At 67.7% G+C, this 56,535-nt stretch carries 54 protein-coding genes and 3 tRNA genes (2 of these 57 cut by a window edge); 37 read left to right on the top strand and 20 right to left on the bottom strand.

The features are described 5' to 3' along the window. The 3 genes from SBI67_RS26795 to SBI67_RS26785 all read right to left on the bottom strand — a co-directional run. Positions 1–349, bottom strand: partial view of a phospholipase effector Tle1 domain-containing protein gene (locus SBI67_RS26795; protein ID WP_318983480.1) — the beginning only. It extends 527 nt beyond the left edge of the window; 349 of the gene's 876 nt are visible here — the first part of the coding sequence; it begins with the start codon at positions 347–349; its stop codon lies beyond the left edge, outside the window. Positions 350–561: 212 nt separating this feature from the next. Beyond that, on the bottom strand, positions 562–1,632 hold the full coding sequence (locus SBI67_RS26790; protein WP_318983479.1) for a DUF4352 domain-containing protein: 1,071 nt from the start codon (positions 1,630–1,632) through the stop codon (positions 562–564). A 103-nt stretch (positions 1,633–1,735) separates the two neighbouring features. Continuing rightward, positions 1,736–2,449 (bottom strand): MBL fold metallo-hydrolase, encoded by a 714-nt coding sequence (locus tag SBI67_RS26785; RefSeq protein WP_318983478.1) that lies wholly within the window; start codon positions 2,447–2,449, stop codon positions 1,736–1,738. Positions 2,450–2,576: 127 nt separating this feature from the next. On the opposite strand from SBI67_RS26785, the gene SBI67_RS26780 reads away from it, so the two are divergent. The 13 genes from SBI67_RS26780 (at position 2,577) to rplA (ending at position 9,113) form a co-directional block, all read left to right on the top strand. Beyond that, positions 2,577–3,038 carry an RrF2 family transcriptional regulator gene (locus tag SBI67_RS26780; RefSeq protein WP_318983477.1) on the top strand — a complete coding sequence of 154 codons (462 nt, stop codon included), beginning with the start codon at positions 2,577–2,579 and terminating at the stop codon, positions 3,036–3,038. Further along, entirely contained in the window at positions 3,035–4,204 is a 1,170-nt protein-coding gene (locus SBI67_RS26775) for a globin domain-containing protein (protein ID WP_318983476.1), read from the top strand. Before SBI67_RS26780 ends, SBI67_RS26775 begins: the two co-directional genes overlap by 4 nt. A 201-nt stretch (positions 4,205–4,405) precedes the next feature. Beyond that, positions 4,406–4,478: transfer RNA gene (locus tag SBI67_RS26770), tRNA-Thr, on the top strand. A 39-nt stretch (positions 4,479–4,517) separates the two neighbouring features. Next, positions 4,518–4,591: transfer RNA gene (locus tag SBI67_RS26765), tRNA-Met, on the top strand. Positions 4,592–4,616: 25 nt separating this feature from the next. Continuing rightward, positions 4,617–4,784 carry a 50S ribosomal protein L33 gene (rpmG, locus tag SBI67_RS26760; protein ID WP_023985310.1) on the top strand — a complete coding sequence of 56 codons (168 nt, stop codon included), beginning with the start codon at positions 4,617–4,619 and terminating at the stop codon, positions 4,782–4,784. Positions 4,785–4,793: 9 nt separating this feature from the next. Next, on the top strand, positions 4,794–5,270 hold the full coding sequence (gene hadA / locus SBI67_RS26755) for a (3R)-hydroxyacyl-ACP dehydratase subunit HadA (RefSeq protein WP_318983475.1): 477 nt from the start codon (positions 4,794–4,796) through the stop codon (positions 5,268–5,270). Further along, positions 5,257–5,685 (top strand): (3R)-hydroxyacyl-ACP dehydratase subunit HadB, encoded by a 429-nt coding sequence (hadB, locus tag SBI67_RS26750; RefSeq protein WP_318983474.1) that lies wholly within the window; start codon positions 5,257–5,259, stop codon positions 5,683–5,685. The genes hadA and hadB overlap by 14 nt, the downstream gene beginning before the upstream one ends. 3 nt (positions 5,686–5,688) lie before the next feature. After that, positions 5,689–6,210, top strand: coding sequence for a (3R)-hydroxyacyl-ACP dehydratase subunit HadC (hadC, locus tag SBI67_RS26745; RefSeq protein ID WP_266046682.1), 522 nt, complete (start codon positions 5,689–5,691; stop codon positions 6,208–6,210). Between the two features lie 120 nt (positions 6,211–6,330). Next, positions 6,331–6,403: transfer RNA gene (locus tag SBI67_RS26740), tRNA-Trp, on the top strand. Positions 6,404–6,471: 68 nt separating this feature from the next. After that, positions 6,472–6,939 (top strand): preprotein translocase subunit SecE, encoded by a 468-nt coding sequence (secE, locus tag SBI67_RS26735; RefSeq protein WP_318983473.1) that lies wholly within the window; start codon positions 6,472–6,474, stop codon positions 6,937–6,939. A 29-nt stretch (positions 6,940–6,968) separates the two neighbouring features. After that, on the top strand, positions 6,969–7,784 hold the full coding sequence (nusG, locus tag SBI67_RS26730) for a transcription termination/antitermination protein NusG (RefSeq protein ID WP_318983472.1): 816 nt from the start codon (positions 6,969–6,971) through the stop codon (positions 7,782–7,784). 35 nt (positions 7,785–7,819) lie between these two features. Next, on the top strand, positions 7,820–8,248 hold the full coding sequence (gene rplK / locus SBI67_RS26725) for a 50S ribosomal protein L11 (protein ID WP_024454133.1): 429 nt from the start codon (positions 7,820–7,822) through the stop codon (positions 8,246–8,248). Between the two features lie 157 nt (positions 8,249–8,405). Next, positions 8,406–9,113, top strand: coding sequence for a 50S ribosomal protein L1 (gene rplA, locus SBI67_RS26720; protein WP_024454134.1), 708 nt, complete (start codon positions 8,406–8,408; stop codon positions 9,111–9,113). A gap of 72 nt (positions 9,114–9,185) precedes the next feature. Here the strand turns inward: rplA and SBI67_RS26715 are convergent, their stop codons facing one another. The 8 genes from SBI67_RS26715 to SBI67_RS26680 all read right to left on the bottom strand — a co-directional run bounded on the left by SBI67_RS26715 (position 9,186) and on the right by SBI67_RS26680 (position 18,066). Then, complete coding sequence (locus tag SBI67_RS26715; RefSeq protein WP_318983471.1) at positions 9,186–10,109, bottom strand: endonuclease/exonuclease/phosphatase family protein; 924 nt, start codon at positions 10,107–10,109, stop codon at positions 9,186–9,188. Continuing rightward, positions 10,109–11,311: an RNA polymerase sigma factor gene (locus SBI67_RS26710; RefSeq protein ID WP_318983470.1), complete on the bottom strand. Its 1,203-nt coding sequence runs from the start codon at positions 11,309–11,311 to the stop codon at positions 10,109–10,111. The genes SBI67_RS26715 and SBI67_RS26710 overlap by 1 nt, the downstream gene beginning before the upstream one ends. A gap of 12 nt (positions 11,312–11,323) precedes the next feature. Further along, entirely contained in the window at positions 11,324–12,019 is a 696-nt protein-coding gene (locus SBI67_RS26705) for a YciI family protein (protein ID WP_318983469.1), read from the bottom strand. Between the two features lie 91 nt (positions 12,020–12,110). After that, the gene (locus SBI67_RS26700; protein ID WP_318983468.1) at positions 12,111–13,007 is read right to left on the bottom strand and encodes an alpha/beta fold hydrolase; all 897 of its coding nucleotides are present in this window, start codon (positions 13,005–13,007) and stop codon (positions 12,111–12,113) included. After that, entirely contained in the window at positions 13,004–14,365 is a 1,362-nt protein-coding gene (locus SBI67_RS26695) for an ABC1 kinase family protein (protein ID WP_318983467.1), read from the bottom strand. The genes SBI67_RS26700 and SBI67_RS26695 overlap by 4 nt, the downstream gene beginning before the upstream one ends. Before the next feature lie 55 nt (positions 14,366–14,420). Then, positions 14,421–15,323 (bottom strand): 3-hydroxyacyl-CoA dehydrogenase, encoded by a 903-nt coding sequence (locus SBI67_RS26690; RefSeq protein WP_318983466.1) that lies wholly within the window; start codon positions 15,321–15,323, stop codon positions 14,421–14,423. Beyond that, positions 15,311–16,576, bottom strand: a complete 1,266-nt coding sequence (locus SBI67_RS26685; protein ID WP_318983465.1) for an iron-containing alcohol dehydrogenase — start codon at positions 16,574–16,576, stop codon at positions 15,311–15,313. The genes SBI67_RS26690 and SBI67_RS26685 overlap by 13 nt, the downstream gene beginning before the upstream one ends. Beyond that, positions 16,573–18,066 carry an NAD-dependent succinate-semialdehyde dehydrogenase gene (locus tag SBI67_RS26680; RefSeq protein ID WP_318983464.1) on the bottom strand — a complete coding sequence of 498 codons (1,494 nt, stop codon included), beginning with the start codon at positions 18,064–18,066 and terminating at the stop codon, positions 16,573–16,575. The genes SBI67_RS26685 and SBI67_RS26680 overlap by 4 nt, the downstream gene beginning before the upstream one ends. 159 nt (positions 18,067–18,225) lie before the next feature. On the opposite strand from SBI67_RS26680, the gene SBI67_RS26675 reads away from it, so the two are divergent. Then, positions 18,226–19,938, top strand: a complete 1,713-nt coding sequence (locus SBI67_RS26675) for a sigma-54-dependent Fis family transcriptional regulator (protein WP_318983463.1) — start codon at positions 18,226–18,228, stop codon at positions 19,936–19,938. Between the two features lie 3 nt (positions 19,939–19,941). On the opposite strand, the gene SBI67_RS26670 is transcribed toward SBI67_RS26675, so the two are convergent. Continuing rightward, positions 19,942–20,673, bottom strand: a complete 732-nt coding sequence (locus SBI67_RS26670; protein WP_318983462.1) for an SDR family NAD(P)-dependent oxidoreductase — start codon at positions 20,671–20,673, stop codon at positions 19,942–19,944. A 185-nt stretch (positions 20,674–20,858) separates the two neighbouring features. On the opposite strand from SBI67_RS26670, the gene SBI67_RS26665 reads away from it, so the two are divergent. Together SBI67_RS26665 and SBI67_RS26660 are read left to right on the top strand one after the other, a co-directional pair. Then, complete coding sequence (locus SBI67_RS26665) at positions 20,859–21,806, top strand: alpha/beta hydrolase (RefSeq protein WP_318983461.1); 948 nt, start codon at positions 20,859–20,861, stop codon at positions 21,804–21,806. An 18-nt stretch (positions 21,807–21,824) separates the two neighbouring features. Continuing rightward, entirely contained in the window at positions 21,825–23,444 is a 1,620-nt protein-coding gene (locus SBI67_RS26660; protein ID WP_318983460.1) for a flavin-containing monooxygenase, read from the top strand. Positions 23,445–23,495: 51 nt separating this feature from the next. Here SBI67_RS26660 and SBI67_RS26655 read toward each other — a convergent pair whose 3' ends face one another. Next, on the bottom strand, positions 23,496–24,095 hold the full coding sequence (locus SBI67_RS26655) for a DinB family protein (protein ID WP_318983459.1): 600 nt from the start codon (positions 24,093–24,095) through the stop codon (positions 23,496–23,498). A 2-nt stretch (positions 24,096–24,097) separates the two neighbouring features. Next, positions 24,098–24,625 (bottom strand): DinB family protein, encoded by a 528-nt coding sequence (locus tag SBI67_RS26650; protein WP_318983458.1) that lies wholly within the window; start codon positions 24,623–24,625, stop codon positions 24,098–24,100. A 62-nt stretch (positions 24,626–24,687) separates the two neighbouring features. On the opposite strand from SBI67_RS26650, the gene SBI67_RS26645 reads away from it, so the two are divergent. The 10 genes from SBI67_RS26645 to SBI67_RS26600 all read left to right on the top strand — a co-directional run bounded on the left by SBI67_RS26645 (position 24,688) and on the right by SBI67_RS26600 (position 42,629). Further along, complete coding sequence (locus tag SBI67_RS26645; protein ID WP_413232570.1) at positions 24,688–25,638, top strand: helix-turn-helix transcriptional regulator; 951 nt, start codon at positions 24,688–24,690, stop codon at positions 25,636–25,638. Positions 25,639–25,648: 10 nt separating this feature from the next. Continuing rightward, the gene (locus SBI67_RS26640; protein ID WP_318983456.1) at positions 25,649–29,776 is read left to right on the top strand and encodes a glycoside hydrolase family 38 N-terminal domain-containing protein; all 4,128 of its coding nucleotides are present in this window, start codon (positions 25,649–25,651) and stop codon (positions 29,774–29,776) included. Next, a complete protein-coding gene (locus SBI67_RS26635) occupies positions 29,773–30,336 on the top strand; it encodes a DUF7158 domain-containing protein (protein ID WP_318983455.1) in 564 nt (187 codons plus the stop codon). The genes SBI67_RS26640 and SBI67_RS26635 overlap by 4 nt, the downstream gene beginning before the upstream one ends. 33 nt (positions 30,337–30,369) lie before the next feature. Next, positions 30,370–31,272, top strand: a complete 903-nt coding sequence (locus tag SBI67_RS26630; protein ID WP_318983454.1) for an ROK family protein — start codon at positions 30,370–30,372, stop codon at positions 31,270–31,272. A gap of 234 nt (positions 31,273–31,506) precedes the next feature. After that, positions 31,507–32,043: a 50S ribosomal protein L10 gene (rplJ, locus tag SBI67_RS26625; RefSeq protein WP_318983453.1), complete on the top strand. Its 537-nt coding sequence runs from the start codon at positions 31,507–31,509 to the stop codon at positions 32,041–32,043. Between the two features lie 33 nt (positions 32,044–32,076). Further along, on the top strand, positions 32,077–32,466 hold the full coding sequence (rplL, locus tag SBI67_RS26620) for a 50S ribosomal protein L7/L12 (RefSeq protein WP_318983452.1): 390 nt from the start codon (positions 32,077–32,079) through the stop codon (positions 32,464–32,466). Positions 32,467–32,676: 210 nt separating this feature from the next. Further along, complete coding sequence (locus SBI67_RS26615) at positions 32,677–33,765, top strand: ABC transporter ATP-binding protein (protein ID WP_318983451.1); 1,089 nt, start codon at positions 32,677–32,679, stop codon at positions 33,763–33,765. A gap of 455 nt (positions 33,766–34,220) precedes the next feature. Next, complete coding sequence (gene rpoB, locus SBI67_RS26610) at positions 34,221–37,715, top strand: DNA-directed RNA polymerase subunit beta (protein ID WP_318983514.1); 3,495 nt, start codon at positions 34,221–34,223, stop codon at positions 37,713–37,715. Between the two features lie 59 nt (positions 37,716–37,774). Then, positions 37,775–41,728: a DNA-directed RNA polymerase subunit beta' gene (locus SBI67_RS26605; RefSeq protein WP_318983450.1), complete on the top strand. Its 3,954-nt coding sequence runs from the start codon at positions 37,775–37,777 to the stop codon at positions 41,726–41,728. A 151-nt stretch (positions 41,729–41,879) separates the two neighbouring features. Continuing rightward, positions 41,880–42,629, top strand: a complete 750-nt coding sequence (locus SBI67_RS26600) for a deoxyribonuclease IV (RefSeq protein WP_318983449.1) — start codon at positions 41,880–41,882, stop codon at positions 42,627–42,629. Here the strand turns inward: SBI67_RS26600 and SBI67_RS26595 are convergent. After that, a complete protein-coding gene (locus SBI67_RS26595; RefSeq protein ID WP_318983448.1) occupies positions 42,626–42,949 on the bottom strand; it encodes a cupin domain-containing protein in 324 nt (107 codons plus the stop codon). The genes SBI67_RS26600 and SBI67_RS26595 overlap by 4 nt on opposite strands. A gap of 54 nt (positions 42,950–43,003) precedes the next feature. Between SBI67_RS26595 and SBI67_RS26590 the strand changes: the two genes are divergently transcribed. Genes SBI67_RS26590 through SBI67_RS26575 form a run of 4 tightly spaced genes read left to right on the top strand, consistent with a single transcriptional unit; the run spans position 43,004 to position 47,052 of the window. Next, on the top strand, positions 43,004–44,626 hold the full coding sequence (locus SBI67_RS26590) for an acyl-CoA dehydrogenase family protein (protein ID WP_318983447.1): 1,623 nt from the start codon (positions 43,004–43,006) through the stop codon (positions 44,624–44,626). Then, the gene (locus SBI67_RS26585; protein ID WP_318983446.1) at positions 44,623–45,549 is read left to right on the top strand and encodes a crotonase/enoyl-CoA hydratase family protein; all 927 of its coding nucleotides are present in this window, start codon (positions 44,623–44,625) and stop codon (positions 45,547–45,549) included. The genes SBI67_RS26590 and SBI67_RS26585 overlap by 4 nt, the downstream gene beginning before the upstream one ends. A 1-nt stretch (position 45,550) precedes the next feature. Then, on the top strand, positions 45,551–46,258 hold the full coding sequence (locus SBI67_RS26580; protein ID WP_318983445.1) for a PaaX family transcriptional regulator C-terminal domain-containing protein: 708 nt from the start codon (positions 45,551–45,553) through the stop codon (positions 46,256–46,258). Then, positions 46,255–47,052, top strand: a complete 798-nt coding sequence (locus tag SBI67_RS26575) for a crotonase/enoyl-CoA hydratase family protein (protein ID WP_318983444.1) — start codon at positions 46,255–46,257, stop codon at positions 47,050–47,052. Before SBI67_RS26580 ends, SBI67_RS26575 begins: the two co-directional genes overlap by 4 nt. Here the strand turns inward: SBI67_RS26575 and SBI67_RS26570 are convergent. From SBI67_RS26570 to SBI67_RS26560, 3 genes are read right to left on the bottom strand one after another with little or no spacing between them, the layout of a single operon-like run. Further along, positions 47,049–47,453, bottom strand: a complete 405-nt coding sequence (locus SBI67_RS26570; RefSeq protein WP_318983443.1) for a DUF3060 domain-containing protein — start codon at positions 47,451–47,453, stop codon at positions 47,049–47,051. The genes SBI67_RS26575 and SBI67_RS26570 overlap by 4 nt on opposite strands. 45 nt (positions 47,454–47,498) lie before the next feature. After that, complete coding sequence (locus tag SBI67_RS26565) at positions 47,499–48,179, bottom strand: M15 family metallopeptidase (RefSeq protein WP_413232569.1); 681 nt, start codon at positions 48,177–48,179, stop codon at positions 47,499–47,501. 4 nt (positions 48,180–48,183) lie between these two features. Beyond that, complete coding sequence (locus tag SBI67_RS26560; RefSeq protein WP_318983512.1) at positions 48,184–48,495, bottom strand: DUF3060 domain-containing protein; 312 nt, start codon at positions 48,493–48,495, stop codon at positions 48,184–48,186. Between the two features lie 185 nt (positions 48,496–48,680). Here SBI67_RS26560 and SBI67_RS26555 point away from each other — a divergent pair, with 185 nt between their 5' ends. From SBI67_RS26555 to tuf, 7 genes are all read left to right on the top strand, one after another. Further along, positions 48,681–49,226 (top strand): DUF3558 domain-containing protein, encoded by a 546-nt coding sequence (locus SBI67_RS26555; protein WP_413232568.1) that lies wholly within the window; start codon positions 48,681–48,683, stop codon positions 49,224–49,226. A 38-nt stretch (positions 49,227–49,264) separates the two neighbouring features. Next, on the top strand, positions 49,265–49,753 hold the full coding sequence (locus tag SBI67_RS26550; protein ID WP_413232573.1) for a DUF3558 domain-containing protein: 489 nt from the start codon (positions 49,265–49,267) through the stop codon (positions 49,751–49,753). 68 nt (positions 49,754–49,821) lie between these two features. Continuing rightward, positions 49,822–50,388 (top strand): TetR/AcrR family transcriptional regulator, encoded by a 567-nt coding sequence (locus tag SBI67_RS26545; protein WP_062658097.1) that lies wholly within the window; start codon positions 49,822–49,824, stop codon positions 50,386–50,388. Positions 50,389–50,698: 310 nt separating this feature from the next. After that, positions 50,699–51,073, top strand: coding sequence for a 30S ribosomal protein S12 (gene rpsL, locus SBI67_RS26540; protein WP_019514018.1), 375 nt, complete (start codon positions 50,699–50,701; stop codon positions 51,071–51,073). Then, the gene (gene rpsG, locus SBI67_RS26535) at positions 51,073–51,543 is read left to right on the top strand and encodes a 30S ribosomal protein S7 (RefSeq protein ID WP_024454170.1); all 471 of its coding nucleotides are present in this window, start codon (positions 51,073–51,075) and stop codon (positions 51,541–51,543) included. The genes rpsL and rpsG overlap by 1 nt, the downstream gene beginning before the upstream one ends. Positions 51,544–51,620: 77 nt before the next feature. After that, on the top strand, positions 51,621–53,723 hold the full coding sequence (gene fusA / locus SBI67_RS26530; RefSeq protein WP_318983442.1) for an elongation factor G: 2,103 nt from the start codon (positions 51,621–51,623) through the stop codon (positions 53,721–53,723). A gap of 89 nt (positions 53,724–53,812) precedes the next feature. After that, entirely contained in the window at positions 53,813–55,003 is a 1,191-nt protein-coding gene (gene tuf, locus SBI67_RS26525) for an elongation factor Tu (RefSeq protein ID WP_024454172.1), read from the top strand. 165 nt (positions 55,004–55,168) lie between these two features. Here tuf and SBI67_RS26520 read toward each other — a convergent pair whose 3' ends face one another. Continuing rightward, positions 55,169–55,861: a LuxR C-terminal-related transcriptional regulator gene (locus SBI67_RS26520; protein WP_318983441.1), complete on the bottom strand. Its 693-nt coding sequence runs from the start codon at positions 55,859–55,861 to the stop codon at positions 55,169–55,171. A gap of 146 nt (positions 55,862–56,007) precedes the next feature. Further along, positions 56,008–56,535: the 3' end of a sensor histidine kinase gene (locus tag SBI67_RS26515; protein ID WP_318983440.1), read on the bottom strand. Its footprint extends 1,710 nt past the window's final position; the window shows 528 of its 2,238 coding nt (coding positions 1,711–2,238); the start codon falls outside the window, past its right edge; the stop codon is at positions 56,008–56,010.

Here is a 56,535-nt window from a genome sequence, read left to right as displayed (position 1 = left end):
AGCGCCAGTCATCTCCACTGCGCGGCGTGCGCGGTACGGCATAGGTGGCGAGCACGTAGTCGATCAATTCACCGTCGAGCACACCGATGGTGCCGAGCAGCCGGCTCAAGGCCTGGGCACAGGCCGCGCCGCGGCCGGCGCCGAACATGAATATCTCATCGCCGGGCTCCCACACTCGCAGCAGATGCCGGTACCCCGCGCTGATCGCGATCCTGGCCTCGTCGGATGCCGCCCGTCGCCGCTTCGGGACGTCGTGAGACCAGATCGACTGGGTGTCCTCGAGTGCGGCGCACAACGCGGGGACGTGGGAAGGCCGCTCTTCGCCGAAGCACAGCACGATGTTCGTCACAGCAACCCCCGACGGCTCCGCCACAACCGAAACTAGCGATTGATCCTGCCAACGCGGCCTGCCGGCCATCAGTCCGCGAATCCGCCGAAAAACATCGCTCGTTCGACGAAATCCGGCAGAGCGAGGCTACCGTGCTTCGGAATCAGTCGTCTGTCCCCTTTTTGGCGGACATCTCTACGACAGCATCCGGGGTGCGGGTGTCCCGCCGGGGGCTAACTCAACGGCAGGACGGACCCGGCGCTGGACAGGTCGCCGTGCACCTGCAGCGATTCCGGCACGGTCCCGGGCGGCACATCGAAGGCGACAGAGACGTTCGCGGGCTCACCGGGATACACCACCGTCGAGGTGCCACCGAGATAGAACGTGGCCTCGGTGTCGGGGGTGAAGGTCTGGCCACCGGCGGTGAGGACCTGCTGGTCGGCGACGAATGTCGCGGGAGTCTGACCGTTGTTGGTCAGGGTCAGATGTACGACGACGAACTCACCGGTCGCCGTCTTGGTCAGTTGGTCGTTGTCCGGGGCGACCACCGTGGGTCCGATGTCGATGCCGTTCGAGGTGAAGGTGACGTCACCGTCGACAGCCGTGCCGGCGACCGGTGCGGGCGTTTCGGTCGGAATGTCGGTCTGCGACGGGCTCGGCGCCGCGGTGGCCTCGGTGCTGGACGGCTCGCTCGTGGCGGTACCCGGGAGGCTGAGCTGGCTGGTTGCCGGTTTGTGGATGACGAACGCGTACACCAGGACCGCGATCAGGGCGAGGAGCAGCACGCCGACGCCGGCGAGGTAGCCCTTGAGCAGGTTGCCGTTTCCGGCGGCCGGCCCGGCGGGCGGCGGGGTGTAGGTCGGTTCGGCCGGCGCGGCGTAGGTCGGTAGCGGTTCGGCATGCGGCGGGGTGTAGGTCGGTACCACGGTCGTGGCCGGTTCGGGCCGCGGCACCTCGACGGTGTCCTGCTCGGTGGCAGCGGGCGGCTCAGCCGGCTCGGGTGCCGGGTCCGTCGACGCGGATTCCGCGGGTTCGGCCTGCGGAACCTGAACGACGGAGGTGGGCTGCTCGGTGGCGGCCTCGTCCCAGGACGGCATTTCCATGTCGGTCGGCCATGGCGGCAGCTCCGACGGCCATGACGACGACGGCTCCTCGGCCGGTGCAGCGGGTACGGGTTCGGGTTCCGGTGGCTGCTGCTGCGCGGGCGCCTGGTGCTCGGTCCACGCCGTGCCATCCCAATACCGTTGACCACCCGTTCCGTCGGGGTCGGGGTACCAGCCGGCCGGGGTCGGCGGTGTCGTCATCGCAGGGCTTCCTCCCCATCACGCGCCACAGGGGCGCTGTGACCCCGCAGGATAGCCCAGCCCGGATGCCGCCGCGCGGCTTTGTCCGGCCGCGTCGGCCAGGTCAGCCGCCCATCAGCAGGCGCCACTGCTCCAGGTTGCTTGCCCGGTAGACGTAGTTGGAGCGCTTGACCGCCGACAGCGGAGCGCTCGGATCACTGGAGTACCAGTGACCGGGAAACACCGTCGGATCCCCGGCCAACGCCGCCAGTGCCTGCAGGCTGCGGAACATGTCGTCGACGTCGCCGCCGGGAAAATCGGTCCGGCCGCATCCCTCCAGGAACAACGTGTCCCCGGCGACCAGTCGCCCGTCGAGCAGGAAACACTGGCTGCCCGGCGTGTGGCCGGGGGTGTGCAGCAACTCGATCTCGATCTCGCCGACGGCCACCTTGTCCCCGTGCTGATGTCCGGTCAGTTCGCTCGGCGCGATCCCCGTGACCCGCGAAACCCATTCGCTCTCATGGGCGTTGACGTGGACAGGCACGCTGACCCGCTCCAGCAGTTCGGCCAGGCCCTTCAATTCGAACCCCATCATCGAACCGCCGACGTGGTCGGGGTGGTGATGTGACACCAGCACGCCGGACAACCGCATCCCGTCGGCCTCCAGGGCGTCCACCAGGTCACCGGCCGCGTACGCCGGATCCACCACCACCGCGTCGCCCGTCTCGCGGTCACCGATCAGGTAGGCGAAATTGCGCATCTGCTCGGCGATCATGTCGCCCGCGGCGTAATCGCGGCCGGACAGCAACTGGCGGAAGTACAGGCGGTCTTCAGACATGGGCACAGCGTAGGGCTCGTGCCCGGAGCGACGATATCCGCAGGTCTAAAAACCGCATGTCACGAGGTGTTTAACCGCACAGCGGAAAATGTCGCACGCAAAATGCGGAATTACTAGCGTCTGTCGCATGCAGCTCACCCGGTTCACCGATCTCGGACTGCGGACCATGATGCTGCTGGCCGCCGCCGACAGCGACGGCCGGCGCATCACCACCCGCACCATCGCCGCGGGTGCCGACGCCTCCGAGAACCACATCGCCAAGGCCGTCGCACGGCTGGCCGAACTCGGCATGGTCCATGCGCGCCGGGGTCGGGTCGGCGGACTCGAACTGACCGACGCCGGGCGGCACGCCTCGCTGGGCCGGTTGGTGCGCCAACTGGAGGGCGACGCCGAAGTCATCGACTGCACGGGCGGTGCCCAGCCCTGCCCCCTGATCCCGGCCTGCCGGTTGCGCCGGGTGCTCGCCGAGGCCAAAGAGGCCTTCTACCGCCAGCTCGACGGCTACACCATCGACCACCTGTCGGGCAGTGCCCTGCTGCCCGTCATCTCTTTACCCCTCGAAATAGCCCTGGAAAGGAAACCCCGATGACCATCACCACCGAGACCCAAGAGCTGGACCCGGCCCACGCCGAGATCGTCACCGCCACGTTGCCGCTGATCGGCGCGCATATCGACGCCATCACCCAGGCCTTCTATCGGCGGTTGTTCGACAACCATCCCGAGCTGCTGCGCAACCTGTTCAACCGCGGCAACCAGGCCCAAGGCGCGCAACAACGGGCGCTGGCGGCCTCCATCGCGACGTTCGCCACGCATCTGGTCGATCCCGATCTGCCGCATCCCGCGGAGCTGCTGTCGCGGATCGGGCACAAGCACGCCTCGTTGGGCATCGTCGCCGAGCAGTACCCGGTGGTGCACGACAACCTGTTCGCCGCGATCGTCGAGGTGCTGGGCGCCGACACCGTCACCGCCGAGGTGGCGCAGGCCTGGGACCGGGTCTTCTGGATCATGGCCGACACCCTGATCGCCCTGGAGCGCGCGCTGTATGCCCAGGCCGGGGTGCGCGACGGGGACGTCTATCGGCGGGCCGAGGTGCTGTCCCGCGTCGACGACCCGTCCGGTGCGATCGAGCTGACGGTGCGCCCGGTCGGTGCTGAGATGCTGTCCTTCGCGGCGGGCCAGTATGTGTCGGTCGGCGTGACGCTGCCCGACGGCGCCCGTCAGCTGCGGCAGTACAGCCTGATCAACACCGGTGGCAGCGGTGAGCTGACCTTCGCGGTAAAACCCGTCGGCGAGGTGTCGACGTGGATCCGGGACAACCTTCGCGTCGGTGATCTGCTCGATGTGACCGTGCCGTTCGGCGACCTCCCGGCTCCCGCGCCGGGACTGCCGCTGGTGCTGATCTCGGCAGGTATCGGCATCACGCCGATGATCGGCATCCTGGAGGCGCTCGATCCGGCCACCCGCGTCGTCGTCTTGCACGCCGATCGCAGCCCGCAGACCCATCCGCTGCGGGAGCGTCAGCGTGACCTGGTGGCCCTGCTGCCCGACGCCACCCTGCAGCTCTGGTACGAAGACGGCACCCCGGGTGCCCATCAGGGCTTCCTGTCCCTGGACGACGTGGAGCTGCCGGACGGGGCCGAGGTGTACCTGTGCGGCGCCGACGGGTTTGTGCGGGCGGTGCGCGATCAGCTGACCGCCCGCGGCATCACCCGGGTGCACTGCGAGCTGTTCAGCCCCAACGACTGGCTGCTGTGACGGCACCGGCCACCGAGACTGAGACCAGGGACGGGGATCCGGCGCGCGGCGTCCCCTGCTTCAGTCTCGGCGGTCCGGCTGGGCCGAACCGGGCCGCAAGGGGTCTTCCCGGGCCGGCGGATGCCGATTACGCTGCCGTTTTGGCGACTGAATCGGCGAGAATGTACCCTTTTTGAGGCCCACGGGCCGCAAGCAGTGCACGCCCCCTTAGCTCAGTCGGCAGAGCGTTTCCATGGTAAGGAAAAGGTCAACGGTTCGATTCCGTTAGGGGGCTCGGTGGACGCCAGGCGGATCGCCGCCTTCGTCTAATCGGGGCGGTGTAGCTCAGCTGGTTAGAGCGCACGACTCATAATCGTGAGGTCGGGAGATCGAGCCTCCCCACCGCTACAGGCAACAACGAGAGGCAACTGACGTGGCGTCGAGTACCGACGTACGGCCGAAGATCACTTTGGCCTGCGAGGTGTGCAAGCACCGCAACTACATCACCAAGAAGAACCGGCGAAACGACCCGGACCGGCTGGAGATCAAGAAGTTCTGCCCGAACTGCGGTCACCACCAGCCCCACAAAGAGTCCCGCTGACCCTGCGCCGTGGCTCTCTCATCGAATATCGTCGGGATGCATTTCCGGTATCCCGACGCGTATGAGGTGGGACGCGAGAAGGTGCGTGAGTACGCCATCGCCGTCAAGAACGACGCGGCGTACTTCCAAGACGAAGCTGTCGCCGCCGAGCTGGGTCACCACACCCTGCCGGCGCCGCTGACCTTCATCAGCATTTTCGGCTACATGGCGCAGTACGCGTTCTTCGAGCACGCCAACATCGGGATTCACGACGCTCAGATCGTCCAGGTCGACCAGTCCTTCACCTTCGCGCAACCCATCCGGGTGGGCGACAGACTGTACTGCGACGTCTACGTGGATTCGGTGCGGCAGGCACACGGTACGGACATCATCGTCACCAAGAACATCGTCACCAACGACAAAGGTGAGGTTGTGCAGGAGGCCTATACGACCCTCGCGGGCCGTTCGGGCGACGGGGAAGAGGGTTTTACTGATGGCTCTGCGTGAGTTCGGTTCGGTCAGCGTCGGCGACACACTGCCGGAGAAGGTCATCCCGCTGACCCGGCAGGATCTGGTCAACTACGCCGGCGTCTCCGGTGACCTCAACCCCATCCACTGGGACGACGACATCGCCAAGCAGGTCGGCCTGGACACCGCCATCGCGCACGGCATGCTGACGATGGGCCTCGGCGGCGGCTACGTCACCGACTGGGTGGGCGACCCGGCGGCTGTCACCGAATACAACGTCCGCTTCACCGCGGTCGTGCCCGTGCCGAACGACGGCATCGGAGCGGAGATCGTCTTCAACGGTCGGGTGAAGTCGGTGCAGCCCGAGGACAAGTCGGTCACCATCGCGCTGTCGGCCACCACCGGCGGCAAGAAGATCTTCGGCCGCGCCATCGCCGTCGCGAAGTTGGCCTGACCCATGGCATTGCGCCCCGATCTGCTCGGGATGGTCTACAAGTACCCCGAGGTCTTCGTCGTCGGCCGCGAGCAGGTCAAACTGTTCGCCAAGTCGGTCAAATCCGAGCATCCCGCCTCGCTGTACGAGGACGCCGCCGCGGAACTGGGCCACGACACCCTCGTCGCAGGACCGACCTTTGTGTCGATCCTGGCCAACCTGGTGCAGCAGGACTTCTTCCGCAATGTCGACGTCGGCATGGAGACCATGCAGATCATCCAGGTCGACCAGCGGTTCGTGTACCACCGGCCGATCAAGGTGGGCGACCGGCTGCACGCCGAGCTGGAGATCATGTCGGTCGACGAGCGCTTCGGCGCCGATATCGTCGTCACCCGCAACATCCTTCGTGACGACGATGCCGAGGACGCCTTCGTGGTGATGGAGGCCTTCACCACGCTGATGGGTCACGAGGGCGACAACTCGGTGTCGGTGCAGTACGACCGGGAATCCGGACAGGTGCGGCGGACGGCGGTCGCAGGGGATTAGTAACTAGCACTTGGGCCGATGTACACTCGGTCCTCGGGGTTTTCCCACATCAGCGCGCTGTCCGTCGGTTCGGAAATCGGCCGGTCGGGGAGCGCGCGAATTGTGTGAGGGCCGCACCGAAGGGGCGTAGCTCAACTGGCAGAGCAGCGGTCTCCAAAACCGCAGGTTGCAGGTTCAAGTCCTGTCGCCCCTGCTCAACTGAATACTCGACGAGTGTGGACACACCGAAGGTGGCCACCCGAACCAGATGAAAGGCATGCGGTGAGCGACGAGCGCGACAGTGCCGGCTCCGAGGGCACCGAGGATGCGGGCACTGAGGACGCGGCCGGTCAGACGGCCGTCGTGACCCGTCCGCTGCGCCCGACCGGAAAACGGACCCGGCGCGCTGCGGCAGCCCCGGTGGAGGACGCGGAGCCGTCCGAGGCGGATGCCGAAGCCGCGGAGGGCGACGACGAGCCTGCCGCCAAGAGCGGTAAGGCCGGCAAGACCGCGAAGGCCGGCAAGGCCGGCAAGGGCAAGAAGAGCGACACCAAGCGGGTGAACCCGTTTGCCTTCGTGTGGAACTACCTCAAGCAGGTCGTCGCGGAGCTGCGCAAGGTCATCTGGCCGAACCGCAAGCAGATGGTCAGCTACACCACGGTGGTCCTGGTGTTCCTGGCGTTCATGGTCGCGCTGATCGGCGGGGTCGACCTCGGGCTGGCCAAGCTCGTGTCGATCGTGTTCGGCTGACCGGAAGAATTGAGAGAGGACTGACAACCGTGACTAGCTTCGACGGCGACGAACAGCTCGACGCCGAGACGCCTTCGGGTGATGCCGTCGACGTGTTCGACGAGACCCTGGAGGCAGGCGAGGCGGAAGCCACCGACGCTTCTGAAGAGGCCGCCGAGGATTCCGAGGTCTCTGAAGAGGCCACCGACGAGGTCCCCGCAGCCGCCGAGGAGGACGTCGATCCGGCGACTGCGCTCAAGAAGGAGCTGCGTCTCAAGCCGGGTGATTGGTATGTCATCCACAGCTACGCCGGTTACGAGAACAAGGTGAAGGCCAACCTCGAGACCCGCGTGCAGAACCTGGACGTCGGCGACTACATCTTCCAGGTCGAGGTGCCCACCGAAGAGGTCACCGAGATCAAGAACGGCCAGCGCAAGCAGGTCAACCGCAAGGTGCTGCCCGGTTACATCCTGGTGCGCATGGACCTCAACGACGAGTCGTGGGGTGCGGTGCGCAATACGCCCGGCGTCACCGGTTTCGTCGGCGCCACCTCGCGCCCGTCGCCGCTGAGCCTGGACGACGTGGTCAAGTTCCTGCTGCCCCAGGGCGCGGCGAAGAAGGCCGCCGGCAAGGCCGCATCCACGGCCGCCGCGGCGGCGTCGTCCGAGGCGACGCTGGAGCGTCCCGAGATCCTGGTCGATTTCGAGGTCGGCGAGTCGGTCACCGTCATGGACGGCCCGTTCGCCACGCTGCCCGCCTCGATCAGCGAGGTCAACGCCGAGCAGCAGAAGCTCAAGGTGCTGGTGTCCATCTTCGGTCGCGAGACGCCTGTGGAACTGACCTTCAACCAGGTCGCCAAGATCTAAAGCTTCGTAGAAGAGAAGAAAAGGAACGAACAACAATGGCCCCGAAGAAAAAGGTCGCCGGGCTCATCAAGCTCCAGATCCAGGCCGGGCAGGCCAACCCCGCCCCGCCGGTCGGTCCCGCGCTTGGTCAGCACGGCGTCAACATCATGGAGTTCTGCAAGGCGTACAACGCCGCGACCGAGTCGCAGCGCGGCAACGTCATCCCCGTGGAGATCACCGTCTACGAGGATCGCAGCTTCACCTTCGCCCTGAAGACCCCGCCCGCCGCCAAGCTGCTGCTCAAGGCCGCCGGTGTGCAGAAGGGTTCCGGCGAGCCGCACAAGACCAAGGTCGCCAAGGTGAGCTGGGATCAGGTGCGCGAGATCGCCGAGACCAAGAAGGAAGATCTCAACGCCAACGACATCGACGCCGCGGCGAAGATCATCGCCGGCACCGCCCGCTCCATGGGCATCACGGTCGAGTAGCTTGCGGATCGACCAGACGACAGTCGAGTAGCTTGCGGATCGACCAGACCGCAGTCGAGTAGCTTGCGGATCGACCAGACCGCAGTCGAGTAGAACCGTACGAATTCGTGGGAGAGCCCGCTTCGGCTCGCAACCACAACTCTGAACAGGAGACACAATGAGCAAGAACAGCAAGGCATATCGCGAAGCCGCCGAGAAGGTGGATCGCACCAACCTCTACACCCCGCTGCAGGCCGCCCGGCTGGCCAAGGAGACCTCGTCGAAGAAGCAGGATGCGACCGTCGAGGTGGCCATCCGCCTGGGCGTCGATCCCCGCAAGGCCGACCAGATGGTCCGTGGCACCGTGAACCTGCCGCACGGCACCGGCAAGACCGCCCGTGTCGCGGTGTTCGCCGTGGGTGAGAAGGCCGAGCAGGCCCTGGCCGCCGGCGCGGACGTGGTTGGCAGCGACGACCTGATCGAGAAGATCCAGGGCGGATTCCTGGACTTCGACGCCGCGATCGCCACGCCCGACCAGATGGCCAAGGTTGGCCGCATCGCCCGCGTGCTGGGCCCCCGCGGTCTGATGCCCAACCCCAAGACCGGCACCGTGACGGCTGACGTCGCCAAGGCCGTGGCCGACATCAAGGGCGGCAAGATCAACTTCCGCGTCGACAAGCAGGCCAACCTGCACTTCGTGATCGGCAAGGCGTCGTTCGACGAGGCCAAGCTGGCCGAGAACTACGGTGCCGCGCTCGACGAGGTGCTGCGTGCGAAGCCGTCGTCGTCGAAGGGTCGGTACCTGAAGAAGGTCACCGTGTCGACGACGACCGGCCCGGGCATCCCGGTGGACCCGACGGTCACCCGGAATTTCACGGAGGAGTAGGCCGAAGGCCGGAGTGGCCAGTCGTTGCGCGGGTTCATCGAAATCCCGTGCCACGACTGGCCATTCGGCATTTCAGGCCCGCCCCAGCACCACCGTGGCCACCAACGCCCGGTGATCCGAGCCCGGCACCCGCACCGTGCGGATGTCGGTGACGGTGGCATCCCGGGTCAGCACATGGTCCACCGCGACGACCCGCGGGACCGGGAGGCCATCGGGATGGGTGCGCAGGAACCCGGCCCCGGCCTGAACGGCGCCGCCGGCATAACCGGCGCGCAGGACGGCTCGGAAGTCCCGCACATCGGGCGTGGCGTTGAGGTCACACCCCACGACCACCGGACCGTCGGCGTCGAGGCTTCTCAGCGCGGGCCCGAGCCGCTCGATATCGGCGCGCCACTGCCCGAACGCCGACCGCGGCGGGGACAGGTGGGTACACACCACCGTCGTCGGGGCGGGCAGGCCGGGCACCCGGAGGCTGGCGGTGATGAACCCGCGCTGGAAGCGCTCATCGACGCCGCTGGTAAGCACCGGATGACGGCTCCACAGTCCGACTCCGGACGCGCGTTCGCCGGGTCGCAGCACGGCGAACGGAAACGTGGCTGCCAGCCGTGCCGACAGCGCGTCGGCCAGCTCAGGTGTCAGCTCCTGCACGGTCAGCACATCGGCATGCCCGCAGGCCAGCTCGGCCACCGCGGCCGAATCGGCTTGGCCGTAGCGCAGATTCGCGGTGACGAAGCGCAGGACCGGAGCTGCCGGCGCTCGCCGGCGGACGAAGGACGGCAGTTGGGTGGCCAGCGCCGCGACGGTCACCACCGATGAGACGGTGGCGGGCCCGCGGCGTCCGGTTGCCGCGAAGAGGGCTGCCGCCACCGGGGCGCCCAGCATGAGGTACGGCGACAGCGCCGCCGTCAGCAACACGGTGCGACTGACGGCGGGGAGGAAGCGGGCCACCAGGGCGGTGCCGGCGACCACCAGCAGCGCCACCGCGAGTACCCACATCAGTCCGCGCACTCCCCGAGCCGTCGGCGTAGGAACTCCCGTGCCGGTTCGGAAGCGTTGCGGTCCAAGGCGATCCGATACCAGTGCGCGGCCTCGGACCGCCGTCCGGCACGGCGTAGCAGGTCGGCGCGGATCGAGGCCACCACGCTGGAGCGGGTCAACCGGGGATCGTCGGCGACGTCGTCGAGCGCGGCCAGGCCGGCATCGAATCCGGAGCGGAACCCGACCGCCAGCGCCCGGTTGGCCCGGGCCATCGGAGAATCGGTGATCGTGATGAGGCGATCGTAGGCCGTGCAGATCACCGCCCAGTCGGTCGACTCCCAATCCGGTGCGGTCGCGTGCGCGGCCGCGATCACCGCTTGGGGCAGATACGGTCCCGTGGCGCCGGCGGCCAGCCGCAGCCGGTCCAGCCCGCGGGCGATCCGGCCCCGATCCCAGCGGGTGCGGTCCTGCTCATCCAGCGGGGTGAGGACACCGTAGGCATCCACCCGGGTGCTGCGCCGCGAATCGTGCAGCAAGGTCAGTGCGGCCAGGGCGTGCGTGTCGCGGACCGGCGGCATCAGGTCGCACAGTTCACCGGCCAGCCGCACGCCTTCGTCGCACAGGTCGTCACGGATGGCCGACGGCCCGCCCGTCGACCAGTAGCCCTCGGTGAACACCGAGTACACACAGGCCAGCACGTGCGGGGTGCGCTCGCCGAGCAGTTCGGCCGGCGGTACCCGCAGCGGGATGTTGGCGTGTCGGATCTTGGACTTGGCGCGGGTGATCCGCTGTCCGACGGCGGTTTCGGACTGCATCAGTGCCCTGGCGATCTCGGGCACCGTCAGCCCTGAGATGAGCCGCAGCGTCAGGGCCAGTTGCGAGGGTCCGTCCAGCGCGGGGTGCGCGCAGGTGAACATCATCCGCAGCTCGTCATCGCGCACCGGGTGCACGGGCTGGTCGTCGGCCGGAATGGGCATCGCCGCGAGTTCCTTTCCGGGGCGCGAACTTTCGCGTCGCAGCCGATCCAGCGCCCGATTGCGCGCAACGGTCGTCAACCAGCCGCCGGGGTTGGCAGGCGGCTGGTCACCCCAGCTGCGCAGTGCTTCGGTGAAGGCCTCCTGGACGGCGTCCTCGGCGATGGTGAGGTCGCCGCACCAGCGGGCGAGCGCGGCCACCGCGGGCCCCCATTCACGACGGAAGACGCCGTCCAGGATGGTCATTCGGTCGAGCTGTTACAGACCGGCGATACCGGCCAGCTGCCGCACCAGCACCGAACCGGCGGGGATCATCGAGGCGACCTTCACCGCCTCGTCCTGATCGACGGCCCGGATCAGGTAGAAGCCGTTGGCCACCTCGGCGCCCTCGGCGTACGGGCCGTCGGTCAGCAGCACCTGCCCGTCGCGCACCCGCACCGTCGTCGCCGTGGCGGGCGGGTGCAGCGGCGCACCGCCCAACACGTGGTTACCGATCGACGCGCCGGCCTCCAGGTGCTGGGCCACCCTGGCCTCAAACTCGGGGGAGCCAGGAACGTTGACGTTCTCCGGTGTCTCCAGCAGCAGGCCGAGCCACGCCGCGCCGACGGGTTCGGTGGGGGCGTTCCAATGCACCATCGGCCACACCTCGACGGCGCCGTACCGCGCGGCCGGGATGTCGCGGGCCAGCGCCAGCGCGTCGTCGAGGTTGTCGGCTTCCAGCACGTAGTAGCCGCCGGCCACCTCGGCGCCTTCGGCGAACGGACCGTCGGTCACCACCGGATTGCCCGGCCAGCCGGTGATCAGCTTGCCGTCCCTGGCGGCGCAGAGTGCGTCCCCGGCCCGGATCGCCGACCCGGCTTTGGTATGGAACGCCTGGTAGGCGGCCATCTCGGCGGCGCCTTCGGCGGGGGTCAGAGCGCGCTCGGGGGTCAACAGCAGTGCGAAGTAGTACATGACGCCTCTTTCGGTAGGGGCGGGACCCGGTATCCCACTCTCTACCTGTCCGACGAACGGCGCCCGCCCAATCCGACAGACGGGCGCAGAATCAGTTCGAGAAGTTGGACTTCAACTCGCCGACGATGTCATCCCACAGTGCTTCGGGCAGGTCGTGGGCCATGCCGTCGAACAGCACCAGCCGGGCGCCGGGGATGGCGCGGGCGATCGCCCGGCCACCCGTGGGACGCATCAGCTTGTCCGCGTTGCCATGGATCACCACGGTGGGTGCGGTGATCTGGCGGTTGTACCGCCGCAGGCTGCCGCTGCCCATGATGGCCGCGAACTGTCTGCCCACCCCGGCCGGGTAGTACGACCTCTCGTAGGCTTCGACGGCCTCGGCGCGGGCGCGCTCCGGGGGTGTGGGATATCCGGGGCTGCCGATGATGTTAAGCAGACGCACCGTGTTGTCGATGACGGCTTCCCTGGTGGCGTCCTGGGGTTTCTGCAGGATGGCCAGCAGTTGTTTGGGGCCGGGCGGGGGCAGCAGCGCCTGGTTGTTGCTGGAGAAGATGACACCCAGGCTGCGGGTGCGGTGCGCGTGCCGGGCGGCGAACACCTGGGCGATCATCCCGCCCATCGACGCGCCGACGATATGTGCCCGGTCGATGCCCAGGTGGTCCAGCACCGCGGCGGCGTCGTCGGCCATGTCTTCGAGGGTGTAACCGGCCGGGCTGCGCAACCCGAGGAACGAGCGGACCATGCGGGTCGGCAGCGGGGCACCACTGCGAGCGTGGGGCAGCTTGGTTGACAGCCCGATATCCCGGTTGTCGAAGCGGATGACGCGCAGCCCGAGGTCGACCAGTTTCTCCACGAAACCCTCACGCCACAACAAGAGCTGTGCGCCCAGTCCCATGACGAGCAGGACGGCCGGGTGGTCGGGATCGCCGAAGTCCTCGTAGACGATCTCGATGTCACCGTGGGTGGCGGTACCGGTGCGGACGGTCATGCGTCCCCTTCTCGTTCGTCGACCTCTTTGTGCTCCCGGCTGATCTCGACCATGAAATTGGCGAAGTATCCCGTGAACTGGGGGTCGCTCATCATCTGCCACCGGGGGGCGAGCAGCTTCATGTACCGCTCGACGTAGAGGAACTGCTTGCCGATCAGCACCAGCTCGCGCGGCAGCTTGACGTCGTAGGCGTCGGCCAGTGCGGAGAGCTGCTTACCGATCTCGGCGTAACTCATATCGCCGAGTGAGGACATGGTCAGCGGTGTGGCGAAGCGCTCCAGGTCTTTGGCCGCCTGCGCTTCCGGCTTGACGGTGCCGACCGCGCCCATCAGCACCACGATCTTGCCCGCCGCGGCGTGGTCCTTCTTCACCAGCAGCGCGTAGACCAGCTCGCGCAGCAGCCAGCGGGTGCGCGGGTCGATACGGCCCATGATCCCGAAGTCGAAGAAGACGATCTTGCCGTCGTCGTCGACGTAGAGGTTGCCGGCGTGCAGGTCGCCGTGGAACAGGCCGTGCCGCAGGCCGCCCTCGAACACGCTGAACAGCAGGGCTTTCACCAGCGCCTCGCCGTCGAAGCCCTTCCTGCGGATGGTGGCGACATCGTCGATGCGGGTGCCCTGGATGCGCTCCATGGTCAACACGCGGGCCGACGTCAGGTCCCAATACACCTGCGCCACGCGGATGTTCTCGCCGAGCGGCGAGGCATGCATGTGTGCCACCCAGGCGTCCATGGATTGCGCCTCCAGCCGGAAGTCGAGCTCCTCGGCGAGGTTGTCGGCGAAGTCGGCGACCACGTCCTGCGCGGACAGCCGGCGGCCGAGCTTGGCCAGTTCGACGAGTTGCGCTCCGCGCTTGAGGATCTGCAGGTCGGCGGCCACCCGGCGGCGGATGCCGGGACGCTGGATCTTGACCACCACCTCTTCACCGGTGTGCAGGGTGGCGTAGTGCACCTGGGCGATGGATGCCGATGCGAAAGGGGTCTCGTCGAAGGATTTGAAGAGGTTCTGCGGTTCGTCGCCGAGTTCCTCCTTGAACAGCTTGTGCACGGCGTCGGGGTCGGCGGGCGGCACCCGGTCGAGTAAGCCGCGGAACTCCCGCGACAGCGGCTCGCCGAAAGCGCCGGGGCTGGACGCGATGATCTGGCCGAACTTGACATAGGTGGGGCCCAGGTCGGCGAACGCCTGGGGGACCTGCTTGACGATCTTCTGCTGCAGGCTGCCTTTGCCCAGAATGTTGCTGACGACGCGGGCGCCGGCCCGGGTGACCTGCCAGCCGGTAGCGCCGATCCGAGCGGCTTCGACGGGCAGCGGCACCCGATCGAGCCTGGCGACCTCGCGGTGCTTGGCTTGAGTGCTCATGTGTGCAGTGTCTCAAAACCGGCGGTAGCACCAAAACCTGCGGGGTGTCCGGCGGCTACCGGCGCAGTTCGATGAGCTTTCGGTCGCGCCAGCGCACCCGCTGGTCCCAGTCCTGCAGATCGAGCAGGGCGCGCCGCTGCGCGGTGACCTCGGCGACCAGTTCGGGGGTCCACGGATCGTATTGCCCCCGCTCGGCACCCATCCGCTCGTACGCCGGGCCCATCTTGGCGGCGTGCGAGGCGATACCGCCGCGGGTGTTCAGGTCGGCGGTTTCGAACGGCCCCATGAAGCTCCACCGCAACCCGAGCCCGCTGCGGACCACCTCGTCGATATCGTCGACCGTCGCGACGCCGTCGCGGACCAGGCAGTAGGCCTCGCGCAGCAGCGCACCCTGCAGCCGGTTGAACACGAACCCCTCGACCTCCTTACGCACCAGCACCGGGCGCAGACCCGCCGACCGGTACACCGCGACGGTGTCGGCCACGATCGCTTCCGCGGTCGCGGGCGAGGGCACCACCTCGACCACCGGCAGCAGGTACGGCGGGTTGCCGGGGTGGCCGACGAGGACGCGCGCCGCGATCTGCGGCGCCAGCCCCTCGGCCAGGGTGCTCGCCACGATCGCCGAACTCGAGCTGACCAGCGGGACATCCGCGTCGGCGAGGGCGGCGGCCCGTTGCAGCAGCGTCCGCTTGAGGTCGGCGCGCTCAGGCGCGCACTCCTGGACGAAGCCGGCACCGGCCAGGGCGGCCGGCAGATCCGTGGTGAAGGTGACGCGATCGGTGTCGGTGCCGAGTTGCGCGAGCCGCAGTGCCAGATCCTCGGCGGCCCTGGGCAGCGCCTCCTCGACCGGATCATAGACGGTGACGTCGAAGCCATTGGTGGCGAACAGGATCGCGAAGGCGACACCGATCGAGCCGGCGCCGAGGATCGCCACCGGCGGGTGACTCACAGCTGCCACCAACCGCGATCCCCGTCGTAGCCGCGCCGCAGGATCGCCAGCACGGCGTCGACGGTCAGTTCGCGTGGATTGTTGGCCGTCAGGCGGGTGGCCAGCATGGCCTGCTTGGCGACGTGGTCGAAATCGCCGGGCGCCAGACCCAGCGTGCGCAGATCCAGCGGGGCGCCGAGGGTCGCCAGGATGGCTTCGATCCGTTCGATCGCCGACTGCGCCTGCCGCTCTTCGGAATCCGACTCCGCCGCCACGCCGAGGATCCGGCCGATCTCGGCGAACTCCGGAATCCGGGCCGGCAGGTTGTAGCGCATCACGTACGGCAACAGCGCGCTGATGCCGAAACCGTGCGGGGTGTGGGTGAGCGCCCCGATCGGGGACTGGATGGCGTGCGCGCCCGCCGTGCCGGCGGTGTTGATGGCCATGCCCGCGCAGTAGGCGCCGAACAGGGTGTCGGAGCGGGCCGACAGATCGGTCGGGTCGGCGGCCACCGCGGGCAGTGACCCGTTCAGCAGGGCCAGTCCGGTCCGCGCGTAGACGTCGGCCAGCACGTTCTTGCCGGCGTACAACGTGGTCGCGAGTTGGTCGGCGTCGGGGTTCTTCGCACGCCCGGTGAACGACTCGATGAGATGGGACAGCGCGTCGGCACCCGAAGCGGCGGTCAGCCCGGGCGGGCAGCTCAGCGTCAGCTCAGGGTCGATGATCGCGGCGTGGGCTTCCAGGTGGGGGCTGGCCACCCCGACCTTCATGCCCTGGTCCTCGTCGAAAACAACGGAGATGCAGGTGACCTCGGCCCCGGTGCCGCCGGTGGTGGGCACGGTGACCACCGGGATGCCCGGGCCCGGCACCAGGAACTGGCCGTAATAGTCGCGCACGTCGCCGCCGTGGGTGAGCACCACCGAGGCCACCTTCGCCAGGTCCATGCACGATCCACCGCCGACGCCGACGATCGCAGCCACCTCGCACGCACCGAACCGCTCGGCGATGTCGACCACGTTGCGCCGGGGCAGGTCGGGTTCGGTCCCGTCGTAGACGAGCGCCGAAACACCCTGCTGGGCAAGTTCTTCGGTGATCCGGCCGAACTCCGTGCTGGCGGCCATCCGCGCGTCGGTGACGATCAGGACGCGGTCCCCGAGTGCGCCGAGGACACGCGGCAGCTGGCGGCGCTGCCCGGCGCCGAACAACACCATCGCCGGCTGCCGCAACAGGCCGATCCCGATCTCGTTGACGGTGCGGACGGGCGGGCTGAGGGTGTTCGTCATGACAGGCCTTCCTCCTCGTCGACCGTGAGGGCCAGATACTTCGGTTCGAGGTAGTCGTAGATGGCGTCATGGCCCCCTTCGCGGCCGAGTCCGGACGCCTTGGTGCCGCCGAATGCGGCGGCCGGGTCCGCCATGATGCCGCGGTTGATGCCGACCATGCCGAAGTCGAGTCGTTCGGAGACGGCGACGGCCCGGGACAGATCCTTGGTGAACACGTAGGCGGCCAACCCGTAACGGGTGTCGTTGGCGAACGCGACGGCCTCGGCGGTCGAATCGACCTCGTAGATGGTCGCGACCGGGGCGAACAGTTCACGGCTGCACAGCTGTTCCGGGCGGCCGGGCACCCGGAACACGGTGGGGGAGAAGAAGTATCCGGCGCCGGGCAGTGCGCTGCCCCCGGTCAGCAACTCGGCGCCGGCGGCGTGCAGCACGTCGACCAGCTCGAGCACCGAATCCCGTTGCCGCGCCGAGATGATGGGCCCGACGTCGACACCCGGGTCGAAACCGGTGCCGACGGTCAACCGTTCGGTCAGTTCGACGAACCGGGTGGTGAACGCCGCTGCGACCGCGCTGTGCACGATGATCCGGTTGGCCGCCACACACGCCTGGCCGGCATTGCGGAACTTGCAGACGACCGCCTGCTGGGCGGCCAGCTCGACATCGGCGTCCTCGAGCACCACGAACGGCCCGTCGCCGCCGAGTTCCATGGACGCGTTGATGATCCCCGGCGCGGCCTGCGCCAGCAGCGTGGCACCGACACCGGTGGATCCGGTGAAGCTGACCTTGCGCAGCCGCTCGTCGGCCATCAACGCCGCCGATACCCCCGCCGAGTCGGTGGTGTGCACCAGGTTGACCACCCCGTCCGGGAAGCCCGCCTCGCGCAGTGTCTCGACGAACAGCGCGCAGGTCAGCGGAGTCTCCTTGGCGCTCTTGACGATCACCGGGCAACCGGCGGCCAGCGCGGCCCCGGCCTTGCGCGCGATCATCAGCATCGGGAAGTTCCACGGCGTGATCAGCAGCGCCGGGCCGACCGGCTGATGGCTGGTGATCACCCGGTAGCCGCCGTGCGACGACGGTGCATAGGTGCCGTGCAGGTGGGCGATCTGCTCGGTGTACCAGAGGAAGAACTCGGCGCTCAAGGCGAATTCGGCGCGCGACTCGGCCAACGGCTTTCCGCTCTCGGCGGTCATCACCTCGGCGAACGCGTCGGCCCGCGCCGTCAGCAACCGGTGCGCGCGAGCGAACAGGTCGGCACGGTCCCGCGGGGTGACGTGCTGCCAGCGGGACCGGGCGGCGTGCGCGGCGTCCAGGGCCGCGAGCGCATCGGCCGGGGTGCCGTCGGCGACCTCGGCGATGGTGGTCCCGGTGGCCGGATCCAGCACCGCGAAGGTCTTCTCGGCCGGGCGCCACCCGCCGTCGATGAACGCTCCGGTGGGCACACGTCGGCCGTGCACGGTGGATTCGGCGGGGCCGGCAAGGGTGGTGGTCATGGAAGGCACGCTAGGTCCGGGATCCGGCCCCGGATTCGAGTGCGTCTTTTTGAGACAGTGCCCCGTTGCGACGCCCGCGGTGGCGCACCATCGCTGCGGTAGGGTGTGATCCAGATCGCTTTCGGGAGTCGATCCCGGCGGCGAATGCAAGGAGTGGACGTGTCGGAGCGACTCGGCGAACCGCGGTTCGAGGAGATCCGCGCGCAGTTCCTGTCCTCCGCCGATCAGGCGGTGCCCGCCGAGGTGCTGGCCTCCTGGCTGCGGTCCACCGACGCACTGGGCGCGCCGGGCAACGTCCGCGACGTCCCGCGGGTGGACGAAGACCTGCTGGACAACCACCTGCTGGAGATGTTCCAGGCACCGATGGCGCGCGCCGCCGAGGATCTGGCCGGTTCGGGCATGGGCCTGCTGCTCGCCGACGCACAGGGCCGGATCGTGCAGCGCTGGTCGCAGGACTCGGTGGCGATGAACCAGCTGGACCGGCTCGGCACGGTGCGCGGGGCGGTGCTCGCCGAGGACGTGGTCGGCACCAACGGCGTGGGCACCGCGCTAGCCGCCGGCAAGAGCGTGCTCATCCAGGGCGCCGAACACTTCGCCGACGTCTACCAGAACGCGCTGTGCACGGGGGCCCCGGTGTGGCATCCGATCACCGGCAAGCTGCTGGCTGCGGTCACCATGTCCACCCGGATCGACGAACGCAGCGGCCTGCTGCTGCCGTTGACCAATTCGCTTGCCGCCCAACTCCAACAACACGTCCTCGACGTCGCGCAGCCGGGTGCCAGGGCCATGCTGGCGGCGTTCCTGGACGCCTCGAAACGGCACGACGGCCCCGTGGTCGCGTTCGGTCCGGACGGGCTGACGATGCGCAGCAGACGTGCCGGCGAACTCACCCAGTCCGATGTCGATCTGATCGGCCATCTCTGCTCGGGACTGCGGCACGACACCCGGATGACCGCCGAACTGTCGGTCGGCAGCACGGCCGTCGACGTCCGGGTGCTCGACGGTGCGGCGGGCATGGTCGCCGCACTACGGCCCGCGCCACGCACGTCGGCGAGCCATCCCGGCCCGGCCGCCGACGCCCTGGTCGGGCAGACGAAATCCTGGCTGCATGCCGCGCACCAGGTCAGCAGGCATATCGCCGCTGGCGCCCCGCTGCTCATCGCCGGTGAGTCGGGGACCGGGAAAACCTCACTGGCACTGGGCCGTCCGCACCGCCTGGGCGCCATCTCCGGCGATGTCGCGGTGGTGCACACCGCGCAACGGCAGATCATCGGCGAGCAGGCCTGGCTGCAGGAACTGGCCGGCCTGCTGGCCACCGCACCGCGCATCATCATCCGCGCCGTGGAGCACCTCGACGCGCGGGCCCTCGATGCGCTGCGCGCCCTGATCGGTGACAGCACTGCATCGGTGCTGCTGACCGCCACCGCCGACAGCCAGGCCGCCGCCGAGGCACGCGCCGGCCGCCTCGGCGTGGCGATGGTGTGGGTTCCGCCGCTGCGCGAGCGCACCGCCGATCTGGGCGCGCTGTGGAATGCGTTCGTCGCGCACCGCTCGCCGGGCTTGCGGCTGACCCTGTCCGAGGAGGCCCGTCGCGCGCTGGAGGCCGCCGGATGGCCGGGCAACCTCGTCGAGCTGCGCACCGTGGTGGCCCAGTTGGTGTCCGACGGTGTGCGGGGCGTGGTGCGGCTGGACCGGCTGCCCGATGCCCTGCGCGCCCGTCGCTCGTGGTCGATGATCGAACGCACCGAGATGGAGACCATCCGGCGCGCATTGCAGGAGTCCGGCGGCAATCGCTCGAAAGCAGCTGAGCTGTTGGGTGTTTCACGCGCGACCATCCACCGCAAGCTCAAGACCTATCACCTGGACGGTTAGCCGTCACTGGGCCAGGTAACCGCCGTCGATCACCAGTTCCGACCCGGTGACGAAACTGGCCTCATCCGAGGCCAGGAAGACCACACCGTTGGCGATCTCGTCGGGCCGGCCGGCGCGGCCCATCGGGGTCTGGGCGACCACGAAGTCGTTGATCTCAGCCTCCTGGGCGTCGGTCAGCGGGGTTTTGATGAAGCCGGGGTGCACCGAGTTCACCCGGACGTTGTCCTTGGCATAACTGATCGCCGCGCTCTTGGACATGTTGCGCACCGCACCTTTCGTGGCGTGGTAGGCGTGCGCCCCGGCGACGGCGGCGTTTCCCCAGATCGAGGACACGTTGATGACCGAACCGCCGCCCTGGTCGATCATGTGTGGGATGACCGCACGCATGCCCAGCCAGGTGCCGGTCTGATTGGTGGCGATCACCCGTTCCCACTCGGCGACGGTGAGCTCGTGCAGTGACTGGTAGGCGATGATGCCCGCGTTGTTGGCCAACACGTCGATACGCCCGAAACGGTCCACGACATCGGCGATCACCGTGGCCCAATCGTCCTCGCGGGCGACGTCGAGCTGGCGGTAGTGGATGCCCGGCGAGCGCGGGCCGAAGGATTCGTCGGTCTTGGCGCGGCCGGTGGCCACGGTGACGGCGCCCTCCCTGGCGAACGCCTCGGCGATGGCATGGCCGATGCCCCGGCAGGAGCCGGTGACCAGGGCGACCTTGTCGTTGAGACGGTTCATAGGGGTTCTCCTGTCGATCGGGATGCGCCCAGCCAACCGCCGGCCGGCCGGGGGACGCGTGAGCTGAGTCACGGTGAGACAGCGGTGTGTCAATCTGCGACACCTGCCTGAGTGGCGCAGGGGTGCTCACACACTGACCGAGTGCGGCGGATTACGGCCGCGGTCAACCGAATTCAGGAGGATCCATGACTACGCCGCAACCGACGGATCCGCTGGGCGCCGTCTACGCCGAGTGGACCGAGGAGTTCGTCGCTCACCCCGATATGTCGCTGCGCCTCATGCGGTGGGTCTTCGAGGACTGGCAGCGGGTGACCACCGAGCCCGAAGACGTCACCTACAAGTCGACCGAATTCGGCGGTGTCCCCGGCATTCTGGTGCGCCCGCTGACCGCCGACCCGGCCCAGGTGATGGTGTTCCTGCACGGTGGCGGCTTCGCGCTGGGATCCTCGGCCAGCCACCGCAAGCTGGCCGGGCACATCGCCGCGGCGTGCGGGGCCACCGGTTTCGTCGCGGACTTCCGCCGCGCGCCGGAGCACCCGTACCCAGCGCAACTCGACGACACCGCCGCGGTGTTCGACGCGCTCGTCGACGCCGGGGTCGACCCGGCCGATATCACCTTCGTCGGCGACAGCGCCGGGGCGAACATCGCGATCGCGACGGTGCTGCGGCAGCGCACGCGCGGCGCGGCGACACCGGGTCTGGTGCTGACCATCTCACCGTGGCTGGACATGGAGAACGGTGGCGAGACCATCGTCACCAACAACGACACCGACTTCCTGATCACCCGAGAGGGGTTGCAGGGCAATATCGATCGCTACCTGTCCGGGGGTGCCAGCCCCCGTGACCCGCTGGTGAACCCGCTCTACGCCGAGTTCGCCGGCTTCCCGCCGCTCTACATCACCGCGGCCGACGTGGAGTCGCTGTACGCCGACGCCGCCCGCCTGCATGCCCTGGCCGGCGGTGCGGGCGTCGACGTCACCTTCGACGTGGCGCCCGGTCAACAGCACGTCTTCCCCCTGCAGGCCGGGCAGCTGCCCGCCGCCGACCAGGCCATCGCCACCATGGCGGCCTGGTACCGCGGCCGGCGCAGCGCCGGTGCCCACCGTCGTTGCGCCGCATCGGCGTCCGCCTGACCCCGAAAGGACCACCCCATGAACACCTTCGACGCCATCGTCATCGGGGCCGGTTTCTCCGGCCTGGCCATCCTGGCCCACCTCCGCGAAATCGGCTTGGACACCGTCGTTCTCGACGCCCAGGACGGGGTCGGCGGCACCTGGCTGGCCAACCGCTACCCGGGTGTGCGCACCGACAGCGAATACAGCTACTACTCCTTCTCCTTCTCCAAGGAGGTGCGCGACGAGTGGACCTGGACACAGCGCTATCCGGCAGGAGACGAGGTACTGGCCTACCTCAACTTCGTCGCCGACCGCCTCGACCTGCGCCGCGATATCCGGTTGGGTACCCGGGTGACCTCCGCCCGTTACGACGAGGCGGCGAACGCCTGGACGGTGCAGATCGAGGACGGGCAGCCGCTGGTGGCCAAGTACCTCATCAGCGGGATGGGTGTGCTGTCCCAGGCGATCTACCCCGACATCCCCGGCATCGACAGCTTCGCCGGCCAGAAATACCACACCGCGCACTGGCCGCGCGACGGCGTCGACCTTGCCGGCAAGCGGGTCGGCCTGATCGGCCTCGGCGCGTCCGGGATCCAGATCGTGCCCGAGATCGCGCCGCAGGTCGGCGAATTCGTGGTGTTCCAGCGCACGCCGAATTTCGTCGTCGAGACCACTAACGATCCGGTCACGCCCGAGCAGATGCAGTGGTTGCGCGACAACTACGACGACATCTACGCCAGGGCCGCGGCCCATCCGTTCGGGGTGGCGATGGAACCGGCCGCCCACAGCGCGCTGGAGGTGTCCGCCGAACAACGGCGCAGCATCTTCGAGAGCAAGTGGAACGAGGGCGGCTTCCACTTCGCCAACGAGTGCTTCAACGACCTGGCCACCAACCACGAGGCCAGCGAGCTGGCGTCGGAATTCATCCGGTCCAAGATCCGCGAGATCGTCAAAGACCCGGCGACCGCGGAGCTGCTGTGCCCGAAGACCTACTCCTTCAACGGGAAACGCGTCCCCACCGGGCACGGCTACTACGACGCCTTCAACCTCGACCACGTGCGGCTGATCGATACCGCCGACACCCCGATCACCGAGATCACACCGGCCGGGGTGCGCGTCGGCGACACCGAGTACCCGCTGGACGTGTTGATCTTCGCGACCGGCTTCGACGCGATGACGGGCACGCTGACCAACATCGACATCATCGGCCGGGAGGGAATCACGTTGCGGGAGCGCTGGGCCCGCGACGGTCTGCGCTCGAATCTGGGCATCGGGGTGCACGGCTTCCCGAACTTCTTCATGTCGCTCGGGCCGCAGACGCCGTATTCGAACCTGGTGGTGCCGATCCAGCTGGGGGCGCAGTGGCTGCAGCGTGCGCTGGCCTGGGCGCGGGACAACGACGTCGCGACGTTCGAGGCCACCCCGGAGTCCGAGCAGTGGTGGGCCGAGGAAACCGAACGCACCGGCCGGGCCACGGTGATGTACACCGAGGGCAAGAAGGCCAAGGCGTGGTTCCTGGGCGAGAACGTGCCCGGCAAGCGGGAGGAGTTCCAGGTCTACATGGGTGGCGGTCAGGTGTACCAGCACCACTGCCGCGCGCTCGAGGAGTCGGGCTACGCGTCGCTGCTGGCCGGGCGGGTGCCGGCCCAGTTGTAGCTGCGCGGCGTCGACGGGGCTGCCCGCCGGACGCGGCGGGCAGCCCCTGGGCTACACCGCCGCCGGGCGCCAGCGCTTGAGCCAGTCCGTCTCCGGCCACTCCTCGGCGGCGGCGAGCAGCTCGTACATGGTGGCCCCGTCCACGCTCTCGCGGATGATGTCGGCGTGCCCGGCGTGCCGGGACAACTCCTCGACCAGGTGCAGCAGCACCCACCGCACCGACCAGTGGTCGATGTCCTGTGGGAACCACGGCACATCGTGGGGTACGGGAACCGGGGTATCCGGGTCGGCTTGGGCGAACACCCGCAGGGTCTGCGCATTCTGCGCCACCAGATCCGCGAGCAGCCCGGCCAGCGTCTCGTCCTCGTGCATCACGTACTGGCCCTCGTATTCGGCCACCAGTTCCGCCATCGGACGGTCGTCCGGTACGGGGATGGCCGGCGCGTGCTCGGCGCGTTCGGTCCAGCCCCTCTGACAGTGGGTCACGTGCTTGATCAGCCCGCCGATGGACAGCGCGCTGACCGTCGGCGTGGCGCGCGCCCGCTCATCGGTCAGACCGTAAGACACCCCGAGGAACGCGTTCTGTTGGAAGGCCAGGAAGTTGATCAGGGTCTGGCGCTCGTCGGCGGCGGGGTCGGGCATTCCGGGCATGGTCAGCTCTCCTTGTTGGTGTGGATGTAAAGATCACGGATACAGGCGATTTCGGCTCCGTGGTGGATCATTTCGCGGTTGATGTGCAGGACCAGGGTGGCCATCGGGTGGTCGGCGTAGGGGCCCTCGGCCGGCCCGCAGGGGCGGGCCAGATCGGCCGCGGTGAGCGCGCGCACGCCTGCGATCCAGCGTGCATACGCGTCGTCGAGCTGGTCCAGTGCACCGGCCGCCGAGGTGGCATAGGACCAGGACTCGTAGTCCGCCGGCGGGCCGCCGAAATGAGAGTGATTGCGCATGGCCAGCACCCCGACGATGACGTGCGCGAGTCGCCACGGGATGGTGGTGAACGGTTCCGGTTGCGGTGGGGGATAGGCGAAATCGACGACCGTCCCGGCTGGGCGGGGGTGCACCGTCCAGCATCCCCGGACCGGCTCCCAGAAGTACTCGTCGTCGGTCAGGCCGTGCAGGCGTGGTCGCAGTTGGCGGGTCCAATGGAAATCCAGTTGGTCGGCCAGCAGTTCGGCGTCCATGCACCCACCTTGACAGCTCTATAGGACAGTTTCAGTCCTATGAATGGATCAGAATGGGTGACATGAGTACCGCGAGGGTTCTGCAGCTGCTCGGTCTGTTGCAGTCGCGCCGGGTGTGGACCTCCGAGGAGCTGGCCGAGCGACTGGAGGTCACCACCCGCAGCGTGCGCCGCGATATCGAGCGGTTACGCGACCTCGGCTACCCGGTGCACGCCAGCAAGGGCCACGGCGGCGGTTATCAACTGGGCGCCGGTGCCGCCCTGCCGCCGCTGCTGCTCGATCCGGACGAGGCCGTCGCCATGGCCGTCTGCCTGCGGCTGGCCGCCGGCGGCAGTGTCGCTGGCGTCGGGGAGTCGGCGTTACGGGCGTTGTCCAAACTCGACCAGGTGATGCCGGCTCGGCTGCGATCGCAGGTGGCCGCGGTGCACGACAGCACCGTCACGCTCACCTCGGCCACCCAGGACGCGGTCGACCCCGATGTCCTGATGACCCTGGCTCGCGCGAGCCGCGACCACGAACACGTCAGCTGCGGTTACGTCGACATCCGCGGCAACGCCACCCAGCGTCGGCTGGAGCCCTATCAGCTGGTGACCACCGGCCGGCGGTGGTATCTGCTGGGCTACGACCGGGACCGGGCGGACTGGCGCAGTCTGCGACTGGACCGGATGTCCGACGTCCGCGCGCTGGGCAGTACCTTCGTGCCGCGTGACGCGCCCGATGCCGCCGACTACGTACGCCGCGCGATCACCTCGTCGCCGTACCGATACGTCGCTCGGGTGCGCTACCGCGCCAGCCAGGACGTTGTCGCACAGACCTTTTCGGCCGCCTCGGTGCAGATCGAGCCCGACGGCCCGGATGCCTGCATCGTGACCACCGGTGCCGACGACCCGGACCGGATGGTGTTGTACCTGGCGATGCCGGGCTGCGAATTCGAGGTGCTCGACCCGCCCGAGGTGGCCCGGGCCGTGGGTGCCGCCGCCGAACGCCTCCGCAGGGCCGCCGACCGAACGTAAGGTTCGCATCATGCGCCACGGACGTGAGCCGAACTGCACCCCGGTCGCGGCCGAATCGACCGAGCTGTTCACCGGTCCGGCCGATGCGCCGCTGCAGATCGTCCGCGTCACCTGCCGGGGCGGCGCCGGTGCGGTGATCCGCATCGAGGGCGACGGACTGCGCGGCGAGGGGCCGGCCGTCGACGGCACCTGCGATATCGCGGTGCACGTGGACGATCCGGTGCCGGGGCAGCGCAGGCAGGCGCGCGCCGCCGGCCTGCCGTTCACGTTCGTCGTGGCCGAGCCGGGCTGGACCATGTACATGATCAGCCATTTCCACTACGACCCGGTGTGGTGGAACACCCAGGCGGCCTACACCAGCCTGTGGACCGAGGATCCACCGGGCGCGTGCCGGCAGACCAACGGTTTCGCGTTGGTGACCGCCCACCTGGAGATGGCCCGACGGTTTCCCGAGTACAAGTTCGTCCTCGCCGAGGTGGACTATCTCAAGCCGTTCTGGGACACCCACCCCGAGGAACGCGCCGACCTGCGCCGCCTCATCGCCGACGACCGGATCGAGATCATGGGCGGCACCTACAACGAACCAAACACCAACCTCACCAGTCCGGAGACCGCGATCCGGAACTTCGTCGCGGGCATGGGATTTCAGCGCGACGTGCTCGGCGCCGAACCCGCGACCGCCTGGCAGCTGGACGTATTCGGCCACGATCCGCAGTTTCCCGGAATGGCCGCCGAGGCGGGCCTGACGTCGAGTTCGTGGGCGCGCGGGCCGCACCACCAGTGGGGGCCGATGGCCGATCACGGCGACCCGGAACGCATGCAGTTCGCCAGCGAATTCGAGTGGACGGCGCCGTCCGGCCGGGGGCTGCTCACCCACTACATGCCCGCGCACTATGCCGCGGGCTGGTGGATGGACTCGGCGCCGACCCTCGCCGAGGCGCAGCGGCAGACCTTCGAGCTGTTCACCCGGTTGAAGACGGTGGCGCTGACCCGCAACGTGCTGCTGCCCGTCGGCACCGATTACACGCCGCCGAACAAGTGGGTCACCGAGATCCACCGCGACTGGAATGCCCGCTACACCTGGCCGCGGTTCGTGTGCGCGCTGCCCAAGGAGTTCTTCGCGGCGGTGCGCGCCGAGCTCGATGACGCCTCCCGACATGCCCAGGTGCAGACCCGGGACATGAACCCGATCTACACCGGCAAGGACGTCTCCTATATCGACACCAAGCAGGCCAACCGGGCCGCCGAGAATGCAGTGCTGGAGGCCGAGCGGTTCGCGGTGTTCGCCGGATTGCTCTGCGGGGCAAGCTATCCGCAGGCGGCGCTGGAGAAAGCGTGGGTGCAGCTGGCCTACGGCGCGCACCACGACGCCATCACCGGTTCCGAATCCGACCAGGTCTACCTGGATCTGCTGACCGGCTGGCGGGACGCCTGGGAGTTGGGCCGCGCCGCCCGCGACAACGCGCTCGCCCTGCTCAGTGCCGAGGTGGCCGCGCCGATGGTGGTGTGGAATCCACTGGCACACCCGCGAACCGATGTGGTGACCGCCCGCCTCGAGCAACCGTTCGGCGGCGTGGTGCGCGACCAGCGTGGCGATGTGGTGCTGTCGGTGGCCGACGGGCACACCGTGAGTTGGTTGGCCACCGACGTCGGATCCCTCGGCTGGTGTTCCTACCGGCTGGACGACGACACTCCCGGGCAGGCCTGGGAAGCGTTGGACGGCAATGAGATCGGCAACGAACATTACCGCGTCCGGGTGGACCCGCAGCGGGGCGGCGCCGTGTGTTCGGTGCTCGCCGCCGGTCGCGAGCTGATCGCGGCCGGCCGGGTGGGCAACGAACTGGCCGTCTACGACGAGTACTCCGCGCATCCCACGGCAGGGGAAGGGCCGTGGCATCTGTTGCCGAAGGGGCCGGTGGTCTGCTCGTCGGCGTACCCCGCGGACGTGCAGGCCTGCCGAAGCGAACTCGGCGAGCGGTTGACCGTTCACGGCCACATCGGTGACCTGTTGCGCTACACCCAGACCATCACGCTGTGGCGTGGTATCTCCCGCATCGAATGCCGTACCGCGATCCACGAATTCACCGGCGCCGACCGGCTGCTGCGGTTGCGCTGGCCCTGCCCGGTGCCCGGCGCCTTGCCGGTCAGCGAGGTGGGTGACGCGGTGATCGGGCGCGGCTTCGGTCTGCTGCACCGGCCCGGTGAACGGCACGCGGTCGATGCCGCGCAGCACCCGTCCACCCTGGACAACCCCGCCTACGGCTGGTTCGGGCTGTCCTCGATGCTGCGGGTTCGCGTCGGGGCGGGGGTCCGCGCGGTGTCGGTGGCCGAAGTCGTCACGCCGGGCGAACAATTCGATACCCGAGACCTGATGGTCGCCCTGGTGCGCGCCGGGGTCACGGCCACCTGCAGCGCGGCCGGCCGGCCACGCTACGGGGACCTGTCGGTGGACTCCAATTTGCCCGACGCCCGATTCGCCGTCGGCGGCCCGGACGAGAACACCTTCACCGCGGCGGTGCTGGCCACCGCGCCCGAGCACCGCCGGGAACTGGATCGGCAACTGGCCGCCGCCGGCACCGCCCGGGTCTGGGTGCCCGCGACGTCCGAACTCGACCAGGTGTGGGTGCCCGGTGCCGACTTGCGCGGCGTCCGCAGCTTGCCGGTCCTGATCGTCGTCGGGGGCCTCGACGCGTTGGTCGCCGATCTGGCCGACGCGGAGATCACGGTGCCCCAGGATGCCCCGGCCGGGCTGACACCGTTCGAATCGGTGACGGTGGCCCTGAGCAATCGCGGTGTGCCGGGATTCGCCGTCGATCCCGACGGCACCCTGCACACCTCGCTGATGCGGTCATGCACCGGCTGGCCCTCGGGCACGTGGATCGACCCACCCCGGCGCACCGCCCCGGACGGCTCCAACTTTGCACTCCAGCACTGGTCGCACACCTTCGACTACGCCGTCATCGCCGGGGAGGGGGATTGGCGCGACGCCGATATCCCGCACCGCAGCGCGGAGTTCTCGCATCCGCTCATCGCCGTCGCCAACCGGCGCGCCGGCACCGACGGCCTCCCCGCGCACGGTGCGCTCCTCGATGTCGATTCGTCCGGCGGCCGGGCCGCCCTCGGCGCGCTCAAGGCCGCAGGCAATCCCTACGCTCGCGGATCCGCCGCACCGGTGGACCCCGCATCGATCACCCTGCGCTTGGTCGAAACACACGGGCGCAGAGCACAATTCGTGGTCCGATCCGGTATCTGCACCGTGTCGCCGCTGACCGCCGCCGACCTGTTGGAGCGCCCGGTCGGTGCGACGACGACGGAGCTGCACGGCTACCAGATCTCCACCGTGGCCGGCCGGCTGGACGGAATCCGGATCACCGACGCCGATCATCAGCCGCTGGCTCCGGACGCCGAGGCGGCGCAACCGCTCTATGCCCGGTACTGGCTGCACAACCGGGGCCCGGCTCCGCTGGGCGGCTTGCCGGTGGTGGCGCACCTGCACCCCACCGAGGTGACCGCGACGACGGATCTGGTTGTGCGGGTGCGGCTCACCGCCGCCAGCGATTGCACCGACACGGCCCTGCACGGCCGGGTCCGGTTGGTGCTCCCGCCAAGCTGGACCGCCGAGCCGGGACAGCTGTCTTTCGTCCTGGCGCCGGGGGAGTACCTGGACACCGACGTCGAGGTGACCCGGCCGTCGGACTGTCCGCCGGGGCTGTACCCGATCCGTGCGGCCCTGACCGCCCGCGGTCGGCTGCCCCCGGCATGGCACCAGGTGGTCGAGGATGTCTGCCTGGTGTCGGTCGGTGCGTCGGCCGAGGCCGAGGTGCTGCGCCTGCTCTCCGGACCGGAAGCGGTGCGGGTGCGGGCCGGGGAGCGGGGCCGCTTGACGGTCACCGTCGGCACCGACGCGCACGCAGACCTGGCCGTCGAAGCACACCTGATCAGCCCATGGGGCACTTGGGAATGGTTGGGCCCGGCGGTCATCGGCGCCGAAGTGCCGGCGCGGGCAACGCTGCGGCTGGATTTCGAGGTGGCACCGCCGCCGTGGGTGGCGCCGGGCCGATGGTGGGCGCTGATCCGGCTGGCCTGCGCGGGCCGGCTGGTGTACTCACCGGCGGTCGCGGTGGAGGTGTTGCCGTGACGACGGTCGCCTGGGTGGCCGGCGCCCCGGTCGCCGAATCGGAGGTCGACGAACGCGAAAGGCGTTTGCGGGCAGGTCCGTTCGGCTCTGCCCTGCCGCGCCACGGAACCAGCGAAGGCAGGCAGCTGCGGCGCTGGCTGACTCAGCTACTGGTCGCCGAACGGGTGGTGGCGGGCCAGCCCGGCGCTGCCGATCCGCCCGCCGTGGGCCAGGTGCTGCCCGACGCCGCCGCCCGGCTGGAGATCGGCAGCATCGCGGCGGCGGTCCTGGACGATCCGCATGCCCGCGCGGTGTTCGCCAGGGTCACCGCCGCCGTCGACGTCACCGAGGCCGATGTCGCGGCCTATCACGCCCGCAATCCGGGCCGGTTCGGTCCGCGCCGGACGGACATCCCACTGGCCCAGGCGCGGCCGGCGATCGCCGAACACCTGCGCGGCGCCGCCAGGCGCGCGACCTTCCGGCGCTGGCTGGACGGACAGGTCGCCGACCTGGTGCGGCTGGCACCGGGTTACGAGCACCCCGGCGACCCCCGGCAACCGGACAACACCCACCGGCACTGACGTTCACCGGCACCCGACAGATATAGGCAGCCCATGACTCTCACCCTGGCCGTCGACGTCGGCGGCACCAAGATCGCCGTCGGCCTCGTCGACGCCGACGGCAGCCTCACCCACCGGGCCCAACGACCGACCCAGGCCGGCGATGCCGACGCGGTGTGGGCTACCGCGGCCGACCTGATTCAGCAGGCGCTGCGCCGGGCCGGTGGCACCGTGACCGCCACCGGTATCAGCTCGGCAGGCCCCGTCGACCTGGCCGAAGGCACCGTCAGCCCGATCAATATCCCTGCTTGGCAACGGTTTCCGATTGTCGAACGGACCCAGCGGCTCACCGGTGGCCCGGTGCGCCTCGGTGGTGACGGGCTGTGCATGGCGCTCGGTGAGCGGTGGCGCGGGGCCGGGGCGGGGGCGGCCTTCCTGCTGGGCATGGTGGTCTCGACCGGTATCGGTGGGGGATTGGTGCTCGACGGCGCGCCGTATCACGGACGCACCGGCAACGCCGGCCATGTCGGTCATGTCGTCGTCGAGGCGGACGGGGCGCCGTGCACCTGCGGCGGGCGGGGCTGCGTCGAGACCGTCGCCGCCGGCCCGCACCTGGTGAGTTGGGCGCGCGCCAACGGCTGGGCGGCACCCCCCGAAGCGGACGCCAAACAACTGGCCGCGGCCGCGGCCGGCGGCGACCCGATCGCCATCGAGGCGTACCGGCGCGGCGCGGCAGGTGTGGCGATGATGATCGCCGGGGTGGCGGCAACCTGCGACCTCGACCGCGTCGTCATCGGCGGCGGCGTGGCCAAGTCGGGGGCGCTACTGTTCGATCCGTTGCGCGCGGCGTTGCGCAGCTATGCCGGGCTCTCGTTCATCAGGGACCTGCAGGTGGTGCCCGCTGCCCTCGGCGGTGACGCAGGGCTGGTCGGGGCGGCCGCGCTGGCGCGGGCCTGACGGCCGTTTTGGCCGGGGAGCCCGACGTCGGCTATCCTTTACCAGTTCCACCGAAGACCGTCGGTCACCGAGTTAATCGGTTGAAGGTCCGGGATTTCCCGGCGGCCCACGCAGGAGGACGAGGTAACAGTATTTTCCTGTGCGCCCCGACCTGTCCTGTGTCGGGGCGTTTGTGATTTCCGGCCTTCGTGATCACCGGTTGGTGGACGTCCCAACCATCACGAGGAGGCAAGCATGGCCAAAGCTGACAAGGTCACCGCGGTCGCCGACATCGCCGAGAAGTTCAAGGAGGCGACGGCCACCGTCGTCACCGAGTACCGCGGCCTGACGGTGTCCAACCTTGCCGAGCTGCGCAGGTCGCTGGGCGCCGGCGCGTCGTACACCGTCGCCAAGAACACCTTGGTGAAGCGTGCGGCATCGGAGGCCGGCATCGAGGGTCTCGACGATCTGTTCGCCGGCCCGACCGCCATCGCGTTCATCAACGGCGAGCCCGTCGACGCCGCGAAGGCGATCAAGAAGTTCGCCAAGGACAACAAGGCGCTCGTCATCAAGGGCGGCTACATGGACGGCAAGGCGCTGTCCGTGTCCGAGGTCGAGCGGATCGCCGACCTGGAGTCGCGCGAGGTGCTGCTCTCGCGTGTCGCCGGCGCGCTCAAGGCGAAGCAGTCCCAGGCCGCGGCGCTGTTCGTGGCGCCCGCGTCCCAGGTCGCCCGCCTGGCCGCAGCTCTGCAAGACAAGAAGGCCGGCTCGGAAAACACCGACGCCGCCTGAGACCAACCACCACCAAAGAGATAAGGAATCACCATGGCAAAGCTGTCCACCGAAGAACTGATCGACGCCTTCAAGGAACTGACCCTGCTCGAGCTCTCTGAGTTCGTGAAGGTGTTCGAGGAGACCTTCGACGTCACCGCCGCCGCTCCGGTTGCCGTTGCCGCCGCCCCCGCCGCCGGTGGCGGCGCTGCCGAGGCCGCCGAGGAGCAGTCCGAGTTCGACGTCATCCTCGAGGGTGCCGGCGACAAGAAGATCGGCGTGATCAAGGTCGTTCGCGAGATCGTCTCCGGCCTGGGCCTCAAGGAAGCCAAGGACCTGGTCGACGGCGCTCCCAAGCCGCTGCTGGAGAAGGTCACCAAGGAGGCCGCCGAGGACGCCAAGGCCAAGCTCGAGGCCGCCGGCGCATCGGTCACCGTCAAGTAATTCGGTTCGTCGAGGGGCCGGGTCGGAAACGACCCGGCCCTTTCGTCGTTTGTGGAGCCCTTTCGTCGTTTGTGGATCCCGTTGTGGTGTGTGAAGCCCGCTGTCGGTGGTGACTTCCGTGTTGCTGAAATCCCCCGTGCGCTACAGTGACTCAAGCCACAGGCGGGGGTAGGCAGGTGGCGCGGTGAGCCGTAGGCGGAAGGAATTCGTATGGGCGTCCAAATCGACGTGACCGGGTTGAGCAAGTCATTCGGGTCGTCGAAGATCTGGGAAGACGTCACGATGTCGATTCCCGCCGGTGAGGTCAGCGTGTTGCTGGGCCCGTCGGGTACGGGTAAGTCGGTGTTCTTGAAGTCGTTGATCGGTTTGTTGCGCCCGGAGAAGGGTTCGATCGTCATCGACGGGACCAACATCTTGGAGTGCTCGGCCAAGGAGCTCTACGAGATCCGCACCCTGTTCGGTGTGCTGTTCCAGGACGGTGCGTTGTTCGGGTCGATGAATATCTACGACAACACCGCCTTCCCGCTGCGTGAGCACACTAAGAAGTCCGAGTCCGAGATCCGCAAGATCGTGATGGAAAAGCTCGAACTGGTCGGTATGCCCAATGACGGGCATAAGTTCCCCGGTGAGATTTCTGGTGGTATGCGCAAGCGTGCCGGTCTGGCCCGGGCGTTGGTGTTGGACCCGCAGATCATCTTGTGTGACGAGCCGGACTCGGGTTTGGATCCGGTGCGTACGGCGTATCTGTCGCAGTTGTTGATCGATATCAATGCTCAGATCGATGCGACGGTGTTGATCGTGACGCACAACATCAACATCGCCAGGACGGTGCCGGACAACATCGGCATGTTGTTCCGCAAGCACCTGGTGATGTTCGGTCCGCGTGAGGTGTTGTTGACCTCGGATGAGCCGGTGGTCAAGCAGTTCCTCAACGGTCGTCGTATCGGTCCGATCGGTATGTCGGAGGAGAAGGACGAGGCGACCGCGGCGGCCGAGCAGGCCATGATGGAGGCCGGCCAGAGTGATGGCGGTGTGGAGGAGATCGAGGGTGTGCCGCCGCAGCTGACCGCGACGCCGGGGATGCCCGAGCGTCAGGGTGTGGCGCGTCGGCAGGCGCGGGTGCGCGAGATCCTGCACACCCTGCCCGAAGCCGCCCAGGCCGCGATCCTCGACGACCTGGAGGGCACCCATAAGTACAAGGTGCACGAGTTCGCCGAGGAGCACACGCACCACGGTGCATCGGCGGCCACCGAGAACGAGGACTTCCCGACGGCCTCGATCCCGCGCGCCAGCGAGTAGTCCGCCGCGCGTCGGTAGCCGACGCGCCCAAGATGTGATCTTCATCACGGCTGTCTTGGGCGCGCTCGTGTCGGTGGCGACCACTACTATCCAAAAGTGCACAGCAGACCGCGTGTGAAGTCTTGACGGAAGCGCCCAAACGGGCCACTCTGTTGGGCAGCATGTGTAGACGGATAGCGGACGCCAGCCAGCGCCCCACCGGTATCACACGCGGTGGTTGAGGAATGCTGTACTGGCGCGAACGACGGCCATGCGCTATCGTTGGACGTTGCGCTGGCTGCATCCTGCCCACCCCTCATTTGCACCTGACATCGCGGACCTAGCCTGAGCCCTGCTCAGTGATCAGGTCACGTGCCGTGTGTCCGAGGTTCGGACTGTGAGAACGCCAGCCGAACCGACGCAGATATCGCGGCACTTCGGAACGGCACAGTCCGCCCCCGGAAATGTCGCATGAGGTGCTGGAAGGGTGCATCTTGGCAGTCTCTCGCCAGAGCAAGTCCGCTATTTCTAACTCCGTACCGGGAGCGCCTAACCGAATTTCATTCGCGAAGCTCCGGGAACCACTCGAGGTCCCGGGGCTGCTCGACGTTCAGATCGATTCTTTCGAGTGGTTGGTCGGCTCCGAGCAGTGGCGTGCCAAGGCCGTCGAGCGTGGTGACGTCAGCCCGGTGGGTGGCCTCGAAGAGGTCCTCGCCGAACTGTCCCCGATCGAGGACTTCTCCGGCTCGATGTCGCTGAGCTTCTCGGATCCGCGCTTCGACGAGGTGAAGGCGCCCGTCGACGAGTGCAAAGACAAGGACATGACGTACGCGGCTCCGCTGTTCGTCACGGCCGAGTTCATCAACAACAACACCGGTGAGATCAAGAGCCAGACGGTCTTCATGGGTGACTTCCCGATGATGACCGACAAGGGCACCTTCATCATCAACGGCACCGAGCGTGTCGTGGTCAGCCAGCTGGTCCGCTCGCCCGGTGTGTACTTCGACCAGACCATCGACAAGGCCACCGAGAAGGACCTGCACAGCGTCAAGGTCATCCCGGGCCGCGGCGCCTGGCTGGAGTTCGACGTGGACAAGCGCGACACCGTCGGTGTGCGCATCGACCGCAAGCGTCGTCAGCCGGTCACCGTGCTGCTCAAGGCGCTGGGCTGGACCAACGAGCAGATCGTGGAGCGCTTCGGCTTCTCCGAGATCATGATGGGCACGCTGGAGAAGGACAACACCGCCGGCACCGACGAGGCGCTGCTGGACATCTACCGCAAGCTGCGCCCGGGCGAGCCGCCGACCAAGGAGTCCGCGCAGACCCTGCTGGAGAACCTGTTCTTCAAAGAGAAGCGCTACGACCTGGCCCGCGTCGGTCGCTACAAGGTCAACAAGAAGCTCGGCCTCAACGCCGGGCAGCCGATCACCAACTCGACGCTGACCCCCGAGGACATCGCGGCCACCATCGAGTACCTGGTGCGCCTGCACGAGGGCCAGACCACGATGACCGCACCCGACGGCGTCGAGGTCCCCGTCGAGGTCGACGACATCGACCACTTCGGTAACCGTCGTCTGCGCACCGTCGGCGAGCTGATCCAGAACCAGATCCGGGTCGGCCTCTCGCGTATGGAACGTGTCGTCCGCGAGCGGATGACCACTCAGGACGTCGAGGCGATCACCCCGCAGACCCTGATCAACATCCGTCCCGTGGTGGCGGCGATCAAGGAGTTCTTCGGAACGTCGCAGCTGTCGCAGTTCATGGATCAGAACAACCCGCTGTCGGGCCTGACCCACAAGCGTCGCCTGTCGGCGCTGGGCCCGGGTGGTCTGTCCCGTGAGCGCGCCGGCCTCGAGGTCCGCGACGTGCACTCGTCGCACTACGGCCGCATGTGCCCGATCGAGACGCCGGAAGGCCCGAACATCGGCCTGATCGGTTCGCTGTCGGTGTATGCCCGGGTGAACCCGTTCGGTTTCATCGAGACCCCGTACCGCAAGGTCGTCGACGGTGTCATCACCGACCAGATCGACTACCTGACGGCCGACGAGGAGGACCGCCACGTCGTGGCGCAGGCCAACTCGCCGATCGACGACAACGGCCGGTTCACCGAGGACAAGATCCTCGTCCGTCGTAAGGGTGGCGAGGTCGAGTTCGTCTCGGCCACCGAGGTGGACTACATGGACGTCTCGCCGCGCCAGATGGTGTCGGTCGCGACGGCGATGATCCCGTTCCTCGAGCATGACGACGCCAACCGTGCCCTGATGGGTGCCAACATGCAGCGCCAGGCGGTTCCGCTGGTGCGTAGCGAGGCCCCGCTGGTCGGTACCGGTATGGAGCTGCGCGCGGCCATCGACGCCGGCGATGTCGTGGTTGCCGAGAAGGCCGGCGTGGTGGAAGAGGTCTCGGCCGACTACATCACCGTGATGGCCGACGACGGCACCCGCCGCAGCTACGTGTTGCGCAAGTTCAACCGCTCCAACCACGGCACGTGCGCCAACCAGCGCCCGATCGTGGATCACGGGCAGCGGGTGGAGGTGGGCCAGGTGCTCGCCGACGGTCCCTGCACCGAGAACGGTGAGATGGCGCTCGGCAAGAACCTGCTCGTGGCGATCATGCCGTGGGAGGGCCACAACTACGAGGACGCGATCATCCTCTCCAACCGCCTGGTGGAAGAGGACGTGCTCACCTCGATTCACATCGAAGAGCACGAGATCGATGCCCGCGACACCAAGCTGGGCGCCGAGGAGATCACCCGGGACATCCCGAACGTCTCCGACGAGGTGCTGGCCGATCTCGACGAGCGCGGCATCATCCGCATCGGTGCCGAGGTCCGCGACGGCGACATCCTGGTCGGCAAGGTCACCCCGAAGGGTGAGACCGAGCTGACCCCCGAGGAGCGCCTGCTGCGTGCCATCTTCGGCGAGAAGGCCCGCGAGGTCCGCGACACGTCGCTCAAGGTGCCGCACGGTGAGTCCGGCAAGGTCATCGGCATCCGGGTGTTCTCCCGCGAGGACGACGACGAGCTGCCGGCCGGTGTCAACGAGCTGGTCCGCGTCTACGTGGCCCAGAAGCGCAAGATCTCCGACGGCGACAAGCTCGCCGGACGCCACGGCAACAAGGGCGTCATCGGCAAGATCCTGCCCGTCGAGGACATGCCGTTCATGCCCGATGGCACCCCGGTGGACATCATCCTGAACACCCACGGTGTGCCGCGTCGTATGAACATCGGCCAGATCCTGGAGACCCACCTCGGGTGGGTGGCCAAGGCCGGCTGGAACATCGAAGGGTCGCCCGAGTGGGCAGGCAACCTCCCCGAGGACCTGCTGTCCGCGCCGGCCGACTCCATCGTGTCCACCCCGGTGTTCGACGGTGCCCGCGAGGCGGAGCTGCAGGGCCTGCTCGGCTCGACGCTGCCGAACCGCGACGGTGAGGTCATGGTCGACGCCGACGGCAAGGCGCGGCTGTTCGACGGACGCAGTGGCGAACCGTTCCCGTACCCGGTGACGGTCGGCTACATGTACATCCTGAAGCTGCACCACCTGGTGGACGACAAGATCCACGCGCGCTCCACCGGCCCGTACTCGATGATCACCCAGCAGCCGCTCGGTGGTAAGGCGCAGTTCGGTGGTCAGCGCTTCGGTGAGATGGAGTGCTGGGCCATGCAGGCCTACGGTGCGGCGTACACGCTGCAGGAGCTGCTCACCATCAAGTCCGATGACACGGTGGGCCGCGTGAAGGTGTACGAGGCGATCGTCAAGGGCGAGAACATCCCCGAACCCGGTATCCCGGAGTCGTTCAAGGTGCTTCTCAAGGAGCTGCAGTCGCTGTGCCTGAACGTCGAGGTCCTGTCTTCTGACGGAGCCGCGATCGAGATGCGTGACGGTGACGACGAGGACCTGGAGCGTGCTGCTGCCAACCTCGGAATCAACTTGTCCCGCAACGAATCCGCTTCTGTCGAAGATCTGGCCTGATCGCGGCGGAGCCGCGGCGCTGATTATTTATCTAGTCCCGAAAGGGGAAAGGGAGTTACGTGCTAGACGTCAACTTCTTCGATGAACTCCGCATCGGTCTTGCGACCGCGGACGACATCCGCAACTGGTCCTACGGCGAGGTCAAGAAGCCGGAGACCATCAACTACCGCACGCTCAAGCCCGAGAAGGACGGCCTGTTCTGCGAGAAGATCTTCGGACCGACTCGCGACTGGGAGTGCTACTGCGGTAAGTACAAGCGCGTCCGCTTCAAGGGCATCATCTGTGAGCGCTGCGGCGTCGAGGTGACCCGTGCCAAGGTGCGCCGTGAGCGGATGGGCCACATCGAGCTGGCCGCGCCCGTCACGCACATCTGGTACTTCAAGGGTGTGCCGAGCCGGCTGGGCTACCTGTTGGATCTCGCCCCGAAGGATCTCGAGAAGATCATCTACTTCGCGGCCTATGTGATCACCGCCGTCGACACCGAGATGCGGCACAACGAGCTGTCCACGCTCGAGGCCGAGATGGTCGTCGAGAAGAAGGCCGTCGAGGACCAGCGCGACGCCGACCTGGAGGCCCGGGCGCAGAAGCTCGAAGCCGACCTGGCCGAGCTCGAGGCCGAGGGTGCCAAGTCCGACGTGCGCCGCAAGGTGCGCGACGGCGGCGAGCGCGAGATGCGTCAGCTGCGTGACCGGGCCCAGCGTGAGCTGGACCGGCTCGACGAGATCTGGACCACCTTCACCAAGCTGGCTCCCAAGCAGCTGATCGTCGACGAGGTGCTCTACCGCGAGCTGCAGGACCGCTACGGCGAGTACTTCACCGGTGCCATGGGTGCGGAGTCGATCAAGAAGCTGATCGAGAACTTCGACATCGACGCCGAGGCGGAGTCGCTGCGCGACACCATCAAGAACGGCAAGGGCCAGAAGAAGCTGCGTGCGCTCAAGCGTCTGAAGGTGGTCGCCGCGTTCCAGCAGTCCGGCAACTCGCCGATGGGCATGGTGCTCGACGCCGTCCCGGTGATCCCGCCGGAGCTGCGTCCGATGGTGCAGCTCGACGGTGGCCGCTTCGCGACCTCCGACCTGAACGACCTGTACCGCCGCGTGATCAACCGCAACAACCGGCTCAAGCGACTGATCGACCTCGGTGCTCCCGAGATCATCGTCAACAACGAGAAGCGCATGCTTCAGGAGTCGGTGGACGCGCTGTTCGACAACGGCCGTCGTGGCCGGCCCGTTACGGGTCCGGGCAACCGTCCGCTCAAGTCGCTGTCCGATCTGCTCAAGGGCAAGCAGGGCCGGTTCCGGCAGAACCTGCTCGGTAAGCGCGTCGACTACTCGGGCCGTTCGGTCATCGTCGTGGGCCCGCAGCTCAAGCTGCACCAGTGCGGTCTGCCCAAGCTGATGGCCCTCGAGCTGTTCAAGCCGTTCGTGATGAAGCGCCTGGTCGACCTGAACCACGCGCAGAACATCAAGAGCGCCAAGCGGATGGTCGAGCGGCAGCGTCCCCAGGTGTGGGATGTCCTCGAAGAGGTCATCGCCGAGCACCCGGTGCTGCTGAACCGCGCACCGACGCTGCACCGCCTCGGTATCCAGGCCTTCGAGCCGCAGCTGGTGGAAGGCAAGGCCATCCAGCTGCACCCGCTGGTCTGTGAGGCGTTCAACGCCGACTTCGACGGTGACCAGATGGCCGTGCACCTGCCGTTGTCGGCGGAGGCGCAGGCCGAGGCCCGCATCCTGATGCTGTCCTCGAACAACATCCTGTCGCCGGCGTCGGGCCGCCCGCTGGCCATGCCGCGTCTGGACATGGTGACCGGGTTGTTCTTCCTGACCACCGAGGTCGAGGGCGCCACCGGCGAGTACACCCCGGCCACCAAGGATCAGCCGGAGACCGGCGTGTACAGCAGCCCGGCCGAGGCCATCATGGCGCTGGACCGCGGCGCGCTGAGCGTGCGGGCCAAGATCAAGGTGCGGCTGACGCAGCAGCGTCCGCCGGCCGCGGTCGAGGCCGAGCTGTTCGAGAACGGCTGGACCCCGGGCGACGCCTGGACCGCCGAGACCACGCTGGGCCGGGTGCTGTTCAACGAACTGCTGCCCAAGGGCTACCCGTTCGTCAACGCGCAGATGTTCAAGAAGGCGCAGGCCTCGATCATCAACGATCTGGCCGAGCGGTACCCGATGATCGTCGTCGCGCAGACGGTGGACAAGCTCAAGGACGCCGGCTTCTACTGGGCCACCCGTTCGGGTGTCACGGTCTCGATGGCCGACGTGCTCGTGCCGCCGCAGAAGCAGGAGATCCTGGAGCGCTACGAGGCCGAGGCCGACTCGATCGAGAAGCAGTACCAGCGCGGCAAGCTCAACCACGACGAGCGCAACGGCGAACTGGTCAAGATCTGGCAGCAGGCCACCGAAGAGGTCGGTAAGGCTCTCGAGTCGTACTACCCCGAGGACAACCCGATCATCACGATCGTGAAGTCCGGTGCGACGGGCAACCTGACCCAGACCCGCACGCTCGCGGGCATGAAGGGTCTGGTCACCAACCCGAAGGGTGAGTACATCCCGCGTCCGATCAAGTCCTCGTTCCGCGAGGGCCTGACCGTGCTGGAGTACTTCATCAACACCCACGGTGCCCGTAAGGGTCTGGCCGACACCGCGCTGCGTACCGCCGACTCGGGTTACCTGACCCGTCGTCTGGTGGACGTCAGCCAGGACGTCATCGTGCGTGAGACCGACTGTGAGACCGAGCGCGGTATCAACGTCACCCTCGCCGAGAAGCAGGACGACGGCAGCCTGGTCCGCGATCAGCACATCGAGACCTCGGCGTACGCCCGCACGCTGGCCACCGACGCGGTGGATGCCGACGGCAACGTCGTCGTCGCCCGTGGCCACGACCTGGGCGACCCGGCGATCGACGCGCTGCTGGCGGCCGGTATCACCGAGGTGAAGGTCCGCTCCGTGCTGACCTGCACCACCGGCACCGGCGTCTGCGCCATGTGCTACGGCCGCTCGATGGCCACCGGCAAGCTCGTCGACATCGGCGAGGCCGTCGGTATCGTCGCCGCGCAGTCCATCGGTGAGCCCGGTACGCAGCTGACCATGCGTACCTTCCACCAGGGTGGTGTCACCGGTGGCGCCGACATCGTCGGTGGTCTGCCCCGTGTGCAGGAACTGTTCGAGGCCCGCGTGCCGCGCAACAAGGCGCCCATCGCGGATGTCGCTGGACGGGTCCGTCTCGAAGAGACCGACAAGTTCTACAAGATCACCATCGTTCCCGACGACGGCAGCGAAGAGGTCGTCTACGACAAGCTCACCCGCCGCCAGCGGCTGAAGGTGTTCAAGCACGAGGACGGCTCCGAGCGTCTGCTCTCCGACGGTGACCATGTCACCGTGGGCCAGCAGCTGATGGAGGGTGCTGCCGATCCGCACGAGGTGCTGCGTGTGCAGGGCCCGCGCGAGGTGCAGATCCACCTGGTCAAGGAGGTCCAGGAGGTCTACCGGGCCCAGGGTGTGTCGATCCACGACAAGCACATCGAGGTCATCGTCCGGCAGATGCTGCGTCGCGTCACGATCATCGACTCGGGTGCCACGGAGTTCCTGCCCGGCTCGCTCACCGAGCGCGCCGAGTTCGAGACCGAGAACCGTCGCGTCGTGGCCGAGGGCGGCGAGCCCGCGGCCGGACGTCCGGTGCTGATGGGCATCACGAAGGCATCGCTGGCCACCGATTCGTGGCTGTCGGCGGCGTCGTTCCAGGAGACCACCCGCGTGCTGACCGATGCGGCGATCAACTGCCGCAGCGACAAGCTGCAGGGTCTGAAGGAGAACGTGATCATCGGTAAGTTGATCCCGGCCGGTACGGGTATCGCCCGCTACCGCGACATCCAGGTTCAGCCGACCGAAGAGGCCCGCGCTGCGGCGTACACGATCCCGTCCTACGAGGATCAGTACTACAGCCCGGACTTCGGCCAGAGCACCGGCGCTGCCGTGCCGCTGGACGATTACGGATACTCGGACTACCGGTAACCGCGTCATAAAGAGGGCCCCCGAGACTCAGTCTCGGGGGCCCTCTTCGCGCCGACACTACGGTTTCTGCTGTGAATCGCGCTATTTCGCGCGATGAACCGTAGTCTCGGCGCGGAGGTGCTGCACTCGTGGGCCACCTAGACTGGTCGACGTGCTCATCGGTTCGCATGTCGACAACGCAGATCCCCTGGCCGCCGCGACCGCCGACGGTGCCGACGTGGTGCAGTTCTTCCTCGGCAATCCGCAGAGCTGGAAGAAACCCGCCCCGCGTGAGGACGCCGAGGTGCTGCGGGCCTCGGCGGTGCCGCTGTATGTGCACGCGCCGTACCTGATCAACGTCGCCTCGGCCAACAACAAGGTGCGCATCCCGTCGCGCAAGATCCTGCAGGACACCTGCGACGCCGCTGCGGCGATCGGTGCCACCGCCGTGATCGTGCACGGTGGCCACGCCGACGACAAGGATCTCGACGCCGGCTTCGAACGCTGGGTCAAGGCGCTCGACGCGCTGAATACCGAGGCACCGGTGTACCTGGAGAACACCGCCGGCGGTGACCACGCGATGGCCCGCCACTTCGACACCATCGCCCGGTTATGGGATCACATCGGGGACAAGGGAATCGGCTTCTGCCTGGACACCTGCCACGCCTGGGCGGCGGGGGAGGCGCTGGTCGACGCGGTGGAGCGGATCCGGTCTATCACCGGCCGCATCGACCTGGTGCACTGCAACGATTCCCGCGACGCCGCGGGCTCGGGCGCCGACCGGCACGCCAACTTCGGCCTCGGCCAGATCGACCCGCAACTGCTGGCTGCGGTGGTCAAGGCCGCCGACGCCCCAGTGATCTGCGAGACGTCCGAAGAGGGTCGTAAGGACGATATCGCCTTCCTGCGCGAGAACGTCTAACCGGCGAGGTAGACCTTCCGCAGGGTCTCGGTGACCGTCCACACCGTCTCCGTACCGGCGGCCAGGCGCACCACGTCGCCCGGGCTGAGCGTCAAGGGCGCTGTGCCGTCAGCGAATTCGACCGTCGCCGCACCGGAGAGCACGACGAACACCTCGTCGGCCTCCACATCGGTCATCACCCCCGGCGTCATCTCCCAGACGCCGATCTCCAGACCGCCGAACTCGGTCAGGGTGTGCACCGCGGTGCGCGCGGAGCTGTCGGGGACCGGTTCCAGGGTGAGTTCCAGGTCGGCGGCGCTGATGGCGGAATTCGGCTTCACCGGACCGATATTACAGATCTTGTGCGACTGTCGGAAAAGTGTAACAGTGAGAATATGCGAGATACCCATGTCGTGACCAATCAGGTCCCGCCGCTGGAGAACTACAACGCCGCCACCTTCCCCGCGCTGGCCGAGGCGCTGATCCGCGAGGGCGGCGAATGGGGCATCGACGAGGTGCACGAGGTCGGTGCGCTCGGCGGCAGCCGCCAGGCCCAGCGCTGGGGCGAGTTGGCCGACCGCAACGTACCGATCCTGCACACCCACGACCGGTACGGCCACCGCATCGACGAGGTCGAATACGACCCGGCCTACCACGAGCTGATGAACGCGGCGATCACCCACGGCCTGCACGCCGCACCGTGGGCCGACGACCGGCCCGGTGCCCACGTGGTCCGCGCGGCCAAGATGTCGGCGTGGACCCCCGAGCCCGGGCACGTCTGCCCGATCTCGATGACCTACGCCGTCGTACCCGCGCTGCGCTTCAATCCCGAACTCGCGGCGATCTACGAACCGCTGCTCACCAGCCGCGTCTACGACCCCGAACTCAAGATGCCGGCCACCAAGGCCGGGATCACGGCCGGCATGTCGATGACCGAGAAGCAGGGCGGATCGGATGTGCGCGCCGGCACCACCCAGGCCACCCCCAACGGCGACGGCAGCTACACCTTGGTCGGGCACAAGTGGTTCACCTCGGCGCCGATGGGTGACGTCTTCCTGGTGCTGGCCCAGGCTGAACACGGACTCAGCTGCTTCTTCCTGCCCCGGGTGCTTCCGGACGGCACCCGCAACCGGATGTTCATCCAGCGGCTCAAGGACAAGCTCGGCAACCACGCCAACGCCTCCAGCGAGATCGAGTACGACGGTGCCACCGCCTGGCTGGTGGGCGAGGAGGGCCGCGGGGTCAAGACCATCATCGAGATGGTCAACCTGACCCGGTTGGACTGCACGCTGGGCAGCGCCACCAGCATGCGGACCGGATTGACCCGCGCCGTCCATCACGCCCAGCACCGAAAGGCGTTCGGCGCCTACCTGATCGACCAACCGCTGATGCGCAATGTGCTGGCCGATCTGGCGGTCGAAGCCGAGGCCGCGACCATGCTGGCGATGCGGATGGCCGGGGCCACCGACAAGGCGGTGCGCGGTGACGAGCGTGAATCCCTGCTGCGCCGGATCGGGTTGGCCGCGGGCAAGTACTGGGTGTGCAAACGCGCGACACCACACGCGGCCGAGGCCATGGAGTGCTTCGGCGGCAACGGCTATGCCGAGGAGTCCGGCATGCCGCGGCTGTACCGGGAGGCGCCACTGATGGGCATCTGGGAGGGCTCTGGCAACGTCAGTGCGCTGGACACCTTGCGCGCCATGGCAACCCGGCCGGAGTGCGTCGAGGTGCTGTTCGACGAACTCGCGACGGCTTCCGAGCCCCGGCTGGACGCGCATGTCAGCGCGCTCAAGGCGCAGCTGGGCGACTTCGACAACATCGAGTACCGGGCCCGCAAGATCGCCGAGGACATCAGCCTCGCGCTGCAGGGTGCGCTGCTGGTCCGCCACGGCCACCCGGCCGTCGCCGAGGCGTTCCTGGCCACCCGGCTGGATCGGCAATGGGGCGGGGCGTTCGGCACCCTGCCCGCCGGGCTGGACCTGGCCCCGATCCTCGAGCGCGCCCTGGTCAAAGGATGAGCGATCTGAAGACGGGGCCCCTGAAAACCATGACCTACGAGGTGACCGGCCGGGTTGCGCGGATCACCTTCAACCGGCCGGAGAAGGGCAACTCGATCGTCGCCGACACCCCGCTGGAATTGGCGGCGTGTGTCGAACGGGCTGATCTGGATCCGGCCGTGCACGTCATCCTGGTGTCCGGGCGAGGTGAGGGGTTCTGCGCCGGATTCGATCTGTCCGCCTACGCCGACGGCTCCTCGTCGGCAGGCGGGGACGGCCGTTACGACGGCACGGTGCTCGACGGCCGCACCCAGGCGGTCAACCACCTGCCCGACCGGCCGTGGGATCCGATGATCGACTATCAGATGATGAGCCGGTTCGTCCGCGGCTTCGCCAGCCTGATGCGCGCGGACAAGCCGACGGTGGTGAAGATCCACGGCTACTGCGTCGCGGGCGGCACCGATATCGCGCTGCACGCCGACCAGGTGATCGCGGCGGCCGACGCCAAGATCGGCTACCCGCCGATGCGGGTGTGGGGCGTACCCGCGGCCGGGTTGTGGGCGCACCGGCTCGGTGACCAGCGCGCGAAAAGGCTGTTGTTCACCGGCGATTGCATCACCGGGGCGCAGGCCGCCGAATGGGGTCTGGCGGTGGAGGCACCCGCGCCCGAAGACCTCGACGAGCGCACCGAACGCCTCGTCGAGCGCATCGCCGCGATGCCGGTGAACCAGCTCATCATGGCCAAGCTGGCCTGCAACACCGCGCTGCTGCAGCAGGGCGTGGCCACCAGCCAGATGGTCAGCACGGTGTTCGACGGCATCGCCAGGCACACGCCCGAGGGCCACGCCTTCGTCGCCGACGCGACGGCGCACGGCTTCCGCGAGGCGGTGCGCCACCGTGACGAACCGCTGGGGGACTACGGTCGCCGTACCTCCGGGGTGTGAGATGTTGCGCCTGACGGCCAGATCGGTGGTGCTCAGCGTGCTGCTCGGGGCGCACCCGGCCTGGGCCACGGCGGCCGAATTGATCCGGCTGACATCGGATTTCGATATCAGGGAGGCCACCCTGCGGGTCGCGCTGACCCGGATGGTCAGCGCAGGGGATCTGGTGCGCTCCGACGACGGCTACCGGCTGTCGGAACGCCTGCTGGCTCGGCAGCGCAGACAGGACGATGCCATCGCACCGCAGGTGCGGCGCTGGAACGGGGACTGGCTGACATGCGTCGTCACCGCCGTCGGCGCCGATGCGCGCAGCCGATCCGAACTGCGGAACACATTGGTGCACAGCCGGTTCGGTGAACTCCGCGAAGGGCTGTGGCTGCGCCCGGACAACCTGACCCAGCCGGCGCCCGCCGGCGACCGGGTGCGGGTGCTGCGCTCCCGCGACGACGACCCGGTCGGGCTCGCCGCTCTGTTGTGGGATCTGCCGGCGTGGGCGCGAACCGGTCGGGCACTGCTGGACGATATGGCGGACGCCCGCGATGTACCGGGCCGATTCGTGGCAGCGGCGGGCATTGTCCGGCACCTGGTGACCGACCCGGTGCTGCCCGCGGAGTTGCTGCCCGCCGAGTGGCCGGGTGATGCACTGCGCGCTGCCTACCAGGAATTCGCCGCCGAGTTGGCGGCACTACGCGACAAGGTGGAGGCGACATGACAGGTTCGGCGGGCAGGAGCGAAGCGACCGGGGGAGGGGTCCGCATCGAACGCAGCGGAGCGGTCACCACGGTGATCATCGACCGACCGCAGGCCCGCAACGCGGTCGACGGCCCCACCGCGGCCCAGCTGTATGCGGCATTCGACGAATTCGACAAGGACGACTCGGCCGCCGTCGCCGTGCTCTGGGGTGCCAACGGAACCTTCTGTGCGGGAGCGGATCTGAAGGCGTTCGGTACGGCGGAGATGAATCAGACTCACCGCACCGGGCCCGGCCCGATGGGTCCGACGCGGATGGTGCTGTCCAAGCCGGTGATCGCCGCCGTCGCCGGTTACGCCGTGGCCGGTGGGCTGGAACTGGCGTTGTGGGCCGATTTGCGGATCGCCGAGGAGGACGCCGTCTTCGGCGTGTTCTGCCGGCGTTGGGGTGTTCCGCTGATCGACGGCGGTACGGTGCGGCTGCCGCGTCTCATCGGGCAGAGCCGGGCCATGGACCTCATCCTCACCGGCCGGTCGGTCGACGCCGCCGAGGCGCTGGCGATCGGCCTGGCCAATCGGGTGGTGCCCACCGGTGACGCGCGTCGAGCGGCCGAAGAGCTGGCCGCCCAACTGGCCGCACTGCCGCAGCTGTGCCTGCGGGCGGACCGGCTCTCGGCGCTGCACCAGTGGGGCGAATCCGAGCATGCTGCCCTTGATTTCGAGTTCGGCAGCCTGCAACAGGTGGCCGCCGAATCACTGGCCGGGGCCAAACGATTCGCCGACGGGGCCGGTCGGCACGGCGCCCCGGCCGGTTAGCCCTTGCTGATCTTGTTACCCGACCCCAGGTCGTCGACCTTCGGCTCGCCGTCCCGGTACACCACGGTGTTGTTGAGCCCGACCACGCTGATCGCCTTGTCCACATGCTCGAAGGTCAGCTTGTTGTCCGCGCCGCCCACGTTCACGCTGGAGCAGGTGCCCTTCACCGTCAGCGTGTTGTTGGAACCGCCGATGTTGAGGGATTTGCCTTGGGCGCAATCGATTTCGGCGGATGTCCCGAACGATCCGTAATTGATGGTGTTGCCGATCTCCACCTGCGCGCCCGAGGTGCCCGCGGTCGCGGTCGGCGCGCGGGTGCCGGAGTCGTCCGCGCCGCAGCCGGCCAGGCTCAGCGTCAGCAACGCCGCGGTGGCCCAACCGATGATGTGTCCCGATCGCATGTTTCCCTCGATTCTGGTCCCGATCCAGCCGACGACACCTTCAGCCTAGGTGACCGGCACGTTGATGATCGGCCGTCGCTCGCCCGCGCCGGGACCGTCGAAATGCCACCATTCCCCGGCGTACGGGGCGAATCCGCCCGCCGTCATCGCCGCCCGCAGCACCGCCCGGTTCTGTTGCGCTACCGCGCTGACCCCGGCGGTGGCGTAGGCGTTGGCCACCGGGGTGAAATCGTCGAAACCGGTGCCCATATCGGTCAGTCCGGTGCTGCTCGCCGTCGTCACATCCACCGAGCGGCCCGACTCGTGGCTCTTCGAGTACGGGCCCGGCTTGGCCACCCAGGCCGGATTGGACACCACGTCGAACATCCGCACCTGCACGTCGTGCGGGCGGTAGCAGTCCCAGAACACCAGCACCAGCCCGTCGGCCCGCAGCCGGGCGGCGGCGGTGGTCAGACCGTCGGCCAGCGATTCGTGCACCAGGCACCGCGCACCGGCCGGGTACAGCGGCTCGCCGACGAAATTGTCCGCGGTGGCGTAACGCAGGTCGATGACGGCGTCGGGCACGATCGTGCGCACGTCGACGAAGCCGACCGCCCGAGCCGCATCCGAGACCGGTGGCACGGGGAGGCTTGGAACCCCGGGCAATTCAGTGGACACCGGTCTCACCTCGACCGGGGCGCACGCGGCCGCGCAGCACACCAGCAGTAATCCGAGCAGCCGTCGCACAAGGTCAGGCGCGGTTGATGCGGTTGGCCAGCCCGAGCTCGGGGCCGCGGTCGATCACGGCCGGGTCCCCGGAGTGGTAGATCACCGTCTGGTCGTAGCCGTACACGGTGACGTCGTTGACGACGTTGTCGGCGATCACGATGTTCGACGAGCCCTGCAGCGTCACCCCCCAGCAGCTGCCCTTGGCGTTGATCGTGTTGCCGGTGCCGGTGACGAAGAGTGTCGCGTTGTTGCAGTCCAGCGTCTGCACCACGCCTTGGCCGGTGATGTGGGTATCGCCGTTCTTGGCGCCCGCGGGTGCCGATGCCGACGCCATGGCCGCCGGAATCACCACGGCGCACGCCACCGCGGACCGCAGAATCGTCTGCACAGTCACCTTCGCCACCTCCCTTGCCTGAGAAGAGTACGTTGCCGGGGCCACGGTAGAACGTGTTATCGCCGGTAACCGGAATCGACCCGACGAGCTCGCCGCGAGCGGTGTCCCTCGGTAGCGTGTGCTCGATGCGTCGGCATGGCATTCGAGCGGTGATGGGGGTCAGCGTGGGACCCATCGTCGCGGCCCTGTTGCTGGCCGGGTGCAGCCAGACCGTCGGTGGCACTGCGCGGTTGGCCACGCCGGGCGGGCCTGCCGACGACCGCAGCTACGGCTACGCCGACAACCGGTGCGGTTTGTTGCAGGACAGCACGGTGTCCCAGATCCTCGGTGCCGACAAGATCGTGCGCCCGTACAGCGGTGCGGTGTGCCAGTACGTCCTGGACCGCCGTGCCGCGGCAATCGACGTGGTGTTCGCCTGGTTCGACACCGGCACCCTCGATCGGGAGCGGGCCCTGGCCGTCGACCGCGGCGCGCAGATCACCGACACCGTCATCGAGCGGCACAACGGGTTTTTGGCCAGGCGCGATGGCGTGGGGGTGGCGTGTGCGGCCACCGCTGCCGGCGGCGGCGGGGTGCTGAGCTGGTGGGTGCAATACCGCCGCCAGTCCACCGGTGACCCCTGCCCGGATGCGGAGAAATTGTTGTCGGCGACCCTGAAATCGGATCTGTAGACGTGCGGGCGGCGCTGGTCGCGATGGGCGCGGCGGCCATGCTGGTCGGCGGCTGTGGCGCGGTGGGGGAGCAGGCCCGGCCCAGCACGCCGGCGCCCACGGATGCCGAGAAGTCGGGATTCCGGGGCGCCGACTGCAACGGCATCACCGATGCCGATATCACCGCGGCGGCCGGCAAGGCGATGTTCGGCGCGGCCGCGGTCAGCGATGTCGGCTGCTTCTGGCAGGAGAACACGCTGATCGGCTCGTTCGGGGCCGGGATGGGCATCTCCACCTGGTGGTATCGGGGCAGTGACATGGACACCGAGCGCCGCCTGGAACAGCAGGCCGGACGCACCCTGGTCGAACTTGCCGTGGACGGCAACCAGGGGTTCAAGGCGTTCGACGCCAACGCCTGCAGCATCTACGTCGCCAAGGGCGGGGACGTCATCACGTGGTCCATCCAGACCATGAATCCGGCGATGCTGCCCGACCTGTGCACGATCACCGAGCAACTTGCCCAGCTCAGCCAGGACCGGGTGAACTAGAGTCCTTCGTTGACCCGAGAGTGGGTGCCCACCGGAACACGGCCGATCAAGCGAGGGATAACGCGAATATGGCAGCGCGAGTGACCAAACTCAGCCGCGATGCCATCGTGAACGCGGCATTGGTGTTCCTGGACCGCGAAGGCTGGGACGCCCTGACCATCAACGCGCTGGCCACCCAGCTGGGCACCAAGGGCCCGTCGCTGTACAACCACGTGCAGAGCCTGGACGACCTGCGCCGTACCGTCCGGATGCGGGTCATCGACGACATCATCGGCATGCTCAACGCCGTCGGTCAGGGCCGTACCCGGGACGACGCCGTCGTCACGATGGCCAGCGCCTACCGCAGTTACGCCCACCACCACCCGGGCCGATACTCCGCCTTCACCCGGATGCCGCTGGGCGGTGACGACCCCGAGTACACCGCTGCCACCAGGGCCGCGGCGGGTCCCGTGCTGGAGGCGCTGGCTTCCTACGGGATCGACGGCGACAACGCCTTCTACGCGGCCCTGGAGTTCTGGTCGGCGTTGCACGGCTTCGTGCTGCTGGAGATGACCGGGGTGATGGACGATATCGACACCGACGCCGTGTTCACCGATATGGTGCTGAGGCTGGCGGCGGGTATGCAGAAGCGCTGACGTGCCATTGCCGCCCCGGTCTGACCTGCGATAAGGCCGTTACGCACGGGTTTGGTTGCGCGCGGGGACCCCTGGTATTGTGGATCCCCGTGCCTGGTCGACAGGGCCGCATGCTGCCGGAAAACGGTTGGTGTGCCTGTGCGCCGGGCGGATTCGTATGTCTGCAGGCATCGGAATGCTATCGATCGGATGGGCTTCTGGTGCGTGCGACACGCCCGATCGCGGGGTAAGCGGTGGGGCGGAAAGAGCAGTACAGAGACTTACGCACCATCGAGAACAGCAGCAACGAAGCAACACAGAAAGCCGGTACATGCCAACCATCAACCAGCTGGTCCGCAAGGGTCGCCGCGACAAGGTCGCCAAGGTGAAGACCGCGGCGCTCAAGGGCAGCCCGCAGCGCCGTGGCGTGTGCACCCGCGTGTACACCACCACCCCGAAGAAGCCGAACTCGGCGCTTCGCAAGGTCGCGCGTGTTCGCCTGACCAGCGCGGTCGAGGTCACCGCCTACATCCCGGGTGAGGGTCACAACCTGCAGGAGCACTCGATGGTGCTGGTGCGTGGTGGTCGTGTGAAGGACCTCCCCGGTGTGCGCTACAAGATCATCCGCGGCTCGCTGGACACCCAGGGTGTCAAGAACCGCAAGCAGGCACGTAGCCGTTACGGCGCGAAGAAGGAGAAGAGCTGATGCCGCGCAAGGGTCCCGCGCCGAAGCGCCCGTTGGTCAACGATCCGGTCTACGGGTCGCAGCTGGTCACCCAGCTGGTCAACAAAGTCCTGCTGGACGGGAAGAAATCGCTGGCCGAGCGCATTGTTTATGGTGCGCTGGAGCAGGCCAGGGAGAAGACCGGCACGGATCCGGTGGTCACCCTCAAGCGCGCCATGGACAACGTGAAGCCGTCCCTCGAGGTGCGCAGCCGCCGCGTCGGTGGCGCCACCTACCAGGTGCCGGTCGAGGTGCGGGCCGAGCGCTCGACCACGCTGGCCCTGCGCTGGCTGGTCAGCTTCTCCAAGGCTCGCCGTGAGAAGACCATGATCGAGCGCCTCGCCAACGAGATCCTCGACGCCAGCAATGGCCTGGGTGCCGCCGTCAAGCGGCGCGAGGACACCCACAAGATGGCCGAAGCGAACCGGGCCTTCGCGCACTACCGCTGGTGACCGTCTGCGCCGGCTCGGCGCAGAGCCGGCGGGCACACCAATAGCAACCAAGCAAGCGAAAGAGTGGGAATCTAGCCGTGGCACAGGACGTGCTCACCGACCTCACGAAGGTCCGCAATATCGGCATCATGGCGCACATCGACGCCGGCAAGACGACGACGACCGAGCGCATTCTCTTCTACACCGGTATCTCGTACAAGATCGGTGAGGTGCACGACGGTGCCGCCACGATGGACTGGATGGAACAGGAGCAGGAGCGGGGTATCACCATCACCTCCGCCGCCACCACCTGCTTCTGGAACGACAACCAGATCAACATCATCGACACCCCCGGTCACGTCGACTTCACCGTCGAGGTGGAGCGCTCGCTGCGTGTGCTCGACGGTGCCGTCGCCGTCTTCGACGGCAAGGAAGGTGTCGAGCCGCAGTCCGAGCAGGTGTGGCGGCAGGCCGACAAGTACGACGTCCCGCGCATCTGCTTCGTCAACAAGATGGACAAGCTGGGCGCCGACTTCTACTTCTCGGTGCAGACCATGAAGGACCGCCTCGGTGCCAACGTGATCCCGATCCAGCTGCCGATCGGCGCCGAGAACGATTTCGAGGGCGTCGTCGACCTGGTCGAGATGAAGGCCAAGGTGTGGCGCGGCGAGACCAAGCTCGGCGAGAAGTACGACGTCGTCGACATCCCGGCCGACCTTGCGGAGAAGGCCGAGGAGTACCGCACCGCGATGATCGAGGCGGTCGCCGAGACCGACGAGGCGCTGCTGGAGAAGTACCTGGGCGGCGAAGAGCTCACCGTCGAGGAGATCAAGGGTGGTCTGCGCAAGCTGACCATCAGCAGCGAGGCCTACCCGGTGCTGTGCGGTTCGGCGTTCAAGAACAAGGGCGTGCAGCCCATGCTCGACGCCGTCATCGACTACCTGCCCAACCCGCTGGACGTGCCGGCCGCCGAGGGACACGTCCCCGGCAAGGAAGACGAGATCATCTCTCGTAAGCCGTCGGCCGACGAGCCGTTCTCGGGCCTGGCGTTCAAGGTCGCCACGCACCCGTTCTTCGGCAAGCTGACCTACGTGCGCGTCTACTCGGGCAAGGTCGACTCCGGTGCCCAGGTCATCAACTCGACCAAGGGCAAGAAGGAGCGCCTGGGCAAGCTGTTCCAGATGCACTCCAACAAGGAGAACCCGGTCGAATCGGCGTCTGCCGGCCACATCTACGCGGTGATCGGCCTCAAGGACACCACCACCGGTGACACCCTCAGCGATCCGAACAACCAGATCGTGCTGGAGTCGATGACCTTCCCGGATCCGGTCATCGAGGTCGCCATCGAGCCCAAGACCAAGAGTGACCAGGAGAAGCTGGGCACCGCCATCCAGAAGCTCGCCGAAGAGGATCCGACCTTCAAGGTGCACCTGGATCAGGAGACCGGCCAGACCGTCATCGGCGGTATGGGCGAGCTGCACCTGGACATCCTGGTCGACCGCATGAAGCGCGAGTTCAAGGTCGAGGCCAACGTCGGTAAGCCGCAGGTGGCCTACAAGGAGACCATCCGCCGCGCCGTGCAGAACGTCGAGTACACCCACAAGAAGCAGACGGGTGGCTCGGGCCAGTTCGCGAAGGTCATCATCAACCTCGAGCCTTTCGAGGGCGAGGATGGCGCGACCTACGAGTTCGAGAACAAGGTCACCGGTGGCCGCATCCCGCGTGAGTACATCCCGTCGGTGGATGCCGGCGCGCAGGATGCCATGCAGTACGGCGTGCTGGCCGGCTACCCGCTGGTGAACGTCAAGGTCACCCTGCTCGACGGTGCCTACCACGACGTCGACTCGTCGGAAATGGCCTTCAAGGTGGCAGGTTCGCAGGCGCTGAAGAAGGCGGCCCAGTCCGCCCAGCCGGTGATCCTGGAACCCATCATGGCTGTCGAGGTCACCACGCCCGAGGATTACATGGGCGATGTGATCGGCGACTTGAACTCCCGCCGTGGTCAGATCCAGGCCATGGAGGAGCGCAGCGGTGCGCGTGTCGTCAAGGCGCAGGTGCCGCTGTCGGAGATGTTCGGCTACGTCGGCGACCTCCGGTCGAAGACCCAGGGCCGGGCCAACTACTCCATGGTGTTCGATTCGTACGCCGAGGTTCCGGCGAACGTGTCGAAGGAGATCATCGCGAAGGCGACGGGTCAGTAATCCGACCCGCCGGTTTCGCGGGACCGCACATTTGCAAAGATCAACCCTGCTTTAAGTAAAAGCACCAACAAGTCCAGGAGGACACCACAGTGGCGAAGGCGAAGTTCGAGCGGACGAAGCCGCACGTCAACATCGGGACCATCGGTCACGTTGACCACGGCAAGACCACGCTGACTGCAGCAATCACCAAGGTTCTGCACGACAAGTACCCCGATTTGAACGAGTCGCGCGCATTCGACCAGATCGACAATGCGCCCGAGGAGCGTCAGCGCGGTATCACCATCAACATCTCGCATGTTGAGTACCAGACCGACAAGCGCCACTACGCCCACGTGGACGCCCCCGGTCACGCCGACTACATCAAGAACATGATCACCGGTGCGGCCCAGATGGACGGCGCCATCCTCGTGGTGGCCGCCACCGACGGCCCGATGCCGCAGACCCGCGAGCACGTGCTGCTGGCCCGTCAGGTCGGTGTGCCCTACATCCTGGTCGCCCTGAACAAGTCGGACATGGTCGACGACGAGGAGCTCCTCGAGCTCGTCGAGATGGAGGTCCGGGAGCTGCTGTCGGCTCAGGACTTCGACGAGGACGCCCCCGTCGTCCGCGTCTCGGCGCTGAAGGCGCTCGAGGGTGACCCGACCTGGGTCAAGTCCGTCGAGGACCTGATGGACGCCGTCGATGAGTCGATCCCGGACCCGGTCCGCGAGACCGACAAGCCGTTCCTGATGCCCGTCGAGGACGTCTTCACCATCACCGGTCGTGGCACCGTGGTGACCGGTCGCGTCGAGCGTGGCGTGATCAACGTCAACGAAGAGGTCGAGATCGTCGGCATCCGTCCCGGCACCACCAAGACCACGGTCACCGGTGTCGAGATGTTCCGCAAGCTGCTCGACCAGGGCCAGGCCGGTGACAACGTCGGTCTGCTGGTTCGTGGCGTGAAGCGCGAGGATGTCGAGCGCGGCCAGGTCATCGTGAAGCCGGGCACCACCACCCCGCACACCGAGTTCGAGGGCAGCGTCTACATCCTGTCCAAGGACGAGGGCGGCCGCCACACCCCGTTCTTCAACAACTACCGTCCGCAGTTCTACTTCCGTACCACGGACGTGACCGGCGTGGTGACCCTGCCCGAGGGCACCGAGATGGTGATGCCCGGTGACAACACCGACATCTCCGTCAAGCTGATCCAGCCCGTCGCCATGGACGAGGGCCTGCGGTTCGCCATCCGTGAGGGTGGCCGTACCGTCGGCGCCGGCCGGGTTACCAAGATCATTAAGTAGGCTCCGCCTACAGGATCATCTGAGTGATCTAGCCTTACCGAAAAGAGCGGCGCTCACCCGAAAGGGTGGGCGCCGCTTTTGGTCTCCCCGGTTTCCGCCCAAATGCGCGTTTGGGCGGATTTGTGCGAGTGGAATCGGGCCGAACGTCGATCTCGGCGCCGGTCCTCAGAGATCGTCGATGCTGAGGATGCCGTCCTGGACGGCCCTGGCGATCAGTGCCGCCTTGGTCGGCGCCGGCCTGCCGACGGCCGCGTACTTGGCCCGGGCCCGCTGTAGATGGGTGCGGACCGTCGACGGTTCGATGAACAGACGCTTGGCGACGAATTCCTTGTTCTCGGTCTGGAACCAGGCGATCAGCACCTCACGTTCCCGGGTGCTCAGTCCCGGGCGACCGACCGTGCGGTCGTTGAACAGGGCTTTGGCCATCCGCGGACCGACATAGGGCGTATTCGAGTGGGCGGCGTAGATGGCCTCGAACAGGTGCTGCTTGTCCTCACCCTTGGCCAGGAAGGTCATGGCGCCGGCGTCCAGGCTGCTCAGGATGACTTCGTCGGTGGACATGTGCGAGTAGACGATGACGCGGTGGCCCGCCGCGCAAACCCGGCGCAGGCTCTCGAACTCTGGCCGGTATCGCTCGTACTGGAGGTCGAAGAGGACGACCTCGATGGTGCCGTCGGCCTGCGGGTGTTCGGTGAGGAACGAGGACGGATCGGTGTAGTCGGCGACGAGAGCGATCGGTGGATCGGTTTCGGCAAACCAGGCTTTGACGCCGGCGTGAATGACATCATGGTCGTCGATCAGTGCCACCGGGATCGCCACCCCGGAATTGCAGCCCCCACGTTCTTTGGCTCTATTCATGCAATTCACCTGAGATAGATGACACCACCGATTCGGCACCCCCGCAATTCCTCGGAACAGGACTCTACTCGTCAGCAATGCCCGGATGGCCCGAATCGGCAACCCTGGCTAACCATATTGACGTATGGGCAGATTCTAACCCTGGTTCAGGCGATGCTGTGCTTCGGGGCCGCGGGGGATGCCGGTGAGCCGGATAGCCGGTGGTGCACGCTGATCCACACCGTGTCGCCGATGGCCGTGACCTCGACACGCGGGCCGCTCTCGGACGACTGTCCCGGCACATCTGCGGCGGTGTCGCAAATGATGCTGGCAATCAGCTCACCGCCCGCCACCGTCAAGCCGATCCTGGCGCGTTCCCTGGTGTGGGCCAGCGCGTTACGCAGCGGCGTCAAGATCTGGCGCCGCGTGTCCTCGTCGAGTTGCGGCAGGTCGTTGTCGGCGTTCATCGTGACGATGACCCCACGCCGGTCGGCCGCGTCGACGGCTGGGCGCAACTCGACGACGAGGGGATGGCTGAAGGTGCGCGACTGGAAGATGTAGAGCCGCAACCGGCGCGATTCCAGCCGAGCCCGCTGCCTGGTCTCGGCGTCGATGCTGCCGGTGCTCAGGGTCTGCAGCAACGGGAACACACCGCGGATCAGTTTCGACGTCCGTCGCACATAGTCGTCGTGCAA

This window comes from Mycolicibacterium chengduense (assembly GCF_033741155.1).
GTDB lineage: Bacteria > Actinomycetota > Actinomycetes > Mycobacteriales > Mycobacteriaceae > Mycobacterium.
This window is presented reverse-complemented; position numbering and strand designations above follow the sequence as displayed.

What these genes read in the sequence shown, in the direction of transcription:
- SBI67_RS26615 (WP_318983451.1), top strand. Translation starts at nt 32,677, where the DNA reads ATGGGCGTCCAAATCGACGTGACCGGGTTGAGCAAGTCATTCGGGTCG.
- SBI67_RS26705 (WP_318983469.1), bottom strand. Translation starts at nt 12,019, where the DNA reads ATGTACTACTTCGCACTGCTGTTGACCCCCGAGCGCGCTCTGACCCCC.
- SBI67_RS26655 (WP_318983459.1), bottom strand. Translation starts at nt 24,095, where the DNA reads ATGCCCGGAATGCCCGACCCCGCCGCCGACGAGCGCCAGACCCTGATC.
- SBI67_RS26715 (WP_318983471.1), bottom strand. Translation starts at nt 10,109, where the DNA reads ATGTGGGTACTCGCGGTGGCGCTGCTGGTGGTCGCCGGCACCGCCCTG.
- SBI67_RS26550 (WP_413232573.1), top strand. Translation starts at nt 49,265, where the DNA reads ATGCTGGTCGGCGGCTGTGGCGCGGTGGGGGAGCAGGCCCGGCCCAGC.
- SBI67_RS26660 (WP_318983460.1), top strand. Translation starts at nt 21,825, where the DNA reads ATGAACACCTTCGACGCCATCGTCATCGGGGCCGGTTTCTCCGGCCTG.
- SBI67_RS26645 (WP_413232570.1), top strand. Translation starts at nt 24,688, where the DNA reads ATGAGTACCGCGAGGGTTCTGCAGCTGCTCGGTCTGTTGCAGTCGCGC.
- SBI67_RS26775 (WP_318983476.1), top strand. Translation starts at nt 3,035, where the DNA reads ATGACCATCACCACCGAGACCCAAGAGCTGGACCCGGCCCACGCCGAG.
- SBI67_RS26685 (WP_318983465.1), bottom strand. Translation starts at nt 16,576, where the DNA reads ATGACGAACACCCTCAGCCCGCCCGTCCGCACCGTCAACGAGATCGGG.
- SBI67_RS26695 (WP_318983467.1), bottom strand. Translation starts at nt 14,365, where the DNA reads ATGAGCACTCAAGCCAAGCACCGCGAGGTCGCCAGGCTCGATCGGGTG.
- SBI67_RS26520 (WP_318983441.1), bottom strand. Translation starts at nt 55,861, where the DNA reads ATGAATAGAGCCAAAGAACGTGGGGGCTGCAATTCCGGGGTGGCGATC.
- SBI67_RS26670 (WP_318983462.1), bottom strand. Translation starts at nt 20,673, where the DNA reads ATGAACCGTCTCAACGACAAGGTCGCCCTGGTCACCGGCTCCTGCCGG.
- SBI67_RS26570 (WP_318983443.1), bottom strand. Translation starts at nt 47,453, where the DNA reads ATGCGATCGGGACACATCATCGGTTGGGCCACCGCGGCGTTGCTGACG.
- SBI67_RS26710 (WP_318983470.1), bottom strand. Translation starts at nt 11,311, where the DNA reads ATGACCATCCTGGACGGCGTCTTCCGTCGTGAATGGGGGCCCGCGGTG.
- rpsG (WP_024454170.1), top strand. Translation starts at nt 51,073, where the DNA reads ATGCCGCGCAAGGGTCCCGCGCCGAAGCGCCCGTTGGTCAACGATCCG.
- hadC (WP_266046682.1), top strand. Translation starts at nt 5,689, where the DNA reads ATGGCATTGCGCCCCGATCTGCTCGGGATGGTCTACAAGTACCCCGAG.
- SBI67_RS26700 (WP_318983468.1), bottom strand. Translation starts at nt 13,007, where the DNA reads ATGACCGTCCGCACCGGTACCGCCACCCACGGTGACATCGAGATCGTC.
- SBI67_RS26575 (WP_318983444.1), top strand. Translation starts at nt 46,255, where the DNA reads ATGACAGGTTCGGCGGGCAGGAGCGAAGCGACCGGGGGAGGGGTCCGC.
- SBI67_RS26585 (WP_318983446.1), top strand. Translation starts at nt 44,623, where the DNA reads ATGAGCGATCTGAAGACGGGGCCCCTGAAAACCATGACCTACGAGGTG.
- SBI67_RS26680 (WP_318983464.1), bottom strand. Translation starts at nt 18,066, where the DNA reads ATGACCACCACCCTTGCCGGCCCCGCCGAATCCACCGTGCACGGCCGA.
- hadB (WP_318983474.1), top strand. Translation starts at nt 5,257, where the DNA reads ATGGCTCTGCGTGAGTTCGGTTCGGTCAGCGTCGGCGACACACTGCCG.
- SBI67_RS26560 (WP_318983512.1), bottom strand. Translation starts at nt 48,495, where the DNA reads ATGGCGTCGGCATCGGCACCCGCGGGCGCCAAGAACGGCGATACCCAC.
- SBI67_RS26630 (WP_318983454.1), top strand. Translation starts at nt 30,370, where the DNA reads ATGACTCTCACCCTGGCCGTCGACGTCGGCGGCACCAAGATCGCCGTC.
- SBI67_RS26790 (WP_318983479.1), bottom strand. Translation starts at nt 1,632, where the DNA reads ATGACGACACCGCCGACCCCGGCCGGCTGGTACCCCGACCCCGACGGA.
- SBI67_RS26785 (WP_318983478.1), bottom strand. Translation starts at nt 2,449, where the DNA reads ATGTCTGAAGACCGCCTGTACTTCCGCCAGTTGCTGTCCGGCCGCGAT.
- rplL (WP_318983452.1), top strand. Translation starts at nt 32,077, where the DNA reads ATGGCAAAGCTGTCCACCGAAGAACTGATCGACGCCTTCAAGGAACTG.
- SBI67_RS26650 (WP_318983458.1), bottom strand. Translation starts at nt 24,625, where the DNA reads ATGGACGCCGAACTGCTGGCCGACCAACTGGATTTCCATTGGACCCGC.
- rpsL (WP_019514018.1), top strand. Translation starts at nt 50,699, where the DNA reads ATGCCAACCATCAACCAGCTGGTCCGCAAGGGTCGCCGCGACAAGGTC.
- rplK (WP_024454133.1), top strand. Translation starts at nt 7,820, where the DNA reads ATGGCCCCGAAGAAAAAGGTCGCCGGGCTCATCAAGCTCCAGATCCAG.
- rplJ (WP_318983453.1), top strand. Translation starts at nt 31,507, where the DNA reads ATGGCCAAAGCTGACAAGGTCACCGCGGTCGCCGACATCGCCGAGAAG.
- SBI67_RS26590 (WP_318983447.1), top strand. Translation starts at nt 43,004, where the DNA reads ATGCGAGATACCCATGTCGTGACCAATCAGGTCCCGCCGCTGGAGAAC.
- SBI67_RS26545 (WP_062658097.1), top strand. Translation starts at nt 49,822, where the DNA reads ATGGCAGCGCGAGTGACCAAACTCAGCCGCGATGCCATCGTGAACGCG.
- SBI67_RS26580 (WP_318983445.1), top strand. Translation starts at nt 45,551, where the DNA reads ATGTTGCGCCTGACGGCCAGATCGGTGGTGCTCAGCGTGCTGCTCGGG.
- SBI67_RS26665 (WP_318983461.1), top strand. Translation starts at nt 20,859, where the DNA reads ATGACTACGCCGCAACCGACGGATCCGCTGGGCGCCGTCTACGCCGAG.
- SBI67_RS26780 (WP_318983477.1), top strand. Translation starts at nt 2,577, where the DNA reads ATGCAGCTCACCCGGTTCACCGATCTCGGACTGCGGACCATGATGCTG.
- rplA (WP_024454134.1), top strand. Translation starts at nt 8,406, where the DNA reads ATGAGCAAGAACAGCAAGGCATATCGCGAAGCCGCCGAGAAGGTGGAT.
- SBI67_RS26555 (WP_413232568.1), top strand. Translation starts at nt 48,681, where the DNA reads ATGCGTCGGCATGGCATTCGAGCGGTGATGGGGGTCAGCGTGGGACCC.
- SBI67_RS26640 (WP_318983456.1), top strand. Translation starts at nt 25,649, where the DNA reads ATGCGCCACGGACGTGAGCCGAACTGCACCCCGGTCGCGGCCGAATCG.